The sequence below is a fragment of the Sinobaca sp. H24 genome (assembly GCF_023845525.1).
The window spans coordinates 1-57,070 of sequence record NZ_JALBWT010000035.1 but is presented as its reverse complement, the minus strand read 5'-3'; the positions used below and the strand labels follow the sequence as shown (position 1 = coordinate 57,070).

At 44.7% G+C, this 57,070-nt stretch carries 51 protein-coding genes and 8 pseudogenes; 17 read left to right on the top strand and 42 right to left on the bottom strand.

From position 1 onward, the window contains the following. The 6 genes and pseudogenes from MMY81_RS27250 to MMY81_RS27225 form a co-directional block, all read right to left on the bottom strand. On the bottom strand, positions 1–770 hold a 770-nt coding region (locus MMY81_RS27250), incomplete at its 3' end, for a sugar-binding transcriptional regulator (protein WP_252315265.1). Positions 771–873: 103 nt separating this feature from the next. Next, positions 874–1,599, bottom strand: coding sequence for an FAD-dependent oxidoreductase (locus MMY81_RS27245; protein WP_252315267.1), 726 nt, complete (start codon positions 1,597–1,599; stop codon positions 874–876). Beyond that, the gene (locus MMY81_RS27240; RefSeq protein ID WP_252315264.1) at positions 1,586–2,233 is read right to left on the bottom strand and encodes an FAD-dependent oxidoreductase; all 648 of its coding nucleotides are present in this window, start codon (positions 2,231–2,233) and stop codon (positions 1,586–1,588) included. The genes MMY81_RS27245 and MMY81_RS27240 overlap by 14 nt, the downstream gene beginning before the upstream one ends. A 12-nt stretch (positions 2,234–2,245) precedes the next feature. Beyond that, positions 2,246–3,559, bottom strand: a complete 1,314-nt coding sequence (locus tag MMY81_RS27235) for a dihydrolipoamide acetyltransferase family protein (RefSeq protein WP_252315263.1) — start codon at positions 3,557–3,559, stop codon at positions 2,246–2,248. Positions 3,560–3,572: 13 nt separating this feature from the next. Further along, complete coding sequence (locus MMY81_RS27230; RefSeq protein ID WP_120191599.1) at positions 3,573–4,556, bottom strand: alpha-ketoacid dehydrogenase subunit beta; 984 nt, start codon at positions 4,554–4,556, stop codon at positions 3,573–3,575. Between the two features lie 18 nt (positions 4,557–4,574). After that, positions 4,575–5,440, bottom strand: a pseudogene (locus tag MMY81_RS27225) (thiamine pyrophosphate-dependent dehydrogenase E1 component subunit alpha). Between the two features lie 326 nt (positions 5,441–5,766). Between MMY81_RS27225 and MMY81_RS27220 the strand changes: the two are divergent. From MMY81_RS27220 to MMY81_RS27210, 3 genes are read left to right on the top strand one after another with little or no spacing between them, the layout of a single operon-like run. After that, entirely contained in the window at positions 5,767–6,756 is a 990-nt protein-coding gene (locus MMY81_RS27220) for a glycerol-3-phosphate dehydrogenase/oxidase (protein WP_252315262.1), read from the top strand. A 41-nt stretch (positions 6,757–6,797) separates the two neighbouring features. Continuing rightward, entirely contained in the window at positions 6,798–7,409 is a 612-nt protein-coding gene (locus tag MMY81_RS27215) for a glycerol-3-phosphate dehydrogenase C-terminal domain-containing protein (protein ID WP_252315261.1), read from the top strand. Beyond that, positions 7,406–8,458 carry an alcohol dehydrogenase catalytic domain-containing protein gene (locus MMY81_RS27210; RefSeq protein WP_252315260.1) on the top strand — a complete coding sequence of 351 codons (1,053 nt, stop codon included), beginning with the start codon at positions 7,406–7,408 and terminating at the stop codon, positions 8,456–8,458. The genes MMY81_RS27215 and MMY81_RS27210 overlap by 4 nt, the downstream gene beginning before the upstream one ends. Positions 8,459–8,729: 271 nt before the next feature. Here the strand turns inward: MMY81_RS27210 and MMY81_RS27205 are convergent. The 16 genes and pseudogenes from MMY81_RS27205 to MMY81_RS27130 form a co-directional block, all read right to left on the bottom strand. Continuing rightward, positions 8,730–10,771: pseudogene (locus MMY81_RS27205) on the bottom strand (beta-galactosidase). A gap of 22 nt (positions 10,772–10,793) precedes the next feature. Beyond that, on the bottom strand, positions 10,794–11,063 hold the full coding sequence (locus MMY81_RS27200; RefSeq protein WP_252315215.1) for a hypothetical protein: 270 nt from the start codon (positions 11,061–11,063) through the stop codon (positions 10,794–10,796). Continuing rightward, complete coding sequence (locus MMY81_RS27195; protein ID WP_252315216.1) at positions 11,063–11,452, bottom strand: sodium:solute symporter family transporter; 390 nt, start codon at positions 11,450–11,452, stop codon at positions 11,063–11,065. Before MMY81_RS27195 ends, MMY81_RS27200 begins: the two co-directional genes overlap by 1 nt. Then, positions 11,449–12,227: pseudogene (locus tag MMY81_RS27190) on the bottom strand (sodium:solute symporter family transporter). The gene MMY81_RS27195 and the pseudogene MMY81_RS27190 overlap by 4 nt, the downstream one beginning before the upstream one ends. 309 nt (positions 12,228–12,536) lie before the next feature. Then, positions 12,537–13,835, bottom strand: a pseudogene (melA, locus tag MMY81_RS27185) (alpha-galactosidase). Between the two features lie 22 nt (positions 13,836–13,857). Continuing rightward, positions 13,858–16,065, bottom strand: coding sequence for an alpha-galactosidase (locus tag MMY81_RS27180; protein WP_252315259.1), 2,208 nt, complete (start codon positions 16,063–16,065; stop codon positions 13,858–13,860). A 25-nt stretch (positions 16,066–16,090) separates the two neighbouring features. Beyond that, a pseudogene (locus MMY81_RS27175) lies at positions 16,091–16,886 on the bottom strand (carbohydrate ABC transporter permease). Positions 16,887–16,914: 28 nt separating this feature from the next. Continuing rightward, positions 16,915–17,749 (bottom strand): annotated as a pseudogene (locus MMY81_RS27170) (carbohydrate ABC transporter permease). Between the two features lie 267 nt (positions 17,750–18,016). Beyond that, positions 18,017–19,238 (bottom strand): annotated as a pseudogene (locus MMY81_RS27165) (ABC transporter substrate-binding protein); the annotation flags it as partial. Between the two features lie 127 nt (positions 19,239–19,365). Continuing rightward, positions 19,366–19,602: a type 1 periplasmic-binding domain-containing protein gene (locus MMY81_RS27160; RefSeq protein WP_252315258.1), complete on the bottom strand. Its 237-nt coding sequence runs from the start codon at positions 19,600–19,602 to the stop codon at positions 19,366–19,368. Further along, positions 19,602–19,940 (bottom strand): type 1 periplasmic-binding domain-containing protein, encoded by a 339-nt coding sequence (locus tag MMY81_RS27155; protein ID WP_252315257.1) that lies wholly within the window; start codon positions 19,938–19,940, stop codon positions 19,602–19,604. The genes MMY81_RS27160 and MMY81_RS27155 overlap by 1 nt, the downstream gene beginning before the upstream one ends. 82 nt (positions 19,941–20,022) lie before the next feature. After that, positions 20,023–20,310 (bottom strand): LacI family DNA-binding transcriptional regulator, encoded by a 288-nt coding sequence (locus MMY81_RS27150; protein WP_252315256.1) that lies wholly within the window; start codon positions 20,308–20,310, stop codon positions 20,023–20,025. Between the two features lie 271 nt (positions 20,311–20,581). Continuing rightward, positions 20,582–21,583, bottom strand: a complete 1,002-nt coding sequence (locus tag MMY81_RS27145; RefSeq protein ID WP_252315255.1) for a LacI family DNA-binding transcriptional regulator — start codon at positions 21,581–21,583, stop codon at positions 20,582–20,584. Positions 21,584–21,612: 29 nt separating this feature from the next. Next, entirely contained in the window at positions 21,613–23,100 is a 1,488-nt protein-coding gene (locus tag MMY81_RS27140; protein ID WP_252315254.1) for a UDP-glucose--hexose-1-phosphate uridylyltransferase, read from the bottom strand. Beyond that, positions 23,097–24,098 (bottom strand): UDP-glucose 4-epimerase GalE, encoded by a 1,002-nt coding sequence (galE, locus tag MMY81_RS27135; protein WP_252315253.1) that lies wholly within the window; start codon positions 24,096–24,098, stop codon positions 23,097–23,099. The genes MMY81_RS27140 and galE overlap by 4 nt, the downstream gene beginning before the upstream one ends. Beyond that, positions 24,095–25,276, bottom strand: coding sequence for a galactokinase (locus tag MMY81_RS27130; RefSeq protein WP_252315252.1), 1,182 nt, complete (start codon positions 25,274–25,276; stop codon positions 24,095–24,097). The genes galE and MMY81_RS27130 overlap by 4 nt, the downstream gene beginning before the upstream one ends. Before the next feature lie 176 nt (positions 25,277–25,452). Here MMY81_RS27130 and MMY81_RS27125 point away from each other — a divergent pair, with 176 nt between their 5' ends. From MMY81_RS27125 to MMY81_RS27110, 4 genes and pseudogenes are all read left to right on the top strand, one after another. Continuing rightward, positions 25,453–25,905, top strand: coding sequence for a hypothetical protein (locus MMY81_RS27125; RefSeq protein ID WP_252315251.1), 453 nt, complete (start codon positions 25,453–25,455; stop codon positions 25,903–25,905). An 8-nt stretch (positions 25,906–25,913) separates the two neighbouring features. Next, on the top strand, positions 25,914–26,357 hold the full coding sequence (locus MMY81_RS27120; RefSeq protein ID WP_252315250.1) for a helix-turn-helix domain-containing protein: 444 nt from the start codon (positions 25,914–25,916) through the stop codon (positions 26,355–26,357). Positions 26,358–26,475: 118 nt separating this feature from the next. Beyond that, positions 26,476–27,632, top strand: a pseudogene (locus MMY81_RS27115) (ABC transporter ATP-binding protein). Between the two features lie 733 nt (positions 27,633–28,365). Next, positions 28,366–28,611, top strand: coding sequence for a hypothetical protein (locus MMY81_RS27110; RefSeq protein ID WP_252315249.1), 246 nt, complete (start codon positions 28,366–28,368; stop codon positions 28,609–28,611). A 20-nt stretch (positions 28,612–28,631) separates the two neighbouring features. Here MMY81_RS27110 and MMY81_RS27105 read toward each other — a convergent pair whose 3' ends face one another. Continuing rightward, positions 28,632–30,425, bottom strand: coding sequence for a solute:sodium symporter family transporter (locus MMY81_RS27105; RefSeq protein ID WP_252315248.1), 1,794 nt, complete (start codon positions 30,423–30,425; stop codon positions 28,632–28,634). Positions 30,426–30,680: 255 nt separating this feature from the next. Between MMY81_RS27105 and MMY81_RS27100 the strand changes: the two genes are divergently transcribed. Further along, positions 30,681–32,120, top strand: a complete 1,440-nt coding sequence (locus tag MMY81_RS27100) for a carbon starvation CstA family protein (RefSeq protein WP_252315247.1) — start codon at positions 30,681–30,683, stop codon at positions 32,118–32,120. A 39-nt stretch (positions 32,121–32,159) separates the two neighbouring features. Here MMY81_RS27100 and MMY81_RS27095 read toward each other — a convergent pair whose 3' ends face one another. The 7 genes from MMY81_RS27095 to MMY81_RS27065 form a co-directional block, all read right to left on the bottom strand. Next, a complete protein-coding gene (locus MMY81_RS27095; protein WP_252315246.1) occupies positions 32,160–32,492 on the bottom strand; it encodes a P-II family nitrogen regulator in 333 nt (110 codons plus the stop codon). Next, entirely contained in the window at positions 32,479–33,234 is a 756-nt protein-coding gene (locus MMY81_RS27090) for a DUF1538 domain-containing protein (protein ID WP_252315245.1), read from the bottom strand. The genes MMY81_RS27095 and MMY81_RS27090 overlap by 14 nt, the downstream gene beginning before the upstream one ends. Beyond that, positions 33,227–33,928, bottom strand: a complete 702-nt coding sequence (locus MMY81_RS27085) for a DUF1538 domain-containing protein (RefSeq protein WP_252315244.1) — start codon at positions 33,926–33,928, stop codon at positions 33,227–33,229. Before MMY81_RS27085 ends, MMY81_RS27090 begins: the two co-directional genes overlap by 8 nt. Positions 33,929–34,043: 115 nt before the next feature. Continuing rightward, entirely contained in the window at positions 34,044–34,760 is a 717-nt protein-coding gene (locus tag MMY81_RS27080) for a FadR/GntR family transcriptional regulator (RefSeq protein WP_252315243.1), read from the bottom strand. Between the two features lie 59 nt (positions 34,761–34,819). Next, positions 34,820–35,524 carry a LutC/YkgG family protein gene (locus MMY81_RS27075; RefSeq protein WP_252315242.1) on the bottom strand — a complete coding sequence of 235 codons (705 nt, stop codon included), beginning with the start codon at positions 35,522–35,524 and terminating at the stop codon, positions 34,820–34,822. Then, on the bottom strand, positions 35,524–36,945 hold the full coding sequence (locus tag MMY81_RS27070) for a LutB/LldF family L-lactate oxidation iron-sulfur protein (RefSeq protein WP_252315241.1): 1,422 nt from the start codon (positions 36,943–36,945) through the stop codon (positions 35,524–35,526). Before MMY81_RS27070 ends, MMY81_RS27075 begins: the two co-directional genes overlap by 1 nt. A gap of 22 nt (positions 36,946–36,967) precedes the next feature. After that, positions 36,968–37,687 (bottom strand): (Fe-S)-binding protein, encoded by a 720-nt coding sequence (locus MMY81_RS27065; RefSeq protein ID WP_252315240.1) that lies wholly within the window; start codon positions 37,685–37,687, stop codon positions 36,968–36,970. A gap of 259 nt (positions 37,688–37,946) precedes the next feature. Here MMY81_RS27065 and larA point away from each other — a divergent pair, with 259 nt between their 5' ends. The 6 genes from larA to crcB all read left to right on the top strand — a co-directional run bounded on the left by larA (position 37,947) and on the right by crcB (position 42,836). Continuing rightward, the gene (gene larA, locus MMY81_RS27060; protein WP_252315239.1) at positions 37,947–39,203 is read left to right on the top strand and encodes a nickel-dependent lactate racemase; all 1,257 of its coding nucleotides are present in this window, start codon (positions 37,947–37,949) and stop codon (positions 39,201–39,203) included. Positions 39,204–39,235: 32 nt separating this feature from the next. Continuing rightward, positions 39,236–40,060, top strand: a complete 825-nt coding sequence (gene larE, locus MMY81_RS27055) for an ATP-dependent sacrificial sulfur transferase LarE (RefSeq protein WP_252315238.1) — start codon at positions 39,236–39,238, stop codon at positions 40,058–40,060. A gap of 21 nt (positions 40,061–40,081) precedes the next feature. After that, complete coding sequence (gene larB, locus MMY81_RS27050) at positions 40,082–40,759, top strand: nickel pincer cofactor biosynthesis protein LarB (RefSeq protein WP_252315237.1); 678 nt, start codon at positions 40,082–40,084, stop codon at positions 40,757–40,759. Then, entirely contained in the window at positions 40,756–41,949 is a 1,194-nt protein-coding gene (gene larC, locus MMY81_RS27045) for a nickel pincer cofactor biosynthesis protein LarC (protein ID WP_252315236.1), read from the top strand. Before larB ends, larC begins: the two co-directional genes overlap by 4 nt. Positions 41,950–42,042: 93 nt before the next feature. Next, positions 42,043–42,465 carry a fluoride efflux transporter FluC gene (locus tag MMY81_RS27040; protein WP_252315235.1) on the top strand — a complete coding sequence of 141 codons (423 nt, stop codon included), beginning with the start codon at positions 42,043–42,045 and terminating at the stop codon, positions 42,463–42,465. Then, entirely contained in the window at positions 42,462–42,836 is a 375-nt protein-coding gene (gene crcB, locus MMY81_RS27035) for a fluoride efflux transporter CrcB (protein WP_252315234.1), read from the top strand. The genes MMY81_RS27040 and crcB overlap by 4 nt, the downstream gene beginning before the upstream one ends. 150 nt (positions 42,837–42,986) lie before the next feature. Here crcB and MMY81_RS27030 read toward each other — a convergent pair whose 3' ends face one another. From MMY81_RS27030 to MMY81_RS26985, 11 genes are all read right to left on the bottom strand, one after another. Continuing rightward, positions 42,987–43,730, bottom strand: a complete 744-nt coding sequence (locus MMY81_RS27030) for a class I SAM-dependent methyltransferase (protein ID WP_252315233.1) — start codon at positions 43,728–43,730, stop codon at positions 42,987–42,989. A gap of 904 nt (positions 43,731–44,634) precedes the next feature. Continuing rightward, positions 44,635–45,024, bottom strand: a complete 390-nt coding sequence (locus tag MMY81_RS27025; protein WP_252315232.1) for an amidohydrolase family protein — start codon at positions 45,022–45,024, stop codon at positions 44,635–44,637. A gap of 281 nt (positions 45,025–45,305) precedes the next feature. Next, entirely contained in the window at positions 45,306–45,827 is a 522-nt protein-coding gene (locus MMY81_RS27020; protein ID WP_252315231.1) for an amidohydrolase family protein, read from the bottom strand. 30 nt (positions 45,828–45,857) lie between these two features. Beyond that, entirely contained in the window at positions 45,858–46,586 is a 729-nt protein-coding gene (locus MMY81_RS27015; RefSeq protein WP_252315230.1) for an amidohydrolase family protein, read from the bottom strand. Beyond that, positions 46,579–47,565, bottom strand: coding sequence for an ABC transporter substrate-binding protein (locus MMY81_RS27010; RefSeq protein ID WP_252315229.1), 987 nt, complete (start codon positions 47,563–47,565; stop codon positions 46,579–46,581). The genes MMY81_RS27015 and MMY81_RS27010 overlap by 8 nt, the downstream gene beginning before the upstream one ends. A 51-nt stretch (positions 47,566–47,616) precedes the next feature. Next, positions 47,617–48,471, bottom strand: a complete 855-nt coding sequence (locus MMY81_RS27005; protein WP_252315228.1) for an ABC transporter permease — start codon at positions 48,469–48,471, stop codon at positions 47,617–47,619. 26 nt (positions 48,472–48,497) lie between these two features. Continuing rightward, on the bottom strand, positions 48,498–49,700 hold the full coding sequence (locus MMY81_RS27000; protein WP_252315227.1) for an FAD-binding oxidoreductase: 1,203 nt from the start codon (positions 49,698–49,700) through the stop codon (positions 48,498–48,500). Positions 49,701–49,705: 5 nt separating this feature from the next. Further along, on the bottom strand, positions 49,706–49,828 hold the full coding sequence (locus tag MMY81_RS33515; protein ID WP_256498013.1) for a hypothetical protein: 123 nt from the start codon (positions 49,826–49,828) through the stop codon (positions 49,706–49,708). A gap of 13 nt (positions 49,829–49,841) precedes the next feature. Then, positions 49,842–50,636 (bottom strand): ABC transporter ATP-binding protein, encoded by a 795-nt coding sequence (locus MMY81_RS26995; protein ID WP_252315266.1) that lies wholly within the window; start codon positions 50,634–50,636, stop codon positions 49,842–49,844. A 16-nt stretch (positions 50,637–50,652) separates the two neighbouring features. Next, positions 50,653–51,465, bottom strand: coding sequence for a creatininase family protein (locus MMY81_RS26990; RefSeq protein ID WP_252315226.1), 813 nt, complete (start codon positions 51,463–51,465; stop codon positions 50,653–50,655). A 246-nt stretch (positions 51,466–51,711) separates the two neighbouring features. After that, the gene (locus MMY81_RS26985; RefSeq protein WP_252315225.1) at positions 51,712–53,673 is read right to left on the bottom strand and encodes a glycoside hydrolase family 15 protein; all 1,962 of its coding nucleotides are present in this window, start codon (positions 53,671–53,673) and stop codon (positions 51,712–51,714) included. A 139-nt stretch (positions 53,674–53,812) separates the two neighbouring features. On the opposite strand from MMY81_RS26985, the gene MMY81_RS26980 reads away from it, so the two are divergent. Then, the gene (locus tag MMY81_RS26980; RefSeq protein WP_252315224.1) at positions 53,813–54,259 is read left to right on the top strand and encodes a DUF4385 domain-containing protein; all 447 of its coding nucleotides are present in this window, start codon (positions 53,813–53,815) and stop codon (positions 54,257–54,259) included. Positions 54,260–54,352: 93 nt separating this feature from the next. Next, the gene (locus tag MMY81_RS26975; RefSeq protein WP_252315223.1) at positions 54,353–55,129 is read left to right on the top strand and encodes a Cof-type HAD-IIB family hydrolase; all 777 of its coding nucleotides are present in this window, start codon (positions 54,353–54,355) and stop codon (positions 55,127–55,129) included. A 28-nt stretch (positions 55,130–55,157) separates the two neighbouring features. On the opposite strand, the gene MMY81_RS26970 is transcribed toward MMY81_RS26975, so the two are convergent. Further along, a complete protein-coding gene (locus tag MMY81_RS26970; RefSeq protein ID WP_252315222.1) occupies positions 55,158–56,342 on the bottom strand; it encodes a pyridoxal phosphate-dependent aminotransferase in 1,185 nt (394 codons plus the stop codon). A gap of 226 nt (positions 56,343–56,568) precedes the next feature. Here MMY81_RS26970 and MMY81_RS26965 point away from each other — a divergent pair. Continuing rightward, on the top strand, positions 56,569–57,070 hold a 502-nt coding region (locus MMY81_RS26965; RefSeq protein WP_252315221.1), incomplete at its 3' end, for an aldehyde dehydrogenase family protein.

Below are 57,070 nucleotides of genomic sequence, written 5' to 3'. Positions count from 1 at the left end.
GGATGATCAATTTTATGGCCGAGCGAATCAAAAAAGCTGGAATTAATATCGCCTACCGCCTGTGACTTTTTTAAGGAGGCAATATCATTTTCATGAATGTAGCCCATTTTCTCCATCGTCGACTGTACGACGGGGTTGCCAATTCCAACGACCGCTATATCAACGTTTCTTCCCTCTTCCAATACTTCCGCTATGTCTTTGGAGGCAGTGAGCCGGTTCTTTAAGTCATCGGACTCCACCATGGCAGGAGCATATAAGTACGAACAGCTCGTGTTAAGCTTCTGGGCAAAGTGAAAGCTCAGCTGATTGGAGTGCAGATGCACAAAATTATTACCCATACCTCCAATAAGCGGCACCACATGCGCCTGCTCTTTGCGCTCATACGGATATTCCGTTATCAGTGCGTGAACGGATGCCCCCCAGGAGATACCGATTTTTTTGTTTCCTGTTAAACGTTTCGATAAGTAGGAAGCGCCGGCTTTGCCGAGCTGGCGCAGCACCATTTCCGGGGTATACCCCGCGCCGGCTGTAACAATAACTTCTTTCAGTCCGTATTTCTTTTCAAGCTTCTGTTCGAGCTCTACTGTCTGTACGGTCTTATCTTTAATATATACTTCGACAATGCCTTCTTCTTTCGCCCGGTTTAAAAGCTTTGAGATCACAGGTCTTGATACACCGTTTTTCTTGGCAATCTGAGCCTGTGTCCACCCCTCTGCATAGTAGAGCTTTGCCGCTTTCACGATCATTCTGCGTTCTTCCCAGTTCAGCATCTTTCTCTTCCTTTTTCTATTAGACATAATAAACTTTTTCCCAGTATATCATTAGTCCGGTCTGACTGGTTACATATGTTCTAATAAAAAACAAAAATAACTTTTATAGTTTATTCAGAAGAGAAACCGCCGTGTCATGCAGGCTTTCCGAAAGCGTCGGATGAGGGTGGACCATTGCCTTCCACTCTTCGAGCGTACCTTCGAGCTGCATAAAAGCTTCCGGTTCGGCTATCATTTCCGTTACGTGCGGGCCTACCAGCACAGCCCCCAGAATTTCCCCGTATTTTTCGTCAGAAAAAAGCTTCATAAATCCTTTTGTATTGCCTGCGGTGAGCGATTTTCCATTTATACGGAGCGGTGTTCTGCTCGTTTTGTAGGCACGCCCTTCTTTTAACAGCTCTGCTTCGCTGAAGCCGACAGAGGCGACTTCCGGGTACGTGTAAATGCATCGCGGAATCAGCTGCATATTAATATTCGGCGTTCTGCCGGAGGCGTGCTCGGCCGCAATAGTCCCTTCTGCACTGGCAGCATGGGCCAGCTGCCATCCTCCCGCGAGATCCCCTATTGCATAAATATCCGGATGGCTTGTCTGCATGGCTTCATTGGTTCTAACATATGGTCCGTCCTTTTCCAGATCCACTTCCAGCGCCTGCAGATTGGCACGCCTTCCCGTGGAAATCAGCAGCACATCCGCTTCCAGAACAGAGCGGCTGCCGTCTTTATTAATGACTGTATTAGTGCCGTCTTTTATTTCCTCTACTGCGGTATTCGTAAGAATTGTTACGTTTTGATCGAGCAGGGTCCGCTTCAGCTCATCACCGGGCATCACTGTCTTCAAGCGGAATAATCCGGTCGGCCATTTCTACAAGCGTGACCTCCACACCAAATGCGGCATAAATACTGGCAAATTCCACGCCAATATAGCCGGCCCCGATAATAGTCAAACGCTCCGGCATGCGCTCCATATCAAAAATGGTATCGCTTGTATGATACGAGGCCTGCTCTATACCTTTAATCGGAGGCACGGCAGGCGTTGAGCCCATCGCGGCAATAATTTTTTTCCCTTGAATGACGGTTTTCGTGCCGGCATTCTCCACGCTGACGGTTAAATCCGGATGAACTGTGCCCCAGCCTGCCATTACATCAATTTTTCCGGCTTTCATTAAAGACGCCACGCCCCCGCGCAGCGTCTGAATGACATCGTTTTTCCGCTTCAGCATGGAATCATAGGAAAAGCGGACCTCTCCTGTCTCAATGCCGAATTGACCGGCGTGAAGCACTTCCCTGTATGCTTCTGCATGACGAAGATATGTCTTGGAAGGGATACATCCCCTGTTCAGGCACGTTCCGCCAAGGTCAGCCGCCTCCACCAGCGCTGTTTTCTTTCCGAGGGCAGCCGCCCGGGACGCAGCCGTGTAGCCGCCCGGGCCTCCTCCAACAATCACAATATCGTATGTCTGCATTTTTTCCGCCTCCTATATTAAAAGCTGGTATGGGGATTCCAGCTTTTCTTTCAGCTCTGTTAGAAAAGCCGCAGCCGGTGCCCCGTCAATTATTCTATGGTCAAAGGAAAGACTGAGAGACAGAACAGGCCGGACCTCTGCCGTGCCGTTTACCGCAATTACTTTATCATGCAGTCTTCCTACTCCGAGAATAGCCGCCTGAGGCTGATTAATAATTGGATTAAAATGATCGACCGCGTACATTCCCAGGTTGCTTATCGTAAAAGTGCCCTGCTTCATGTCGTCCGGCCTGGTCCGTCCTTCCCTGGCTTTTGCAGCAAGCTCCTTGCTTTCCTGCACAATCAAAGACAGGCTCTTTTTCTCTACATCCCGCAGCACAGGAACCATCAGCCCAAAATCAGCTGCAACGGCTATGCCGATATGGGCCTTCTGATGCAGGGTAATACTGTTATTTTCAAACGTAGCATTTACCTGCGGATGGGAAATCAGCACTTCTCCGAGCGCTTTCACGAGAATATCGTTGTAAGACAGGCGTTTTCCGGTTTTCTTTTCAATGACAGGAAGCAGCTCTGTCCTCATCTTCTTCAATACAGAAGCGTCTATTTCAGTATTTAATGTGACATGAGGAATTTCGCTGCTGCTCTGCTGCATCCGGTCTCCGATAAACCGGCGTGTCCCTTCATAGGCGGTGGAAGTCGTTTCTGCTGCCGGGACTTCTTCAGCCGGGAGCTCTACGTCCCTGCGGTAGATTTTTCCATTTGGTCCGCTTCCCTGAACGCCTGCCAGATCTACTCCCTTATCGGCAGCTACTTTTTCTGCAAGCGGCGTAACGCGCTCTTGCTGCTGTCCGGATACTTCTACATCCTTTTTATGAATCCGCCCGTTTGGACCGCTCCCCTGTAAAGTATGAAGCGGCACTCCTGTTGCACCGGCTTTTTTTCTCGCTGCCGGCGTAGCCCGTACCTTTTTATCAGAAGACGCTTCCACTTCCGGAGACGAAGTGTTTTCGATGACCGCTTCTTTTTCTTCCGCTTTTTCTACTGCGGGATCCTCCGGTGTTTCTCCGGGCTGTTCGGGTACTTCCTCTCCCTTTTTTCCAATGTAGCCAACAATACCGTTCACCGGAACTTCTTCATCCACTCCATAGTATCTTTTGAGCAGAATACCTTCTTCATAGGCTTCCACTTCTATATTTATCTTATCAGTCATGATTTCAAAAACCGGATCTCCTACCGCCACCTGGTCTCCTTCTTCTTTAAACCACTGCAGCAGGGTACCCGTTTCCATTGTGCTGCTTAATTTTGGCATGAAAATTTCCTTCGCCATGGTATTCCCTCCTTTACGCTCCGCGCATGGTTTCTTCCACCGCTTTAATAATATCTTCCACCTGTGGAATCATCGCTTTTTCCAGCACGGGATTATAAGGAACCGGAATCGGGAGGGCTCCCAGGCGCCGGATAGGGGCATCCAGATAGTCGAATGCTTCGCTTTCTGCAATCACTCCGGCAATTTCACCGCCGAAGCCTCCCCGTTTTACTGCTTCGTGGACAATAATCACCCGTCCGGTTTTGGACACGGACGCAATAATTGTTTCTTCGTCAAGCGGCACGAGCGTTCTTGGATCCACGACTTCCACACTTATGCCGCGTTTTTCGAGCTCCTCTGCCGCTTCGAGTGCCTTATGCACCATAATGGCGGTCGCGATAATCGTAACGTCTGTTCCTTCTTTTTTTACGTCTGCTTTTCCAAGCGGAATTGTATACTCTTCTTCCGGCACGTCCGATTTTGATTTGTACAGTACCTTATGCTCGTAGAAAATAACCGGATTCGGATCCTCCATCGCCGCTTTTAAAAGGCCTTTGGCATCATAGGCAGTGGAGGGCTGCACTACTTTCAGTCCCGGAATATGGGCCACCCAGGCTTCGAGGCTCTGGGAATGCTGGGCCGCGGCACCCGTGCCGGAGCCGGAAGGGGTGCGTACGACCATAGGCACATGGCCTTTGCCTCCGTACATGTAGCGCACTTTGGCCGCCTGGTTTACGAGCTGATCCATCGCAATCGTAATAAAATCGGAAAACTGCAGCTCCAATACAGGTTTCATGCCGGTCAGCGCGGCACCTACCGCAGCCCCGGTAATCGCTGCCTCTGAAATCGGAGTGTTGCGGATGCGTTCGGGTCCGAATTCTTCGATCATTCCTCTCGTAACACCGAAAGCTCCGCCGTATACTCCTATATCTTCTCCAAGCACAAATACGTCACTGTCTTCACGCATGCGCTGGCTAAGTCCCTCTCTCACAGCTTCTGCATATGTTATCTCTCTCACGACACACCCTCCTTATAATTATGCGTAAACATCTTCTAAAATGGTGTCCATGGATGGCTCTTCGCTGTTTTCTGCGAATTCAACCGCCCGGTTAATTTCGTCGAGTGCGGACTGCCTGATCGTTTCTGCTTCTTCTTTTGTAATCCGACCTTCCTCAAGCAGCCATTCTTCAAAGCGCTTAATGGGATCTTTATTGGTCCGCCAGTCTTTTTCTTCTTCCCGCGTGCGGTATTTTTTGGCGTCACTCTTAGAGTGGCCTTTCCAGCGGTAGGTTTTTGCTTCAATTAAAACCGGACCGCTTCCGGATCTTGCCTGCATAACGGCTTCTTCCATTACATCAGCCATTTCCAGCAGGTTGTTGCCGTCCACGACTCTGCCGGGAATGCCGTAGGAAGCACCGCGGTCGGCGATGTCTTCGATATTAACCATATCCTTTACCGGACCGGACATGCCGTACTGGTTGTTTTCACAGACAAACACAACCGGGAGCTTCCAGATGGAGGCCAGGTTCAGCGACTCGTGAAAGCTACCTTCATTTGTGGCGCCATCCCCGAAAAAGCAAACGGCGACCTTGCCCTGCTTTTTCATCTGTGAAGTCAGCGCGGCGCCCACTGCCAGAGGAATGCCGCCTCCGACAATGCCGTTTGCCCCGAGATTTCCTTTATCCACATCTGCAATGTGCATCGACCGCCTTTGCCCTTGCAGTAACCGGTCACCCGTCCGAACAGCTCGGCCATCATCCGGTCCGGCTCTGCGCCTTTAGCAATACAGTGGCCGTGGCCGCGGTGTGTGCTCGTAATCATGTCATCGTCTTTTAATGGAGCGCAGGCGCCGACTGCCGACGCTTCCTGACCGACACAAAGGTGAGTGGTCCCGTGAATCATGCCTTTGGCAAAAAATTCATCTACCTTTTCATCAAAAAAACGAATCAAATGCATTTGCCTGAGCCAGCCTTTTACTACCTCGTCCGACTGCCTGCCTGCCCAATCCGTCATATAAACCCTCTCCTTTTTACAATTGTTCTATATTGTGACGTTTGTAAATATCGTAAGGAGATTTTCTCTTTTTGTCAACAAAAACTTCTTTTAATTTGTTAAATCAATAATTAATAATATATAAATTATATTGACGAAAAATGAAAGCGCTATATTATTAGCATAAACTTCGTTTCATATGAAAAGTTAATGAACAAATGTAAAAGGAGGCAGTTATGACACCATCTGATTTTTCTGCACGCATCCGGCAGTCACTTTTAGAAAATATGGCCGCTCGGCCGCTCGATATTCTAATCATCGGAGGCGGGATTACAGGAAGCGGAATTGCGCTTGATGCAGCTTCGCGCGGCATGCGCACCGGACTGATCGAAAAAAAGGACTTCGCTTCAGGAACAAGCAGCAAGTCAGGCAAGCTGATCCACGGCGGACTAAAATACCTGCAGCAGCTGGACTTTGCCGTCATCAGGGAAACCGGCAGGGAACGGGATATTGTCTACCGCAATGCCCGTCATCTGGTTCGTCCGATCCGAATGCTGTTTCCGTTAATAAAGAAGGAATCTTTTACGCTTCCAACGTTGAAGCTGGGCCTTACCGTCTATGACCAGCTGGCAGGCGTGCGCGACGATGAACGTCATGAAGTGTTATCCCGACGGAAGACGCTTCAAAAAGAACCGCTGCTCAACCCAGAGACGACTAAAGGAAGCGGCCGCTATGTCGAATACCGGACCGATGACAGCCGGCTGACGCTCGAAGTCGTAAAAACCGCAGCGGAACACGGCGCCCTAGCCGCAAATTACGTGACGATGGAAGAGCTTATTAAAAATGAGGCGGGAAAAGCAATCGGAGTAAAAGCCGTAGACGGGGAAACCGGTCGTTCTTACTGCATATACGCTGACTTTATTGTGAACGCAGCCGGTCCTTGGGTGGATAAGGTAAGAGTGAAAGATGCTCCTGTTACCGGAAAGCATATGGTACTGGCTAAAGGCATTCATCTTGTTTTCCGTCATGACCTGCTTCCGGTGAAAGAATCGATTTATTTTCAGCACAAAGGACGGATGATTGCTGTCATTCCAAGAGATGGCTGCACCTACGTCGGATCGACCGAATCTCTATATGAAGAAGACATCGAACATATTCTTGTAGAACGGGAGGAGGCTGAATATCTGCTGGCGTGTCTGCACGCAGCATTCCCCCCCTCTCTTTAACCATGGCCGATATTATTTCAAGCTGGGCGGGAGTCCGTCCGTTGATAGGAGAAAAAGGCAGGCCGCCGGCGGAGCTGTCCCGCCACGACGACATTTTTTATTCCGATTCCGGTTTGGTTACGATTGCGGGCGGCAAACTGACCGGCTACCGGAAAATGGCAGAACGGGTTCTTTCCTTTGTCTGCGAAAAGGGAAACCTGTTGTCTTCTCCTTCCCGCACGGAGGATATCCCTCTAACCGGAGGGGTTTTCGGCAGTGATTTTCATTTCGAATCGTCCCTGCAGGAGCTGAAAGCCTCAAAAGAAGCAGCATACCTGCCCGTTCACGCTGTGGAAGAGTACTTTTACCGCTACGGCCGCCATGCGGAAACAGTCATGCAGTTCATCCGTCAGGCAGACGGTCATTTGATTAAAGGCGAAGCCGCTTATACGATCGAACACGAGTCAGCGTGCACGCTGATGGATTTTTTTGAGCGACGCACGAGCCTGGTGCTGTTTGATCCCAATAGAGCCGGGTCTTCCCTCGAGGAGGCAGCCGAAGTTTTCGCCGCACGCCTTCACTGGGATCCGGCACGAACCTCTTTAGAAATAGAAAGCGTCCGCCGGTTTATGCAAGAGTCCCTTCAGTTCAAACAGGAAGCGAGGCAGGCATGATGATGAATGCTGTATATTTAACGGACAAAGAAACGCTCGCATACAGGCAGACAGAAACTCCCCGTCCCGGCCCGCATGAGCTGCTGTTAAAAATAGGCGCCGTGGGAATCTGCGGATCGGATCTGCGGATTTTTAAAAACGGCGATAAACGGGTGCAGTTCCCGCGTATTACCGGCCATGAAATAGCGGGAGAAATTGCAGCGGCCGGCAGTGAAACGGCCTTATGGAAAAAAGGAGATATTGTTACGCTTGGTGCTCATATCCCCTGCGGAACATGCCGGTACTGCCTTCAGAACCTGGGGCACCACTGCCGGTACGGAGAATCAATCGGTTATCAGACAGATGGTGGATTTGCAGAATATATGCTCCTGCCTAGAGCTTTTGTGGAACGGGGATCGATTCAGCGGGTGGCAGCCGATGTTCCTTTTTCGGAAGCAAGCCTGTCCGAACCGTTCGCCTGTGTATTAAGCGGACTGAAAAAAGTAAAAGCAGCGGCCGGCCAGACTGTTGTTGTTTACGGTGCCGGCGCGATCGGATGTATGTATATCGCGGCGTTAAAAAAGATCGGGGCTGAAAAAGTAATTGCGGTGCAGCGTTCTGCCCCAAGACGCCAATTCGCGCTGAATTTTGGAGCGGACCTCTGTCTGGATCCGGCTACAGAGAATGTGGAGCAACGAATAATGGAAGAGACAAACGGCTATGGCTGCGATACCGTTATCGTGACTGCCCCCTCCTCAGCGGTACAGCAGGAAGCGCTCACGATCGTGAAAACGCTTGGCAATGTGCTGTTTTTTGCCGGGCTCCCAAAAGGAACGACAGGCGGGCTGAACACCAATCTTATTTTGTACAAAGAACTGAATGTATGCGGAACCCACGGAGCATCCAAAGCCTGCCATTTCGAAGCGGTGCAGTGGATTAACGAACGCCAGCTTCCGTTTGCACAACTGATTACCCATACATTCCCTCTCTCTGAAACCGAATCCGGATTTCAGGCGGCCCTCGGTAAAGACGGGCTGAAATGTGTGATTACTCCTCACGGAGAGGGCTAACGAAAGGCATATATAAAGAAAGGAAAAATAGACAACTACGCAATACAACCAGGTGTTCACTTCCATCACCAGACGTACGCTTTCGGCAGGCCATGCCTCAGCTAAAGAGAGAAGAACACTCTCTTTAGCTTCACCGATGGCTGTTCTGCCTGAGTCGACGTCTGGTTATTTTGCGCGTTCTTCCTAGGTTTTTTAATAAAATTAATGTTTCTATGACAAAAAAACTTTATCCCCCTTCAAGGGGAGATAAAGTTTTTTTAATTTCTTCATTTTATTCTTCTCTTACAACCCGCACTCCATAGGGTTCAAGCGAACAGTCACCCTGCACAGATTCCTGATGAATCAAATCCCATCCTTTTTTACCGCTGAGAGAAAATGTTTTTTCTTCTTTTGTGAAATTCAATAGAAACAGGTAGGAATGTTCATCCTTCACTCTTCTCTGAACAGTCACTCCGCGGGGAAGCTCGGTTTGTATATTTTTTTCTATGCCTGCTTCTTCTACTATCTGTTTTAGAAAATCAGTGTAGAAGGCCTCTTCTGTCCGGGCTGCGATATAATACGCCTTCCCTTCTCCAAACGTATTCACTGTTACGGCAGGCCGTCCCTTATAGAAATCTTCATCATAGGAAGCCAGTGATTGGCCGACTCCAGGTGAATCAAATCGCACAGCTCTTTGAGTTGGTAAGATTGATTGCTCATCTTTCCGGCTGTAAACGTTAATTGATTGGTCTGGCCGTCATGAAGAGAATCAATTTCTTCCGACCAAATACCAAGCACGTTTCGAAGCGGACCCGGAAGGCCTCCCAGCCAGACAAGGTCGTTTTCATCCACGATTCCTGACCAATATGTGGTAACAAGGGTCCCACCTCTTTTTACAAAGGTCTCGATTTTCTCGGCTGTACCAGGCTTTATCATATAAAGCATCGGCATAACAATCAGATCATACTGATCGAGACTCTGTTCCGAGTCGATTACATCAACAGCGACGCCCATATCCCATAAAGGCCGGTAGAATTCCTGAACCGTATCTTCATAGCCCGGTCCAATATTCCTCGGACCCTGTGCTTCATTAATCGCCCACCTGTTTTCCCAATCATAAACAAGTGCTGTCTTCGGATGACTTACAGCGCCGGTAATTTCCTGAAGTCTTTCCAAGGACTCCCCAACCTGTGTCACTTCTTTAAACACTCTGGTATTTTCATGCCCTACATGATCAACAACAGCTCCGTGGAATTTTTCACTGGACCCCTGGCTCTTTCTCCATTGAAAATACTGGACAGAATCAGACCCGTGTGCGATTGCCTGAAGAGAAGCTAGATGATGCATTCCCGGTTTTTTCAGCGTACTTAAAGGCTGCCAGTTTGTGTTGCTTGGCGTACTTTCCATAAGTAAAAAGGGCTGGCCGCCTTTAATGCTCCGCTTAATATCATGCAGAAATGCTGTTCTCGAGGCCTGTACTGCCTCTTCCTGATTATCATGCCAGGTCGGATAAGCATCCCAGGAAACAATGTCCACGACATCTTTAAACTTCCAATAATCCAATCCTTCATATTCTTCCATGAAATTCGTTGTAGCCGGAAGATCAGGCCGCTTTTCTTTTAACGGTGCTGCTTCCCACTGATAAAAATCCACAGTCTGATCCGTTGTGTAACGCTTCCAATCTAAAGTAAGGCCGTGCACAAGCGACTCACCCAGGGGAGATGGGGATTCAATCTGCTCCCAGCTCGTATATGTGTGACTCCAAAACGTAGTCCACCAGGCACTGTTCAGTGCATCCAGCGTTTCATATTTATCTTTCAGCCAGTGACGAAATGCAGACTGGCAGGTAGAGCAATGGCAGTCTCCCCCGTATTCATTAGAGATATGCCAGCCTATAACGGCAGGATGATCTCCAAATTCCGCGGCCAGCTGATCAGCCATCTGTCTCACTTTTTTTCGATATACTGGAGAAGTTAAACAATGGTTATGTCTAAGTCCATGCAGATTTTTTGTTCGATCTGCGTTCGTCCGCAGTACTTCAGGATATTTCTCTGACATCCACGCGGGTCTTGAGCCGCTCGGCGTTGCTAGAAATACGCTGATACCATTTTTATACAGACGGTCCAACACGTCCTGCATCCAGTCAAAAGTGTAGTGATCTTCTTCCGGTTCCAGCGACACCCATGAAAATATCCCCACCGACATCACATTGCATTTAGCCAGCTTCATTAATCGTACATCCTCTTCAAGTATATCTGGACGATGGAGCCACTGTTCCGGATTGTAGTCTGCTCCGTGCAGAAGGTTTGGAAAATAGGATTGTGTTTTTGTCATAATATTACCCCTTTATTATTATTTAAGCTGCAATACCTGCTTCTGAGAAAATAAGAAATACAATAAGCATGGCTATTACCGCTGCAAAGCCGACTGGATAGACCAGCTTCCACGGCGTCATATCAACTACTTTTTTATCTTCCAGCTTATATGCTGTTTCTCTAGGCTTTATCTTCCCGATAACGAGCATCAATACTGTACAAATGACAAACATTATAGCAAGAATATGGAGAAAATGAAGACCGGTGTCCCAAAATAGCTGCGTACTGGCATAAACGCTGATAAACAACACTAAAGAGATTTTGCTGCAATCGCCGGCACCCGCTTCGTTAAATAACCAATTAATATAACAGTGAATATAGGTACATTATAAAAACCATTGACCATCTGGAGATACTGAAAAAATCCCTGCGGTACAAGAGCAATTAAAGGCGCTACGCTCATAGCGAATATAGCTAACAGAGTACCTATAACCTTCCCGTCTCTAATTAGCTTGGAGTCTGGAGCATTAGGCTTAAAATATGGTTTATAAATATTCAGCACAATTAAAGTAACCGTCGAATTCAGTACAGAGTTAAATGAGGATAAGATAGCTCCAAATAGAACCGCTGCGAAAAATCCAACAAGAGGCAGAGGCAGTACCTCATTTACAAGTGCTGGATACGCTTCCATTGAAGTCATATTTGCACCAAACATATTGTAAGCAATGATACCGGCAAAATTAAAAAAATGGGACCCGCAAGCTTTAAAAATGCTGCAATTAAAAGACCTTTCTGGCCTTCTTTTAAGTTTTTTGCCGCAATGGCCCGCTGCATAATATGCTGAGACATTCCCCAGTAGTATAAATTTACTAAAATCATACCCGTAAACATTGTTCCGAATGGAACTGGATCACTTTCTCCTCCAACCGCATTTAACTTTTCAGGAGTATTGTCCATAATACTTCTAAAACCAGCGACAGGAGAGCCATCCCCTAATGTCATTAATCCAAGGAGCGGAATTAACAATCCTCCTAAGATTAAGCCGATTCCATTAATCGTATCGGATACTGCAACGGCCTTCAATCCACCGAATATGGCATATAACGAACCTATCGTTCCAACTACCCACACCGTTATCCACAATGCTGTAGTGGAACTGACCCCCAGCATTTCAGGCACATTAAACATTGTACTTAATGCAACGGCACCAGAATAAAGAATAGGCGGAAGCAGATTAAATATGAACCCAAAAAGAAAAAGTATTGTAACAAATTGTTTGGTAGCGCTGTCAAATCGTTCCTCTAAAAAGTCAGGAATCGTTGTAATACCACCTTTTAAGTATTTAGGAGAAAGTAAAAAGCTACAATAACCAGCGCAATAGCTGAGCCGACTTCCCATCCCATAGAGGACATATTGAACTCATAGCCTTCAGCGTTTAAACCGATCAATTGTTCAGTAGATAAGTTGGTCAGCATTAACGAGCCGCCTATCACCCATGCTGTTAAGCTTCTTCCTCCTAAAAAATAACCGTCTGATGTTTCCAGGTCCTCTTTTCTTGTTTTTAAGTAAGATATTAACGCTACAAGTAAAGTGAAAAACAAAAAGGATAAAATCGTTAGTACGCCCATCTTTATTCCTTCTTTCTGATATTTACCGAATAAATATTTTAGTAAAATTTTACTTAATGATTAAGATACCACATCAAGTAACCGTTTTCAATATTTTTTCAAAAAACGCAATAAAAAAAGCCCGGACTGCTTCGTCCAGGCTTCATCTCTATTCATTTATTTATAATTCGGAAGCCAATCTCCATGCGCTTCAAATAAATCATCACAAAGCGAAACAATATCATCCAATGATAATTCTGCCGAAGTATGGGGATCAAGCATAGCCGCCTGATAGACATACTCTTTTTTTCTGGTTCTATTGGCTTCCATGGTTAACAGCTGGGTGTTAATATTTGTTCGATTTAAAGCGGCAAGCTGTTCAGGCAGCCTGCCGGCATGGGTTGGAGTGACCCCATTGCGGTCTACGAGGCAGGGAACTTCTACTACTGCATCAGAAGGAGATTACTTATAAGCCCGCCGCTGTTTAATACGTTTCCGGCAATGCGTGTTGGTTGATCCGTTTCCATTGCTTCGATGATATGAGAAGCATATTCTCTGGAGCGTTCGTGTGTTAACGACTCATCATGAATAATACTGTCCCTTCTTGCTTCCCATTCTGAAATCTGTGTTTCACAGCGTCTCGGATACTCATCCAATGGAATATTGAACCTCTCAATTAATTCCGGATAGGCTGATTTAATAAAATAAGGATGATACTCTGCATTATGTTCCGAAGACTCTGTAACATAATAGCCGAATTTATCCATCAACTCAAAGCGCACCATATCCTCATGCTTTCCTTTTTGTTTTTCTGCAGCCCGCTTTTTTATTTCAGGATAAAGATCTTCGCCGTTTCTTGATACGTCAAGAAGCCAGGCCATATGGTTAATTCCTGCAATGGTTGCTTTTACATCTTTCTGGGATATATCCAAATGATCAAACAACTCTGGAACACATACCTGCACACTGTGACACAAACCTACCGCCTGCACATTCGTCTCTTTTGCAATAATTCCCGTTAGTGCCGCCATAGGATTTGTGTAGTTCAACAGCCAGGCATCGGGCAGACTTCTTCTATGTCTACTGCAATATCAAGCATCGCCGGCGCTGTGCGGAGTGTCCTAAATAAGCCGCCTACCCCTATAGTATCCCCGATTGTCTGCTGAAGGCCGTACTTTTTCGGTACTTCAAAATCAATAACTGTAGACGGCTTATACCCGCCGACCTGAATAGCATTAATAACATAAGAAGACCCTTTTAAAGCTTCTTTCCTATTCAAATATTTATGAATATGAACGTCCGCATCCAGCTGTTTTTTCAAATGCTGCAGAAGCTGATAGGATTCATCCAGCCTTCTTTCATCAATATCGTATAGTGCAAATTCCATACCTTTAAGAGCCGGAGTAAGCATACAATCTCCCAGTATATTTTTCACAAAAACGGGCTTCCTGCTCCGACAAAAGTTAATTTAGCCATTCTATCCACATCTCTTTCTTTATTATTTTACTGCATTCAGTACAAGTAATGTCGTTTGATAGTCTCCCTGTTTCTTCCATGTATACTCATGCTGGAGGGGAAGTCCTGCGTGCATGAGCTCCGATCCATAAAACGACTCACCGCTGTCTTCTACTCGATAAAGTGTATCTTCCAAAAGACCTTTAAAGTAAAAACGAGGTATACCGGGATTTGGTTTCTCCAGAATCTGATATCTGGCAGCCACTGCCTGCTGCCCGCTTTCGTCTACAACCATCCAGCTCGTTACATTGCCATCTCCTTCGAAAGGACTTTCTAATCGATAAAAACGTCCTTCCTGCAGAACAGTCCGGTATTTTTTGTAAAAGCTCACTTGATCCTTCAGCACATTCAGATCTTTTTCTTTTGTAATATCAAGCTCGTAGCCGAAATTCCCAAAAAAGGAAACGCGGGCTCTTGTCTCCAGGCTCGCTGATCTATGCACCTGGTGATTAGGCACATCAGAGACGTGCGCTCCCATTGTTTTAATGGGGTATAAAAAAGAAGTACCATATTGTATTTTCAGACGTTCTACTGCATCGGTGTTATCACTTGTCCATGTCTGCGGAGCATAATAAAGCATCCCCGGATCAAAACGACAGCCCCCGCTGGCGCAGGATTCAAATAAAACATCCGGAAAATCCGATGTGAGACGTTCATACAGATCATATACACCCAGCACATAGCGGTGGGCAATTTCCTGCTGTCTTTCCGCCGGATATCCTGCTGACATTATTTCTGTCAGCGGACGATTCATATCCCATTTTATATAGCTTATTGGAGCGTCTTTCAGCACAGAAGCTATCTGATTGTACATGTGATCGACTACTTCTTTTCTGGAAAAGTCGAGAACAAATTGATTTCTTCCGTGAGAAGCACGCCGACCTTCAGCCTGCAGCAACCAATCCGGATGCTGCTTATACAACTCACTTTCCCTGGAAATCATTTCCGGCTCAAACCAAAGGCCAAAATCCATTCCTGTGGCTGTTACTTTATCAGCCAGGCCCTTCACTCCATGAGGAAGCTTCCGCGTATCTGCAAACCAGTCCCCTAAAGACGTCGTGTCGTCATCCCGCTTTCCAAACCAGCCGTCGTCGAGAACAAACAGCTCAATGCCGCATTCTTTGGACTGTTCTGCCATTTCTACAATTTTGTCTTCTGTAAAATCAAAGTAGGTGCCTTCCCAATTGTTAATGAGCACCGGCCGCTCCTTATCACGCCACTTCCCACGTACTAAACGATTTGAAAATAGATCATGAAACGTATGGCTTAATCCGTTCATTCCTGAATTGGAATAAACCATTACTGCCTCCGGCGCCTGAAAGGTCTCTCCTTTCTGCAAATGCCAGGAAAAATCAAAATCATTCAGGCCAATCATTGCACGGCTCGTTTCAAAGTGATCTACTTCTACCTGGGCTTTAAAATTACCGCTGTACACCAGGCTCACGCCGAACACTTCACCCGTATGCTCGGTAGTATGAGGTCGCTTCAGCGCAAAAAATGGATTATGCTGGGCACTGCTTATCCCTCTTGTGCTCCCAATCTGCTGAATCCCTTCTTCAAGCTGCCTCGTTTTCACATGCCGCTCCCTGGCCCATGCACCGGATAAATGAATCATTTCATAATCACAATCCGGCATGTCAACACTCAGGCTCATTCCTTTAGAAAGCTTTACCGGATTTTCCCCATGATTGGTAAAAGCACTGTTCCTGGCAATAACGCCTGTTTCTTCAAATATGGTATAAGATAAATGTATATCCATATTCAGCCTGTTATCATGCAGTCTGACAACTAATGTAGATGCTTCTTCATCATTTTCTGCATAAACAGCCGGCAGTCCCTCCAGCTTTGGCTTTCCGCTGGAAATGGTATAGTCTGTGAACTCAAATTGAGTGATCCGGCTTCCATCCTCCTGCTCGATATGAAAAGCCGGTTCCCTAAAGTCAGATGTACCATAAGAAGGAAATTCCTGTCTTATCGTCTCCAGGGAAAAATCAAGGTCCCCTTCATAAACTGCAGCTGTGTTGGATCTTGCTTCTATTCGATGTAAATGAGAATAATCGTCACGATGCGTCAGTTTTTTTCCATAATATAAGTGTCCCAGCTGTCCATTTTGAAGCACTCTGAATATATAGCTGACTTGTTTAGACTGTAAATGAAACGTTTGCGTCGACGAAGTGTAATGAATTGGCATAAGTCATCCCCCACAGTAAACAATATTATTTAATAGACCCCTGCGACAGCCCTTCAATAAAGAACCGCTGCAGTAATAGAAATAGAATAGTCATTGGCAGAAGCGCAATCAGCGATGCTGCTGCTACCAGACTCAAGTTGGATGTGTTTTCTCCAAAAAGCTGTTTAACGCTACCGTTAGCGTCTGTACATTTGAATCCTGCAAAAAGAAAATCGCAAATTGGAAATCGTTCCAGATATATACGCAGGAAATGATCAACACTGTTGCCGTGATAGGCTTCAGCAGCGGAAATACAATTTTAAAGAAAATGGTTAAGGTCCCTGCTCCATCGATTTTTGCCGCTTCCTCTAATTCTTTTGGAATAGTGGCACGGATAAACCCGGCATATAGAAAGATTGTCATCGATAAGAATGCCGCTACATTGTTAAATACAGCTACAGATCTTGTATTCATCAGCCCCCAGTCAACTACCATTTGGTAGAGCGGCACAAGAACAGTCAGAGGCGGCACGATCATAACCGATATAAAAAAAATGTAAACAAATTTATTCAACTTTGTCTGTCTGCGTGCCAGAGGATAAGCTGCCAATGATCCGCAGATTATAAGCAAGACAGCAGCAAAAAATGTAATAGTAGCTGAGTTAAATAAAGCCAGCCCTAAATCCGCTCTTTCCCAGGCCGTCACAAAATTCTCAAAGCTTATTTGTTCGGGAAAGCCCACATAGAGCTGAAATCTCCAGGTGCTTTAAATGCCGTAGTGATCAGAATATAAAGCGGAATAATATGAAGAATCGAGATCAACGCTGCCAGCGTATTAAGCATGAACTTTGTTTTCTGCTGATGGTTTTCATTATGCCTCTACCTCCTTACGTCTTAAGTAAATAACCGCGGTAACCGTAATAACAAGAATTAATACGACCATCAGAACCCCTTGAGTTGCTGCATAACCTGCATCCTGTCTATCAAAATAGAGAGTATACATAAAGGTCGACATTGACTGGGAAGCATTTCCCGGTCCGCCTCCTGTCAATGCTATAATCACATCAAACAATTTCAGGCCGCCGATAACATTAAGAACTACATTAATGGTTATGGAAGGCATCAGGAGAGGAATAGTTATGTTTTTAAACTGCGCCAGTTTTGAAGCACCGTCCATGCGCGCAGCTTCATAGTATTCTTTCGATATACTCTGCAGACCCGCTAAGAAAATAATCATAGAAATACCAACAAATTGATACGTATTAATGAACACAATGATCCATGGGTTGAGGTCAGGGTTATTTAATAAGTTCATTCGTTCAAAACCAGTGCCATAACGAGGTCATTAATGGCCCGCCCTGGTAGGCAAACATAAAGTACCAGATATACCCCATAATGAGAGGGCTGATAATAACCGGAAGATAAACGATCGTTCGCGTAACCGCCTTCATTTTTATACTCTGGACCAAAAGCATGGCGTATAATAACCCAATCGTCATTTGAAAGAAAGTGCTCCCTCCATACAGCAAGGTGTTACCTGCCACCAGCCATGTGGTTGGATCACTAAACATTCTGGTGTACTGGTCCAGCCCTACAAAGTTCATCGTTTGGGAAAAACCGTCCCAATCCGTAAATGAAATACGCAGGCCACTGATAAATGGAAATACAATAAAAATAAAGATAAATGCTAGAGCCGGCACATACATGATCCATAGTGAAGATTCTTTTTATTTTTTGCTTTTGGTTTTTTGGCAGCGGCTAATTTTTATCAAGCGGTTCTACTTTGTTCATTTTTCACTCCATTCTATGCTTCATAGACCAAATAACTTGCCTGAAAAAAGGAAGAGCCCAATAAATGAGCTCTGATTAATTAGTCTCTGCCGTTATTCCTGCTGCTCCAGCTCTTCGACTTCTTCTTCACTTAGTTCTTCTTCCTCTGCTTCTTCAAGGCTTTCTCCTTCTTCTACGCCAACTTCTTCACGCAGACGGTGGTATTCTGATTCCATCTGAGCCGAAACCTGTTCAGGCGTCATGGAGTCTGCAAGCAGTTCCTCCCCTGTATTTCCAATCACGTCCCACATCCCGCTCGAAATACACGCGGTCAAAATACGGTTCCACTTCCACATCTGCATATGGTTCCATCGATTCTTCATAGTAGTGATTTACGTCTACTCCATCCAATGGCGAAGGCATGGAAGTCGCTTCTGCAATGCGTGCTGCATTTTCATCTTCGGCCATAAAATCAAGAAACTGGAGCGCTTCTTCTTTTGCTTCCGATTCATTCCAGACTGCAAGAGTATGACGCTCTCCTCCAATCCAGCGCTGTCCGTCTTCACCGTGGATAGACGGTACCGGGATAGCCCTACCTCGACGTCCGGGTTTAATTCAGTAACGTCTGCACCAAAAGATCCACCTGTAAAAATAAAAGCAATCTCATTTTGTGCCATCAGTTCTGCAGCCTGGCCTCCTCTAGCCGTCACTGCGTCCTCATTAATCAGTCCTTCGTCCTGCATAATTTTAACTGCTCCGGAAGAAACGTATAATTTGACCAGTCAAACGTTCCATTCATTAATTCCTCTTCATAGTTTTCTTCACCGTCTACTGTTAACAAAGGAGTTGCCATCTGATCAAAATACTGGGCAATGGAGCCTGCCTCTGATTGAGCCATAAACATCGGCGTTACCTCTCCATCGCTTTCCTCTTTTAACGTCCGCATCGCTTCCATAAGCTCATCAAACGTATTAGGAGGTTCAATTCCGTATTCCTCTAACAAGGTGGCATTATAGCTGATACCGTCCAATGCCTGGTTGAGCGGGAACGCATAAAGCTTTCCATCTTCATCTTTGAGTACTCCATCCATCGTTTCATCCAGACGTTCTGCCCACTCTTCACCGGATAAATCTTCTGTGTAGTCTCCGTAACGTGTTTGAGACCACCCATGGGTGTCAAATAAATCCGGCATATCATTGGAAGCCATCCGTACTCGAAGCGTGCTTTCATATTCAGCTCCCGGCAGATTAACATCTACTGCAATTCCTGACTCTTCCTCGAATTCGCTGACAAGTTCCTCAAATGCCTGTTTTCTGATTCATTTTGAATGTTAGAAAATAACGTAAGCTCTCCATTTTCACCGCTGCTGGACCCTCCGCCGCATCCGGCTAATACAACTGCTGCAGTCACAAACGGTACTGGCATTATCCATTTTCTCATTATAAAACCCTCCCAGATTATTTTGCTTTTTTTATATGGTGTCCGCAGCTTTCACTTTCACGAACAATTAACTCCGTTGGATAGGTGATTGTTAATGGAATAGTTCTTCCTTTTACTCGTTCGAGCAGGAGCTGAACGCTCCGTCTTCCCATTCTTTCTTGTGTACCTTGATGGTCGTTAGGGCAGGCGTCATGTAAGCCGCAGTTTCTACGTCATTGAAACTACTACTGCTATATCTTCCGGTATGCGGAGAAAGTTTCTCTAAGCGCTCGTATCGCTCCAATGCCATTGAATCACTAGCTGCAAACAACGCTTCAGGCATTCGGCCATCGCTGATCATTTTTTTCATTAATCGGTAGCCCTCTGCCATGGAGAAGTACCCTGAATAGATTTGTATGTAATCGGCCAACCCTCTTCCTTCATAAAATCCTTATACACTTCTCTTCTTTGTTCCTTGCATTCCCTGCTTCCAAGAAGACTGTATTCATGTTCAGCACCCCCTATGAAACCAATATCCCTGTGGCCCAAAGAAGCTAAATGCGTAAGTGCCTGCCGGGCCGCTTTGTTAAAATCAAAATGAACAAAATCGAATTCCTGGTCCTGGCTGCTGCCGCTGTAGTTCACGTAAACAATATTATTATTTTTAGCTCCAAGCTTTCGCAGCACATCTATATGAATGTTTCCCATTACTACAAATCCTTCAATGTTACTATAAGAGCTTCTTCGAAAACCTGCGGGAGCCTGATCGTTTGAATGTCATGAAAACCATTTACCGCAAGCTCTTCTTCAATTCCCTGACGCAGTGGAAGAAAATAGGGATCGTTCTGTTCTTCGAGCTGAGTCTGAAATGAAACGATAGCAATTTTTCCGTGTTTTTATTTTTTAGTTCCTTATACTTACGTTTACGCATTGTTTGATACCCTAATTCATCGGCAATCATAATAATTTTGCTCTTTGTTTCTTCACTTACCGAGAGAGTGCTGTCTTTATTTAAGACTCTCGAAACCGTAGAACTGGACACTTTTGCATTTTTTGCAATATCACGTATCGTCGCCATAACTCCCTCGCTTCTTTAGTAAATTTTTACTTGTTTTTACTAGGTTATCATATTAAGCAAGCGCTTACAACTATTTTTTAGAAAATTAATTTTATTTTATTTAATTAAATAAAAACCTTTTAAATTAAGGTTTTTAGTGTATAAAAGGAAGATGACGGACTAAGTTTATTAGTAAAACAAAGTAAATAAATAAGTAATTATGAGTAAATATTTACTTATATTACTGCACAAAAAAAACAGCTTAGACATTAATCTAAGCTGTTTCCTATAGTTACTTTAGACGTTTACTGCTTTCTCGTATAATTAAATCAGTAGCTACCTCCACTGTTTTACTTACTTCCCTGCGACCGGAGAGGCGTTCATTTATGAGATCCACAGCTGTTTCCCCCATTAATTCTGTATAGACTTTTACTGTCGAAAGCGGGGGATACATGAATTTGGAAATACTTATATCGTTAACACTCACAAGACTCAGGTCATCCGGGATCCGCTGCTTTTCTTCATGCAGCGCACGCATACAGCCAACTGCCATCGTATCGTTAGCCAAAAACAATGCGGTGGGACGGTTTTCTTTTTTTGTTTCTTTAAGAAGCTGCTTGGTAAGGTTATAGCCGTCCTCTACGCTGAATCGGCCTGTATAAATAGTTGATGCATCCAGATCGTGAGACTGCATGTATTTTTTAAAAGTCGTTTCGCGCTGGTCTTTGATGGGATGTTCTTCAAGGCGGTAGGTTTCACGACCTCCTATGTAGCCAATATTATGGTGGCCTCCGGCTGTTAAATAGTCCATGATTTTACGGGTAACCTTTTTAAAATTAGCGATGACTGCATCATGAGTGTCTGCAGCTGGGTTCGAATCTACAAATACGATAGCATCAGTATAGCTGCCGAGCTTCTTCGCCTGCTCAGGACTAAATTTACCAACGGCAACAATTGCTTTAATCGCCTCCTGGTCCTGTTTAATAAAATCATCATAAACATACTTATTGTAGTTTATCTGCAGAGCTTCACAGCGATTTTCAATACCAAGCCGGATGGACATATAATATAAGTCTTCCAGCTCTTCTTTTTCCGTATACCAGTGAATAATCGTAATGGAACCATTTTGGGGTTTTTTCTTCGTATGTTTCTTATAGTTGAGCTCTTCGGCCGCCTGAAAAATCCGCTTTTTCGTTGATTCTGCTACAGAGAGAGTCTCATCATAATTCAGGACTCTTGATACAGTAGCAATGGACACCCCTGCTTTTTCAGCGATGTCCTTAATGGTCGTCATATTTGCGTCATCCTTTCCGTCCTTAAAAGCTACCCGCCTAATTTTTGCACAAAGAAGCGAAACCCTTCCTGTCCATCAGCATTTCTTTTAAATACTCCGGCATCGTGCAGCACTTTGAGAAATTTCTTACCAACGGCTTTTTGAAGATAGCCTTCTATATTAAGCTCATTTGTTTCTTTATACTGCCGTTTTAGTTCCTCTGCCCATGACTGATGCTTATCGGCAGCACTATTGATGTCTCCCTGAATAAATTGTTTAATCTCATTCAGTTCTTCCACTAAACGTTTAGGAAGAACCGCAAGTCCCATCACTTCAATTAAGCCGATATTTTCTTTTTTTATATGATGAACGTCCTGGTGGGGATGGAAAATACCGTTCGGATGATTGTCATCTGTCCGGTTATTCCGGAGAACCAAATCCATTTCAAATAATTCGCCCTTTTTTCTGGCAATCGGTGTAATTGTATTATGCGGGACATCTCCAGTAAAGGGAAGAATCATTCTTGTTTCATCTTTATACGTTTTCCACGCTTCCAGCACATACATCGATGCCCCAATTAAAGAATCGATATTTTCTGAGCGAAGACGAATCACGCTCATGGGCCACTTTACTGTTTCTGCCTCTACAGAAAAACCAGGCAGGCTGAAAGAGAAGTCTTTTTCTGCTCTTTCCAGAGCAAAGGAGTATCTGCCGCCCTGATAGTGATCATGGGAAAGAATCGACCCTCCTACAATAGGAAGATCTGCGTTGGACCCCATGAAATAATGCGGGAATCTTCCGACAAAAGTCAGCAGTCTTTGAAAAGCAGGGCGTCCTATCGCCATGTCCCGGTGTGTGCCACTTAATAGTATGCAGTGTTCACTGTAGTATATATAAGGCGAATACTGCAGATACCAGGGCTCACCTTCCAAAGACATTTCTATTAATCGATGATTGGAGCGCGCAGGATGGCCGATACGTCCGCCGTATCCTTCATTTTCCATGCAGAGCAGGCATTGCGGGTAGGATGTTTTTCCTTTAGCATGCTTTTCGGCTTCGATATCTTTTGGATCTTTTTCCGGCTTTGAAAGATTAATCGTGATATCCAACTTACCATACTCTGTTTCGTGAAAAAAATGTACGTTCTTTTCAATACGATCCATTGGAATATAATAAGAATCTTTGCTCAGCTGATAAAAATAATCCGTCGCTTTTACAGGAGCTTGTTCGTAGTAAGCCTCAAATGTTTTTTGAATTTGCGAAGGACTGGGCATAAAAATATTCATTACATCTGCTTTCCATTTTTCACGAAAATCCAATAGGTTCTCTATAAGCTGGCGGGATACGGCGTAATCAGTCAGGTTCTGCAGCAATACAGGGACAGTCTTATCGGCTGTTGCTTCCTGCGACGGAGCCGCAGACAGCTCCATTTTATCCATAACCTGGTTAAGAGCATAGCGTTCATCTCTATTTTCAATCAAGCCTGCTTTCACTGCCGCCTTTACTAAAGCATGAACTTCTTCGTTTATCGCAGTCATTTTTCCACCCCTTTCTGATAACCGTTAGGGGAATGACGGTGCCAGTTCCATGCATCCGCTATAATTTTATCGATTGTTGTGCGCTGCGGATTCCACCCAAGTGTGTCTTTTGCTTTGCTTGAAGAAGCTACCAGCTGAGCCGGATCCCCCGCCCTTCTTTCACCCGTACGAACAGGTATTTCAAAACCGGTGATCTTTCGTGCTGCTTCCACCATCTGTTTCACGCTGAATCCAGCGCTGCTTCCAAGGTTAAACACATTGCTCTTTTCCCCTCGGTTTAAATAATCCAAAGCAAGGATATGCGCTTCAATTAAATCCTCTACGTGAACATAGTCTCTAATACATGTACCATCAGGCGTTGGATAGTCTGTACCGAATATAGTTATATGATCCCGCTGCCCTAAAGCTGTCTGCAGAATAATAGGAATCAGATGCGTTTCAGGGTTGTGGTCTTCCCCAATTTCACCGTTCTCCCTGGCGCCGCCTACATTAAAATAACGTAGTGAGACATAACGAATACCATACGCCTTTTCGCACCATTTCATCATTTTTTCCATCGCCAGCTTTGTTTCTCCATAGGGACTTTCCGGCTTTGTCTCTGCACTTTCATCTATCGGAATATGATCAGGCTCTCCGTAAACAGCCGCAGTGGAAGAAAATACTATAGAAGATACCCCATGAGCCGCCATGGCTTCAAGCAGTATTTGGGTCCCGTATACATTATTATCATAATAGTCCAGCGGTTTTTCCACTGATTCCCCTACCAGCGAAAAAGCTGCAAACATCATTACGTGGTCAATATTTTCTTCTGTAAACACTCGTTCAACTAATTCCCGGTCGCGGAGATCTCCTTTATAAAAAACGGCTGCTTCCGGAATAGAGGCCTTATGACCGGTTAGCAAAGCATCAAGCACAACAACACGTTCGCCTCGGTCTATCAACTGGCGAACGGCGTGCGAGCCAATGTACCCGGCACCTCCAGCAACTAAAATTGTCATCCCTGCACCCCTTCCATTTTCAGCTCTTTAACACCATCGCCGGCATCCGCCGGATAAAAAGAAGCTTCGTATCCAATTTTATCCTGATAAAGGTCTCCCACATTTTTAATAAATTCATCAACATGCTCTTTTTCTACAAAAGCAATGGCGCAGCCGCCAAATCCTGCCCCAGTCATTCTGGCTCCATTTACTCCAGACTGTTGCCAGGCTGCTTCCACAAGTGTATCCAGCTCCAGACCGGTTACTTCATAATCATTTTTCAGTGAGTCATGCGACGCATTCAGCAACTCTCCAAAAGACTTCCAGTCTTGATTCTGCAGGGCACTTACTGCTTTTTTTGTTCGTTCATTTTCTGTAATAACATGGGCGGCCCGTTTGAACACTGTTGGGTCTTCAATCGTATATTTCAGCTCTTCCCACATGTTTAATGTTACTTCTCCAAGGCTTTGAATATCTATATGATGTTTCAGGATTTGAAGAGCTTCTTCACACTCTTTCCGTCTTTCATTATAAGCGGAGCCTGCAAGCGTTCTTTCTTTATTTGTATTCATAATAAGTAAAGTATGAGTTTCGATTGGGAGCGGCGCATAGGTATATTCCAACGATTGGCAGTCAAGCTGCATGGCATGTCCCTTTTTACCAAATCCAATAGCAAATTGATCCATGATGCCGCTTTGTACACCAATATATTCATTTTCCGCCTGCTGAGCGTAGAGTACCAGCTGTTTCATTGAAAGGCCCCACTCTTCCCATTCATTAAATAAATAGGCGGCTGCGAGTTCTATAGAGGCAGACGAGGATAATCCGGCACCATTTGGTATGTTACCGATAAAATAAATATCATATCCACAGGAAAGACTAAAGCCGTTTTTCTGCAGAATAGATATAAGACTCTTTGGATAATTAGCCCAGCTGTGTTCTTTCTTATAGGTCACATCCGCTAATGTAAACGTAATTATTCCTTCAGATAAAAAATTACCTGAATAAAACCGGCAGGTATCATCCAATCGTGCAGCGGCATATACATAAGTTCCAATAGTAATAGCACATGGAAATACATATCCCCCGTTATAGTCTGTATGTTCTCCGATAACATTTACACGCCCGGGTGCAAAGAAACTGCGTTCCGCTCGACGTCCGAATACATTTTCAAAATCTGTCAAAGTGTCAGCACTCATCGTAATCGCTCCTTTTTAAACCTTCTTTTGCTAAGTATATCGAACCATTAGTAAAAATTCAATAAATTTTACTAAAATTTTAGTTTGTCTTTTTTATAACCCTTTAAAAAGACACCCTTTTCATTTTATTTCAGCATACGCTACACTTAGGGTATTCCATATAAAGGGGCCCTATCATGTTTGCAGAGTTGAAATCTATCATTCCTAATATTCAGCACACATCTGATATTTCTTACGACAAAGCAGCAGATTATGTATATTTCACGTTGGATGACGGTGACCGGGTTGCGGTAGAGCCGGGCTCTCTGACCCGCCGGGAGCTTGAAATACTGGAATTCTTTCTTGCTTCTGATAAATTGGAGCCTCCGGACCTTGCTGCAGACAGCTGGGAAGCCTATTTAAAAAGAGTCGGAACAGGCCGACCAAAAGATCTCGAGGCATTTAGTTATTTTCAATTTTTACATATAGAAGGAAAAGATATTGCCTCGTCCCGGTCCGATATCCATACTATTATTGACTCCTATTTTCAGCAGTCGTTCACTATTCTGGAAATCAGCAGCAGACAGGTTCTCGTTGTTCTTATGAGCCGGGAGCCATTTGAATACAGCGGATTTCATCAATTGAACTAGCAGAGATCATGACAAGCGACCTCCTTACTGATATGAAACTGTATGTCGGCCGCTACCTTCATCATACGGAGAGTCTCGTCGATATGTATGAGTTTGAAATTCATTTATTTTCTGCCTATCAGCGCCTGTTTCCTTCGTACAGGGGATTTAAAATGGCCGAACACCTGGTATTTGTCTTTCCTGGATTATCCGAGTCTTTCAAACGCCGGGCGGCTGCTTACTTGTTTGCACGGCTGGAGGCAGATTCGGAGACTATTTATACGCTCTATCACTTTTTCTTATCGAGTATGAATGTAAGCCATACGGCAAAAAATCTGCATCTCCACCGCAACACGCTGCAGTACCGCATCGACAAGCTGACATCGATGACGGGCATTGATGTACGGTATTTCCCTAATGCAGCGGCCTATTACTATGTTATTAAAACCATGTTCGCCGATGCTATCCGCTAAGCCTTCGTCAAAATGACGAAGGCTTTGTTTTTATTTTTGTGAAAGATGTCTGTATATTTACTAAAAGATAACGCTTACAATAAAACCTATCACACATAAACGAAAGGGGAACATATACATGGCTACGATTGATTTAAAAAATATCTATAAAAGCTACGACGGAGGAGATACAAACGCCGTTACAGATTTTAATTTAAACATTGAGGATAAGGAATTTATCGTATTCGTCGGTCCATCCGGGTGCGGTAAGTCTACTACACTTCTTCGTATGATTGCAGGGCTTGAAGACATTTCAGAGGGAGACCTCGTCATAGATGACGTGAAAGTAAACGACCTGCCGCCGAAAGACCGTGACATCGCCATGGTGTTCCAAAACTATGCTCTTTATCCACACATGATCGTATATGATAATATGGCATTCGGCCTGAAGCTAAAAAAATTCAAAAAAGACGAAATCGATAAGCGCGTACAGAACGCCGCTTCCATTCTGGGACTTGAAGAATACTTAAAAAGAAAACCGAAAGCGTTATCAGGCGTCAGCGCCAGCGTGTTGCCCTTGGTCGTGCCATTGTAAGAGATCCGAAGGTATTCCTGATGGATGAACCGCTTTCCAACCTGGATGCAAAGCTCCGCGTGCAGATGAGAGCAGAAATCATCAAGCTTCATAAGCGCCTGCAGTCCACCACTATTTATGTAACCCACGACCAGACAGAGGCCATGACGATGGCGACCCGTATCGTTATTATGAAAGATGGCTTTGTTCAGCAGGTCGGTTCACCAAAGCACGTGTATGATCACCCGGTGAATATGTTTGTTGCCGGATTCATTGGCTCTCCTGCGATGAATTTCCTGGAAGGAAAACTTGTCGAAAATAAATTCCATATCGGTGAAACAGTGCTGACCGTTCCGGAAGGAACGATGAAGAAAATCCGCCAGGGCGGTTATACCGATAAAGAATTAGTACTCGGTGTACGCCCGGAAGACATTCATTCTGAAGTCCTGTTTACTGATTCCTTCCCGGATTCCACGTTCCACCTCCCAATTGAAGTGGCAGAGATGAACGGAGCGGATGTTATCCTTTACAGCAATTTAGACGCCCAGGAAGTTGTAGCCCGTGTAGACTCAAGGGATAATGTATCGGTTGGGGACAGACTAAAAGTCGCGATTGATATGAATAAAGTGCACTTTTTCGATAAAGAATCCGAACAATCCCTTACAGACCATAAAACTCTGCAGGGTGCTACAGAAGCCGAAAAAGAATCCGTTAACTATTAAACGAAAGGCGGAAACGGCTTGCTCAAACGCAAGGGGTTCTGAACCATTCGCGCAGGAAGCCTGCTTCCGGAGAAGAATGGGAAGAATCCCCCAGCGTTTAGCCGTTGCAGCTGGACAACGAAAAGCGGAAGTCTCCGTTCAGCTCCTTAGCTTCTGGACCATCAGCAAGAGGAGCCCGCGACTCGCAGACAGATGGGAAGAAGGCTCACGGAGCTGGAGACTGCAGTTGGATCACGAAAAGCGAAAACGGCTTGATCCATTCTATAATTCTCATAGACCCTTTCTTTGATCCATTGGAAAAGGCGCCCCCGAGTGGTTATCCACTGTAGGGGCGCCTTTGTGCTGCGAATAGAATAAAATTTCCATTGTTGAAATAGAGTGCTGAAGCAGTAGGCTGTTTATTACTGCTGTTGCTGTATATAATGTGCTGCCGCGGTTAAATTCACCATCATCGTTCAGTAAAACTTCTTAAACAATGTAAGCCCTACCTTCTCTTACATTCTTACGGCTCTTTAGCCGATCCAGGTGATTAAGGTGTTTCTGTCATAAACCTTAGGTTGAATGCCAAAATATCTTTATCTATATATTTTTCACATTATATATTTTTTCTTCGCATATGAGAATCCTTTATTATACAAGAAGAAAAGGAAAATGTCTAGTCTATTCACGTAGTAGACAGATTCCCTCTATCCCGATATGCTAAACACAAACTTTAAAAAAAGGAGAAAAGTCGATGAATGCGTCACTCGAAACCCTATGGCTGCTTGGTATGATTATCGCATCCGCTGCCTCGCTGATTGCTGTTATTATACAGGACCTTACGGCGCTCGCCGTTTCGGTCTCGCTGCTTTTCACGCTGACTTATTTATTTCGTTCGAGCCGGATGAAAGAAGAAGGTCAGGAGAAGGAAGCTCGTTTTTTTAAAGAATCAGCCTTTTTTTCTTCATCTGTTTTCTCCTTGCCGCCGCCAACGCGCTGACCATGCCCTGATTGCAGCTATCAGCCCAAATATTCGCTTTCTTCACGCTCCAATGTCCGCTGAACCGCTTCCTCATGCGTCGTATACACGAAGTTCTCGTACTTGTCCCGCCAGCTGTGCAGCGCCTTTACATAAAGGACAGCTGTTACTATCACCAGACCCGCAACCGCAGGGAAGAACCAGCCGGACACCACCCCTCCTGCGTAGGCTGCACCAATCGGCGAAAATACAAGATAAGCCAGTATAACGAGACTAAATAAAATAATCGTGACCGGCAGACTGTACTTCCACGGCGTCATATCTACTTTGGCGTTAGCATAAAATTCATGCTCTTTTTCCAATGGCTGCAGCCAGCCCGCGATCAGCATAATTCCCGTTTCGATGACAAAGAGCATCGCAGAAATATGAACAAAATTAATAGGAATTTCTACCCCGAAGAATGTCGGAAGCCCCCATAATAGAAAGTAGTAGGCAATCACATGAAAAATAATGACAATTTTTGCCCCGATAGCGGGTACCCTTTTTGTAAATACACCAACGAGCACAACGGTAATAATCGGAATGTTAAAAAAACCGGTAAATTCCCTGATAATGTTCCACAGTCCGTCCGGTGCATTCATAAGCATGGGTGCGACAAAAAAGGATATAAGTGCAAGAATCGTTCCGAACCATTTGCTTACCCGGATCATCTGGGTGTCCGTTGCCTGTGGATTTATCCCCGCTTTATAAATATCATAGGCAAACATGGTGGATGCACTGTTTAACAGCGAATTAAAGCTCGAGAACACCGCCCCAAGAAGCATGGCCAGAAAAAAGCCGGACAGGAAACCAGGCAGCAGATTCGCTACAATCGTTGGGTAGGCTAAATCAATCGGCTCCAGCTGCGCGCCGTATAAGTGAAAAGCAATGACACCCGGTATCATCATCATCAGAGGCACCAGCAGCTTATAAAAACCGGTTAAAAGTGCTCCCTTCTGTCCTTCTGCGAGGCTCTTGGCCCCAAGCGTCCGCTGAATCACGTATTGGTTGGTGCCCCAATAGAAAAGATTCATAAATATCATGCCGGTGAAAATCGTTCCAAATGGAATAGCGTCGTCTCTTGATCCGATGGCATTCAGCTTTTCCGGATGCGTTGTCGTCATCGTGTAAATCCCATCAAAAAAGCTCCCGCCCCCAAGACTGACTAATCCAATAACAGGGACAATCAATCCAACGAGAAGCAGCCCAATGCCATTCAATGTATCTGATATGGCCACAGCCTTCAACCCTCCAAAAATAGCGTAGGCTGCGCCAATTAAACCAATCATCCACACCATTATCCATACCGCCTGATCAATGGAAATCCCCATTAAACCAGGAAGATCAAATAGCTGCAGAACGGCAATGGCTCCTGAATACAGAACGGAAGGAATCGTCACAAAGCCGTATCCAAGCATAAACAATACAACTACATAGCGCCGGACCCCGTCATCAAACCGGCTGCTCAGGAAGCCGGGAAGTGTCGAGAAAGCACCCCCGAGATACCTCGGGAGCAGAATCAGGGCAAGAATAACGACAGAAAAGGCCGCCGTGACTTCCCATGCCATATTGGACATGTTGGCACTGTATGCCTGCCCGTTTAATCCAATCAGCTGTTCAGCAGAAAGATTAGTGAGCAAAAGAGAACCTGCGATAAAGCCTCCCGTTAATCCTCTTCCGGCTAAGAAATAGCCATCCGAACTGTTTACCTGATTTTTTGTTTTTATGTAAGAATAGACAGCAATAAGCCCCATAAAGAAAAGACAGGAAATAATAGTAAATATCAGACTGTCCATCGCTTTGCTTCCCTTCCTTTAAGTCTGCACCTGCAGCCATTCCAATTAATTATTTATTCACGCTTCTGACGGAATGTAAACCTTTTTACAGACATTTCCATCAAAGTATAAGGAAGCGTTTACCTGAATTTTCTAATTCTTTTGTCAAAATACCCTTGCACAGATGCAAGGAAGTTGTTAGAATTTTTGACAAACACTTTTATCCTTTATCAAAGCAAAGGAACTGTGCATTATATCATCTGGAGGCCCGTCGTTATGATTACATTCTTTCTGTCTATTGCCTTGCTTATAGCAGGGTATATTTTTTATGCTTCTTTTGTGGAAAAAGTCTTCGGAATCGATAACAGCAACCAGACTCCTGCCTATGAGAATCCCGGAGATTCTGATTACGCACCGCTCAGCTGGTGGAAAGGCAGCTTAATCCAGCTGCTGAATATTGCCGGACTCGGTCCGATTTTCGGGGCTCTGCTCGGTGCCTTGTATGGCCCTGTCGCCTTTATCTGGATTGTGATTGGCTGCATCTTCGCAGGAGCCGTGCACGACTATTTCTCAGGCATGCTTTCGCTTCGGAACAATGGAGCCCAGTACCCAACGCTTGTTGGAAAGTACCTTGGCAAACCAATGCAGGTGGGAATTAACATCGTCAGCATCTGCTTGATGATTTTAGTGGCTGCTGCCTTTATTGCAGGCCCTGCGCAGCTGATTGCTGAGCTTTCTCCCCTTACATTCGGTATGGCCATTGCTATTATATTTGTTTATTTCTTTTTTGCTTCCGTGCTTCCAGTCAACCGTATTATCGGCAAAATTTATCCGATCCTTGGCGGTATTCTTATTTTTATGGCCGTCTCTATAGCCGGTGCACTCGTGTTTTCCGGTCAGCCGATTCCAAATTTAACGTTCTCCAACCTGCACCCGGATAACCTCCCGCTATGGCCGCTTCTTATGGTTACTATTTCCTGCGGCGCCATTTCCGGGTTTCACAGTACGCAGAGTCCGATTATTGCCAGAACGATGAAAAAGGAATCAGAGGGCAGGAAAATCTTTTTCGGTGCGATGATTGCTGAAGGAATTATTGCGCTGATCTGGGCCGCGGCCGGCATGACCTTCTTCGGCGGCACCGATGGGCTGGGTGCGGCTCTTGCCAACGGGGGCCCTGCAGGGGCGGTTAATGAAATATCCATTTCTCTGCTTGGAGGACTCGGCGGCATTCTTGCTATTCTCGGAGTGATTATTCTTCCAATTACAACAGGAGATACGGCGCTTCGCTCGTCCCGGATGATGCTTGCTGAATTATTAAGCCGCTTTTTCCATACAAAGGGAAGAACAGCATTGATTCTGCTGACGATCCCGGTTGTTATTCCTACTATCTTTTTATCATTAATTGACTACACCTTTTTATGGAGATATGTGGGTTGGACCAATCAGCTTGTCGCGACAGTAATGCTTTGGACAGCATGCATGTATCTGCTTAAATCCGGGAAATTCCACTGGATCTGCGGCATACCGGCCATGTTTATGACCGCTGTAGTCTGTACGTATATCTTTTATGCCCCTGAAGGGCTTGCTATGCCTTATCAGCCTTCCATGCTGATCGGAGGCTTCCTGACGCTTCTTGTGCTGGCCTGGTATATTAAACAGATTATCGTGACCAATAAACGATTGAAACAGGAAGATAAGATTGCAGAAGCTTCTTAAATAAAAAAGGCGAACCCGATGATAACGGGTTCGTCTTTTTTAGTCTGTTCCCTGAATTTTATGATTCACACCGAACATTTCCGATACATTCACAACAAATCCAACTCCTGTACCATTTTTATTCATATCCACTGCCTCGGTAACCGCATCTACCACATCCCGGCGGATCGATTCAGGCACGATGATAAGCACAATTTCTTTTTCAGGCTCGATATTAATACCGAGTCTTTTTGTACCTTCGTGTACGCCTGATCCTCTGCCGTGAAAAACGGTTGCGCCTTCCGCACCGGCTTTCTTGGCACTCTTAATCACCTTCGATGCTTTACCTTTCGGTACAATCACCGTTACAAGTTCCATATTAGTTGGATTCATTTTCATTATCCTCCTGTCCGTTCTTTTGTTTAAATAGGATACCTAATACAATAACTGCCAGAATTGGAGCCAGCGCAACGAGCGCAACTAAACCAAATCCTTCCATTACGGCACTTTCTCCATCTCCCAGTTCACCGGCAACGCTGATGGCCATCGCGAGAATGAAAGTAACGGTCATCGGTCCGGTCGCCACTCCTCCCGAATCAAAAGCAATCGATACAAAGCGTTTATCCGTTACGAAAGCGAGACCTAAAGCAAGGATATATCCCGGCAGAAGTATCCACCACAGTGGAAAGCCTATCAGAATCTGCGTCATGGCTACTGCCACGAGAAGTCCGACACCAATAGAAAGGGTAAGCAGAAGGACTTTCCCGCGAATAGAACCACCTGTCTCCTCTTCTACTTCATACGTCAGCACCCGGACAGCTGGTTCGGCGGAAGTAGCTACAAAACCAAGCAGAAAGCCTGTCGGAATCAGCCAGTATTTGTAATCGCCGGATGCCATTTCAGAACCAACGTCCTGTCCTGCCGGCAGAAAGGCTATATTAACCCCCTGCAGGAACAGGCTGAAGCCTATAACCGCCAGCAGAATACCAATCATGACCCGGATCACTTTTCTGAGATCGATCCGCAATAAGAAAATCATAAAAAGAATCAAGATACCAAGCAGCGGCGCCAATGCTCCCAATACCTCTACTATTTCTTCCAAAAATCCATCAAATATCATCATGTTATCATTCATAGAAAAATACCCCTAACAGCAGAACAGAGAGAATGGGACCGATAGAGGCCATAGCCACCAGGCCAAAACTGTCTGAAGCTGTTCCTTCTTTGTCGCCCTGGGCTACCGCAGTAATACCCACGCTCAGCGCAATAATAAATGGTACAGTAATCGGTCCTGTTGTTACTCCGCCGGCATCAAACGCAATGGCAATAAACTCTTCCGGCACAAATAACGAAACGATAAATACCGTTAAATAAGAGGGAATCAGCATGTATAACAGCGGAATCTGCAGCAGCTTACGTAAAAAAGCCAGCGCCACAAAAAATCCGACCCCTAAAGCGATCGTTCCAATTAAAACGGGTTCGGACACAAATTCGGCTCCCGCGTCTTCAATCTGGGTAGCTAAAATCCGTACGTCCGGTTCTGCCACTGTGACAACGAACCCAAGCACAAAGCCTGAAACGACAATCCATGCCGGTGAAAATTTCTCCGGCAGAATGGCTCCCACGTCTTCACCGATCGGGATTAAACCTATTTTTGCTCCTGCCAAAAAAAGACCCAGTCCTATGATTACCATGGCAGCCCCAATCATGAACTGAATCATACCTGCCCAATCTACCGATAATACTATCAGCTGCAGGATAATTACCACTATGGTTACTGGAAGCACAGCGGTAACATTGTCTTTCATTTCTTTCCATACAGTATACAATCCCTTTTCACCTCTTCACTATAAATCCTCTTCCCTACTCTCATCTGTGTTAAAACGTGATTATTTCACTAAATAAAAGCAGGAGTCTCTTCCATGAGAACTCCTGCTTTACGACTTATTCTTTTTTTATCCCTTGTATCATCGTCGATTCAACATGGGTTAAATGCTCCAGCATTTTCTCGCGGGCTGCTGCAGCGTCTCCGCTTTTGACCGCTTCGTATATATTTTCATGTTCTTCGTACAGACGCTGTAATGTTTTTTTCTCTGAATACAGCCAGATTCTGCGGGTTTCGAACATCGTTTTTTGCAGCGTATCCGAGAGCTGGTGCATCATATCTATCATAATAGTATTGCCGGTACCGGATGCAAGCGCCAGATGAAAGGCCATGTCTGCTTTTTCGCCGAGATTCTCCCCGCCGGAAGCTCGCTTCATGCCATCTAATGCCGCTTCGAGCGACTGCAGATGTTCTTCTTGTCTATTTAAAGAGGCAAGCTCAGCCGCTCCTACTTCAATGATCTTCCGAATTTCAAACAGCTCTATCATTTCTTTTTTGGAGATGATCCGCTCTGCTTTCATCGGATCAACGACGCCCGAGAAATCATATTTGTTTACAAACGTTCCGTCTCCCTGCTTAATCGTCACAATGCCGACAGCCCGAAGTGCACTCAATGCTTCCCGGACGGCTGAACGGCTGACCTGAAACTGACTCGCAAGCTGAACGACCGAATCCAGCTTTTCGCCGGGCTGCACATCGCCGCGCTTAATCATTTCTTCAATCTGCGCCCGCACGATTTCTGATATTTTCTTTGTTTCTATCTGCTTAAATGCCATCCGCCCTTACTCCCTTTTCTGTTGGTTACTCAAAAGTATATCACAGAAGAAATGGTGTTCTACATATCATCGACTAATATATAGCAGGCACGAACCGGGCCATGGACGCCAACGACAAGATTCATTTCGATATCAGCGCTGTTGCTTGGCCCTGAAACGAAATTAATGCAGGAAGGAATACGCTCCCCCTTCTCTACGCGCCGGTGAAGCTCTCCGGCGGCCTGTGTTATTCTCGGCACAATCGTACTATAGGGAATAATGGCAATATAATACGTCGGAAGCAGACTGACCGACTGGCCTCTTCCTCCGCCGTTCATCAAAACAACGGTACCGGATTCCGCAAGCGTATAATCTGAAAAAGTAATACCTGCTTCAGCCTGTTCGGTGATGCGGATATTATCCTCATCCGGCCCGCTTCCCCAGATTGTCATATTAGGCCGCTGCAGGAATGTTTCCAGGCCGTATTCTATGAACCTGGGATCATCCCAGGCAACGGCTTTATCTACTTCATATTCTTCCATGACTTCTTCAAGCGCCCTTTCCAAACCGGCTTTATTTGTTTCTTTCACATCGGTGTGAATAGCAAGGCATTGGTCTTTTAACACGTCCACCATTTCTTTTGTCGTTGCCCCGCGGAGGATATCGTATTGCGGACTGTGTTTATAATCAGGGCGCGTTACACCGCTGGAGCGGCGCTCCCTGCCCAGTTTGTCTGCAATGTTCTGAAGAAAAGACTCTTGATTCTGTACCGTTCCTTTTGTCATTATGACTCCTCCTCCCGGTTTTTAAACCACTTGCGAAACGTTTCTTTTTCCGGTGCCGGGAAATCCCTCGCATTCGTCCAGTTTTTTAATGGGCCCGGTCCTTTTTCTATTTTTCCGTCTTTGGAGAACGGGGACATCATCGCCGGGGCGGCCTGTTCTGCCATGTGAAAAAGTGCCGGGGAACTGGCAAGCATGCCGAATCCTTTCATAGCAAACCGCTCCGGCAGCGTCGTCATTTTTTCCTGCTCGGTGATAACTTTCCGGTGTTCAATCAATAGTTCATGAAGCGGAATTTTCACGGGACAGGCATCTGTACAGGCTGCGCATAGGCTTGAAGCATAAGGCAGATCTTTATGGTCATCATAGCCTTCGAGCAGTGGTGTGAGCACCGCGCCAATCGGACCTGGATAAATCGAGCCATAGGAATGCCCGCCGACATGGCGGTACACCGGACAGACGTTAATACAGGCTGCGCAGCGGATACAGTGCAGGGCGGATTGAAAGGCTGTGCCAAGAATATTAGACCTTCCATTGTCCACAATCACCAAATGAAATTCTTCCGGTCCGTCCAGGTCCCCTTCTTCCCTCGGTCCGCTCAACCCTGTTACGTAGCTTGTCAGCTTTTGTCCGACGGCGCTTCGGCAGAGCATGGTGACGAGAACCTCCAGCTCTTCCCAGGTCGGAACAATCCGCTCCATTCCCATTACGGCGATATGGGTTTTCGGAATCGTCGTCGACAGGCGGGCATTTCCTTCATTGGTCACAAGAGCTACACTGCCTGATTCTGCTACTGCAAAATTACAGCCGGTTACGCCGATATCGGCGGTCAAAAATTCTTCGCGAAGCTGCTCTCTTGCAAACTGAGCCAGTTCTTCGGGCTTAGACGTTTTATCGTATCCTTTCAAATTGGCAAACGTTTCTCTTATCTGCTCTTTATTCTTATGAAGGGCCGGCGTCACAATATGCGATGGCGGGTCATGATCATCAAGCTGGAGAATGTATTCCCCAAGATCGGATTCAATGACTTCACAGCCAACACTTTCAAATGCTTCATTCATACTAATCTCTTCTGTCACCATTGATTTTGCTTTAATTACCTTTTTAGCCTGCTTGTCCTGCGCAATTTTTTTCACGTAGTCGTTGGCTTCTTCTCCGGTGGATGCAAAAAAGACGTGGCCGCCGTTTTTCACGACATTTTCAGTCAGCTGCTCCAAATAAAAATCGAGGTTTTCCAGCGTGTGTGCCCGGATTTCCTCAGACAGCTCCCTCCACTGTTCCCAGTGGCCGAGCTGCTCTTCTGCTTTTGCTTTATTGGATTGAAAACGAGCCTGGGCCGAGCTGACGGCATCCCGCATAAAGGTGTTATCAATTCCCTGCTGGACCCGATTGTTAAAAGAACGTTCGCCTATTTTCATCGGCATGAAGCATTCCTCCTTTAATTTTTTATTCTTTGCTGTTAAGGACCTGGGCAATGTGCATAATTTTGACCGGTTTGCCGCCGCGCTGCAGTTTTCCGCCGATATTCATTAAACATCCGGAGTCAGCGCCGATCAGTATCTCCGCTCCTGTTTCTTCTACATGTTCTACTTTCTCCTCTACCATCTGCTCGGATATGGCGCCCATTTTTACGGCAAACGTGCCGCCGAATCCACAGCAGTCGCTTTTATTAGGAAGCTCATGGAGCGTCAGCCCTTCAACGTTGGAAAGCAGACGGAACGGTGCTTCTGTTTCCCGGAGAAGACGTGACATGTGACAGGAGGAATGATAAGTGGCATTTGCATGCAGAACAGCTCCTGTACTTTCCACTTTGAGAACCCGGACAAGAAATTGAGTGAACTCATAGGTTTTTTCTTTCAGCTGCCGTGCTCTTTCTTTCCAGGCAGGGTCGTCTTCCAGCAGATGCTCGTATTCCCGGAACATAGCGGCACAGGAACCCGACGGAGCTACGACATACTCTGCCGTATCAAAGGTTTTGATCATATGCTTCGCGGCTTTCTTTGCTTCTTTATGATAACCGCTGTTGTAAGCCGGCTGCCCACAGCACGTCTGAGCATCCGGGAAGTCCACTTCACAGCCGTTTCTCTCCAAAATTTCCACCACATCTTTTCCTACACCGGGATAAAATACATCACCAAGACAGGTAATAAACAAAGACACTTTCATTTCTTTCTCTCCCTCACTGCATATTTAGTGATATGGTCATCTGATGACTAAATTGTAAGTGTTTTCATCATACGAAATTTCGTTGCATGTTTCAACAATTATTATTATTATTTGTATGATCTGCTCATCTGACCAATATTCCCTGTACTATTCGCCTCTGGTGTTGGTATCATAGAAGATACTACACTACTTTATATTTTTAACTATATATGTAACCGCTATCTTATGCTACACAAATGATTATGAAGGAGGATTTATTATGCAGACTTCTCTACTTTATGGAAAACAGCATCTCGAGGTGAATGTGCCGGATGATGCATTTATTATAGAACCAAATCACCTGCCCGCTCTCGAAGACCAGAATCAAGGGGTCAAGGATGCCCTGCGTGATCCAATAGACACGCCGCCTTTAAAATCGATGGCGAAGGCTTCTGATAAAGTAGCTATCGTCATAAGTGATATTACCCGCCCCACGCCAAATCACATTCTCGTTCCGCTTCTTATTGAGGAGCTTTCCCATATCCCTCATGAGCAGTTTGTTATTATCAACGGCACGGGCACCCACCGGGACCAGACAGAAGAAGAACTTGTCGGAATGCTCGGGCAATGGGTTGTTGATAACATCCGGATCATTAACAATCACTGTCATGAAAAAGAGGAGCTCGTTAACCTGGGGCAAAGCACATTCGGCTGTGATATTTATTTAAACAAAGAATATGTAGAGGCGGACTTCCGCATTAATACAGGATTTATTGAACCACACTTTTTCGCCGGCTTTTCCGGTGGCCCTAAAGGAATTATGCCTGGCATAGCCGGTATTGAGACGATTATGACCTTCCACAACGCCCGAATGATCGGAGATCCTAAGTCTACCTGGGGGAATATGGAGGATAATCCCGTCCAGAATATGACAAGGGAAATTAACCGCGTCTGCCCTCCTGATTTTCTTCTAAACGTTACGCTGAACGGCGACAAGGATATTACCGGGGTTTTTGCCGGAGAACTGTTCGCCGCTCATGAAAAAGGCTGTGCTTTCACAAAAGAGCACGCCATGATTCAATGTGAAGAGCGCTATGACGTTGTTATTACAACAAACTCCGGATACCCGCTGGACCAGAATTTATACCAGGCGGTTAAAGGAATGAGTGCCGCCCACAAAATAGTAAAAGAAGGCGGCGCCATTATTGTCGCAGCCGAATGCTCGGATGGTATTCCCGATCACGGCAACTTCGCGGAAATTTTCAGTATGGCCGACAGCCCGCAGGCCCTGCTCGATATGATTAACGATCCGGAATTTAAGATGTTTGACCAGTGGCAGGTACAAAAGCAGGCGGTCATTCAGGTTTGGGCGGATGTATACGTGCATTCCAAACTGAGCAACGAGCAGATTGAACAGACGATGCTTAATCCGTGCAGTGACATCGAACAGACGCTCGAAGATTTAAAGAAGAAACACGGACCGGATATGAGTGTTGCCGTCCTGCCGCTGGGACCTTTAACGATTCCGTATGTGTAGGCTTTTATTTTGACTAAAGGAGAGATCCATTCATGATTGAAAAAAAGCTGGAAACGCTTGAATCCATCCTTCTGGAAATGAAGAGTGTCGTTGTTGCCTTTTCCGGCGGTATCGACAGCACGTTTCTTCTGCACGTGGCCAATCGGACGCTTGGACGCGAAAACGTGCTTGCCGTCACAGCCGATTCAGAAACATTTCCAGACCGTGAACTCGCTGATACAAAGGAGCTTGCCGCTCACCTCGATGCAGCTCATGAAATTATTTCCACCTCAGAACTGAACATTCCGGGCTACATCGAAAATACGAGCAGCCGCTGCTATCTCTGCAGGGATAACCTCTTTGAAAATTTAAAACCGCTGCTTGAAACACGTCATTATAAAAACATTGTTTTTGGTCTGATCGCTGATGATATGGGCGAGCACAGGCCCGGCATTATCGCAGCCAAAGAACACGGCGTCCGCGGCCCGCTTCAGGAAGCGGACTTATACAAAAGCGAAATCCGGGAGCTCTCAAAAGATATGGGCCTCCCAAACTGGAACAAGCCGTCCTACGCCTGTTTAGCTTCCCGGATTGCCTACGAAGAGACTATTACGATCGAAAAGCTGAACCGGGTGGATGCAGCCGAACAATATATACGTGAGCTCGGTATGGCCCAGGTCCGGGTCCGCTCGCATGACGAAATGGCACGCATCGAAGTAACGCCTGATGATATGCCAAAGCTTGCCTCCCTGCACAGCCGTATTTCAGAAAAGCTGGAATCGCTGGGATTTAAGTTTGTCACGATGGATCTTGCCGGCTATAAAAGCGGGAGTATGAATAAATCATTATCTTTATCCTCTCCTGTTTCCATTGATTAACGATAAAAAGGAGACTGCTTGATGACATTTGAAGATCTTGGCCATACAAAAGTCGACTACGACAGGGAAGCCCGGAACGGCTATCCGGAAATTATTTACGGGGAAAGCAAGACGGCTGTTCAGACAGCCGCCATTATAGAAAAGCTGTTACAGGCACACGGCCGGGCGATGGCGACACGGATGTCTCCTGAAAAAGCTGAAGAAGTACTCTCCGTTCATCCCGGCGGTACGTATAAAGAAGCTTCACGCCTGCTCATTTACGGGGAACCAGCTTTAGTGCATAAAGGAAAAATTATCGTTGTATCTGCCGGCACATCGGATCTGCCGGTTGCCGAAGAAGCAGAATGGACCGCTAAATGGCTCGGATGTGAGACTGAAACCATTCATGACGTAGGAGTAGCCGGCATTGACCGATTGCTCTCCTATCGGGATGTTCTCCAGGAAGCCTCTGTCATCATTACCGTTGCCGGAATGGAAGGAGCGCTTCCAAGCGTTGTATGCGGCCTTGTGAAACGCCCTGTCCTTGCTGTTCCGACATCGGTCGGCTACGGTGCCCATTTCGACGGTCTCACTCCGCTTCTAAGTATGCTGAGCTCCTGCTCTTCCGGCATGAGTGTCGTAAATATTGATAATGGATTCGGCGCCGCCTATCAGGCTGCGATGATTTTGAAACTGGCATCAGAAGGGGCATCCTCATGAAAACAATCTATCTGGACTGTATTTCCGGGATCTCAGGCGACATGACGCTGTCCGCTCTGATTGATCTCGGTGCCGATATTTCCTATATACGAAACGAGCTGGAAAAGCTGCCGCTCGATGCCTTTACGATGGAAATCGTACCAGTTATCAAGCAGGGCATTTCTGCTTCTTATTTACAGCTTGATATCGAAGAACCGCATCACCATCATCACGATCATGACCACCACCATCACCGAAAAGCGGCTGATATTCTACAGATGATCGAACAGAGTACGCTTCCAGAGAGAGTAAAAGACAGAAGCCGGCTTGTATTTGAACATATTGCGGAAGCAGAAGGCCATATACATGGCATCCCTGCAGCCGATGTTCATTTCCACGAAGTCGGTGCCATGGACTCTATTATAGACGTTATTGGCGTCTGTCTGGCTTTCGAAAGCCTTGATGCCGGACGGATTATTGCGTCTCCTGTTCCAACCGGACAGGGGAAAATACGGATGGCGCACGGCCTCTATCCCATTCCCGCCCCTGCTACCGCGGAACTGCTGACAGGGATTCCGCTGGCTTCGCTGGATGTGGAAGGGGAGCTGACGACACCGACCGGAGCAGGGTTTCTAAAAGCCCTTGCTGATTCATTCGGAAGCCTCCCTCCTCTGCCTCTTCGAAAAATCGGCTACGGGGCCGGCAAGAAGGATTTTGCCCACCCCAATGTGCTTCGTGTCCTGTTTGAAGAACAAGATGCAACGGAAGAAACCGTCTATACGCTGGAATGTCAGGTAGATGATATATCCGGAGAAGCGCTGGGCTCCACCATGAACCGTTTGTTTCAGGGAGGCGCTCTGGATGTCTATTACACGCCGGTATATATGAAAAAAAACCGGCCTGGCACGCTCCTTACCGTTTTGTGCAGACAGGCGGATAAAGCCCTGCTGGAATCCATTTTATTCCGGGAAACTACTACATTTGGAGTCCGGAGCAGTCAATGGGAACGCCGCATTTTGTCCCGCCGTTTCGAAACCCTGGATACAAAGTATGGACCTATTGCTGTTAAACTCGGTTTTGAAGGGGGGACTCTCTACCAGGTCTCACCTGAGTATGCCGATGTCGAAAAAGCCTCTATCCATGTAGATCAACCGTTTGTAGATGTGTATGCGGAAATAAAACATCAGGCACAGCAAACCTATTCATCTTAATGAAGCAGCTCCTTTTCAGCGGGGCTGCTTTTTCTTTTTGCTCAAAAGACGTATACTTTTGAATGTAAAACATTTAGAAAGCCGGGGATATACATGAACAAACGATTTGGACCGCCCGGCGTGCTGCTGGCAATAGCCGTCGGGGCCATGCTTGGCACCCTTTTGCGTTATTCCATCAACCTTGCTGCTATCGACTATGCCTTCCCTTTCGGCACCCTGCTCGAAAACTGGAGCGGAAGTGCGCTTCTCGGGGCCCTGACCGGATTTTTTGCCATTTTCACTGTTAGGGAATGGATCAGCGCTGGTCTAGGTGTAGGTCTGTGCGGTGGTTACACCACTTTTTCAACACTCGTATCAGATACCGTTCTATTAAGCTCTGCCCTTTCCCCGCTTTACATAGCAGCCTATATTCTTCCTACCATCGTCGGAGGCATCGCTTTCGCATGGGCTGGATTTGCAGGCGGACAGCGTCTTGCCCGGAGACTTCGATCTTCTGAGGAGGCGAACCGTTCATGATCGTTTTATTAATGATTGGCGGCGCGTTTGGAGCGGTATGCCGCTATCTTACCGGAAAGTGGATCGACCGGACATTTCCGGAGACGTCTTTTCCAGCTGCTATGCTTACTGTTAATATCCTGGGCTCTGCAGGACTTGGTTTATTCTTGGCGCTGTTCTATGGTTATGTGCCGGGAGATGCCTACGACGATCCATTGTTTCTTACAGCTGCCGTTGGGTTTTTTGGAGCATTTACGACGTTCTCTACATTCAGTATGGAATCGTTCCGCCTGATTGAACGAAAAGCCTACAAGGCCCTGTTTCTTTACGTCTTTTTTAGTGTATTTGGCAGCTTCGCTGCGTTTATGCTGTTCTATCTGCCGTTTTTATAAAAAAATAATCCTCTAAAAAAGACCTCTTTTCGAAGAGGTCTTTAGTATCACTTTAAAGAAAAATAAATACATCAATTCTAGAAGTTATTCTATTGGAGATATAATAATGCAGGAACGCACACTATAAAAAATACTGGTAAAACAATATCCTCATGATGAATCTTTTTTTTCTGCTGATATGATTAAAAACATAGGCCTGCGGAGTTCATCTCTCATTTGCGGCATACTCTGCAGCATTTCATCAGAAGGCACTGGCTCTTTAACTGACTTTATACAAAACCCTGCCCCAATTAAACTGTTGATATAGGTCGAAAGTGTTCGATGATATTTTATTACATTTTCTGTAAGGAATATTGTTTGACGAGATCCTTCCTCCTGATACTGATCTACAGGCCAGTGCAGAATATTTCCCTGTTTATCGTAATACCACTCTTGTTTATTTTGAGAAGTAAAGATAGGATGTTCTACTGAAAAAAGAAAAGTACCCCCATTTTTCAGCCAACCGTGGACTTTTTGGCACATCATTTCAAATGGCTCAATGTAGTGAAAAGCTAATGAACTAATAACTACTTCAAACTGGGAACTATTGAATGCTACATCCTCTATTGGCATCTTTATAAATGAAATGGCGGGATCATTGGTGCTTTCACGAGCTTTTTTAAGCATATTTTCGGAAATGTCCACACCTATTACTGAATCAGCCTGCTGTTCTCCTGCGTAGCGGCAATGCCATCCAAAACCGCATCCCAAATCGAGAACATTTTTATCACGTAATGCCGGCATTAATGCTTTCAAAACATGCCATTCACCAGCAGCTTCCAGACCTTCAACAGATCGTGGCATTTTTTGATAAGCAGTAAAGAATTTTGTATCATCATATTTGTTTTCTTTCATACTATTGTTACACCTCTATTAACAGGAACGTTAAAAATAATCGAAACAATAAATCAAGCTGTTGATAAAGACAAAAACAGGTATTTTTATACAAAATCTATACAGGGGTACTTTCCGCAGGCCATGCCTCAGCTAAAGAGGAAAACGCCTCTTTATCTTCTCCTATAGCTGTTCTGCAGTAGTCACCCCTGTTTATTTTCTTCTTTTCATAAGAGACTTTAAAAACAGTGCATGTCATGTATGGGTATGCACCATGGAACAGTTTCTTGCCAACCTGAATAAATGACTTTCTTCAAACAAAACTCCATTTGTAAAAAAGACATGTCTTTAATTTGAAACAACTTTGCTATTATTGATCTACTCACAGTTTGTAAGATAACAGATTTTATTTTAAGAAATAATCCTGCCATTTTTACATACTATAAATGGTTTACTATGTTCTGTAAAAAGGCTGAATAGGTTATTTTCTTTATAAAGCAGAAATTCTGCAGGGCCATTTTCCTTATTCCATAATGCTGTAATTCATAGCCTTTGCTCCATTGTAGGTAAGCATTTCTACTAAGTCGATAAGCTCCGGCTCTGTTGTAAACTGCGCTAAGTGAGCCATCATGTATCCTGCAAGCATATTTCCGTTACCAAATGGATAAAAGGCGTTTTGATATCATCGTGCGCAACACATACATTCACCCCTTGATCTCTCAATGCCTTAACTCTGGTAATTCCTCTGGCTGCATGCCTGCTGTCCAGTGATTTTCCAATAGTCGTACTGTTGATTAAAGGGCAGCTGATAACGTGAATGCCCGCCTGCTTTATTTTTTGTATTGTTTCAGCTGCTTTCGTTTCCTCATAGTAGCTCAGGGCATTAACGTGACTTATAGTAATGGATGGATTGCGATATTCTCCTTTAAGCAGCTTCAGCTATTTTGATTGAAGACATGGAATCCGGATTATCTGTTTCATCGCAGAAAATATGAATTCCTTTTTTATACTGTTGGGCCAGCCTGAAACATTCTTGAACAGAGGTGTCTTCCTGTTCTTCGGACTCTTCTAAATGAGGCACGGCACTAACTTGATCTGCGCCCATCTGTAAAGCTTTTTCAAGCAGCTCTCTTTTCCATGATTCTTTCATTCCAAGCTGAGGAAATGCCGTTATTTCTATCGCTACTGTATTTTTGTATTTTTCTTTTATAGCAATTGCGCAGGAAAGAGCCTTCAAACCAGGCTCTGAAACGTCTATCATCCATCGGGTATATAAAACCCCCTGGCCGATAAATGTAGAAACTAAATCTTCCATTTGAGCTGTAAGCTCTTTTTTAACCAATTGGGACTTAGCACTGTCCCATATAGCAATACCTTCCTCAATCGTGCCGGACTTGTTTTCTCCGACTCGTTCACCTGCTTTATAGTGTCGGCATGATGATGCATTTCTATAAAAGGCGGCAGTACTATGCCGCCTTCCCCGTCCACTGTTTTTGATGCCTGAGCTGAAGAGGATACAAACTGAAGGAGGTTATTTTCACTCCTAAATGAAATAATACGGGACTGCTGTGTGTCCGGACATTTTTAATTAATAAATCAAGCATATATATTTCCTTTCTTCCATACACTGACTGTTTCCTGTCTTTCACTGATCCAGCGGCCGTTTCTGTACACCTTTCTTCCCCCGGGCTGTACAGATAACAATTCTGTTTCTCCTTTTCCTTCTATTAAAACAAAATCAGCTTTTTCTCCTTCTTGAATATGATTGGTTTGACCGAATATTTCAGCCGGCTTCGTCGTTATCATTTGAAAGAGCCGGCTGATATCTTTTTGACTGGTTAAATGATTTGCATACGCAGCTATCAAAGCTGTCAGCAGCATATCACCATCTCCAAATGGATGAAACGGATCGTTGACATTATCTGACCCAACCGCTATTACGGCTTCTTTTTCCAGAAATGACATAACTCTTGTTGTGCCTCTGCGGACATTTTTTTTATCGTCTCTTCCCTGCAGACAGAGGTTTGCTGCTGGAAGCGTAACTGCGTATATTTGCTCTTGAACCATTTCATCTATAATAGAAAAAGCAGCTTTCTCTTCCATTGCCGAAGCGAACAAAGATGTCCGGCAGTTGTTTTCTTTTGATAATCATATATTTTTAACCTGCTTTATTATATGACAAATAGACCTCACCTCTGGATCATCCTGCTCATCCGTGTGGAGGTCGATGAGAAGATCCCGGGAGGAGGCAAACGCAAAGAGATCCTCTATTTCTTCATTGCAGGATTCCGACAAATGAGGCGCTCCGCCAATTCCATCAATATTATTGGAAAGCAGCAGGTCCTGCAGTTCGATATTCTTAGTCAACGGTTGAGACATATTTCCAACCATCGCTATAATCTGCAGATCAAGAATACCTTTATATTCTTCTTTTATTTTTGAGGCAGCCTGTAGTGCAATATTTTCTTTTTTGTTTTCACCTGTATTAATATGTGTCCTCATTCTGCCGGTTCCATAAGAAAGAGCTCTATCCATTAACCGCCGCATCCGCTCTATCATACCTTCTTCCGTGAATGCCGGAAACGCGGATTGGTAATTTGTGATAGCTTCCCTTAACGTACCTGAGTAATTGGGAACCTGTTCGTACGTAAATGCTTTATCCAGGTGGGTATGTATATCCGTAAATGTAGGAAGGATGGTCCATCCACGTCCATCTACAGCCTTTTTGTTATTTTCCTCCCAATTCTGCGTGAAGATCAATGCTTCATTTGAAACAGCCGGCATGATAGTATCATACCGACCGTCCTTAATTACTATATGAGCTTCATCCAAATCCAGGCCCGGGACACAAACATTTTTAATTAAAAAATTATTCATTATGCGCTTCCTCCAGAAATTCCATATTAAAGGATTCTTCAATATCTTCATCACTGTCAGTAAGTTCAAGGTGATTCATATTATCCTGAAGGCTTTGCCAGTTGTCTGCTTCCATATATCCAAACCCATTTTCTTCGGCATCTCCCCCATAGACAATCTCATCCATCGCTTCTTTGCTATATTCCATTTTATCCTCTGTCAAATCAGGGTTTTGCTCTTGCAGATAGGTATTCGTCTCACCTGGTGTGTCCCTGTAATGCTCCCATCCTGCTACTGTTGCATTCATGAAAGCCTGTACTTTTTCCGGTTCATTTTCAATCATATCTTCCGTTGTAAATATTACGTTTCCATATGATTCAAATCCGGAGTCACTCACTTTTAAGTAATCAATGTCCACATCCTGCTCGTCTAAGGAGTAAGGTTCCGAGGTCATGTATCCCTGCGTTACTGCATTTTCATCATCTACAAATTCGGCAAGAGAACCTGTATAAGCCCGCTCCTCTACTCCGTCTAATTCATATTCTTCTTTAATATACTCCCAATATCCTACAGCCGTAGCTGTAAATACTGTTTTGTCCTGCAGATCCTCGAAGCTGTCTACCTGACCTTCATGTGAAATTAATACGTAGGGACTTTCTTGAAAGATAGCTCCGATTGCTACGAGGGGAATTCCTTCATCTCTGGCAATCACCAAATCCTCTCCGCTTGTATAGCCAAAGTCTGCATCACCAGAAGCTACAATCTGCGTTGCAGAAATCTCCGGTCCTCCCGGTTCGATTTCCATTTCCAATCCTTCTTCCTCGTACATTCCTTCCACAAGTGCCGCGTAGTTTCCACCGTGCTCGGGCTGGGCAAACCAGTTTGTTACAAGCTTTGCCTCTTCCAGTTCTGAAGAATCAGCCTCCGCCTCCGAACCCTCTTCTTCTGATCCGCAGGCCCCAAGTAAAGCAAAGCTGGAAAGTCCAACAGCGTACATCATCCATTTTTTCTGTTTGCTCTTTTTTCATAATAAGTATCCCCCGTCTTTGTATTAATCTTTGCTTTTTAGTTCTGATTCATGCCATGAACCAAGAACCCATTTGGAAAATGAATTAATTAACAAGAAAAACACAATACCAAGAAGGGAAGCTGCTATTCCGCAGGCAAACAAGTAGGCGGTTTCCATTCTTGCTGCCGACACCGTGATCGCATAGCCTATTCCTCCACTGCCTCCGCCAATACCGGCAATATATTCCCCAACTATGGCTCCAATAACAGCAAGGGTGCAGGAAATTTTAAGTCCTGCCGTAATATAAGGAAGAGCATAAGGCACGCGAACTTTCCACATCACTTTCATTTTTGATGCTTTGTAAAGTTTCATTAAATTCAACATGTCTTTGTCGGTCGCATTCAACCCAATGAGTGTATTGGAGAGCATTGGGAAAAATCCAATGAGAAACGTAATAATAACAATGGAGTTCATACCAGAACCAAACCAAATAACAATAATGGGTGCAATCGCTACAACCGGAATAGTCTGCAGAATCACAGCGTATGGATAAAGACTTCTTTCCACCCATTTGGAGCTGGCCATTAGTATAGCTGCAGTTACACCACCAATAACACTAAGTGTAAAGCCAATGACCGCTTCTAAAATAGTGACAGAAACAGCGGCTGTTAAATTAGCAGCATTCTCTATTGCCGCTATAACAATAGCAGTTGGTGTTGGCAGAAGGTAATGAGGAATTTGGAACAATCTTACAAAGAGTTCCCATCCTCCAACAAATACAATAAAAGCAGTCAAAGGCGGTAGAATCGAAACTAGTTTACTCCTTCCTTTAGTAATACTTCTCGCCTTTTGCTCTTCTTTTGTTTGTAAAGAGGCGGTCTCCACATTACTATTCATTCAAAGCATTCTCCTTTCTATTTCAATTAGATAACTTCTCTGGCTTTTGGTATTTTTCCAGGATTCAGCAGGTCGTAAGGATCATAAGCTTTCTTTTTCTTTTTAATTTCATCCATTCTCATGTTATAGCCCCCGAACCCAAGCAAATAAGTATGTGGATCGTTAATTTGAATATCATTTTTTTCGAAAAAATCGATAATTTCATAAATACGCTCTTTTGATCGATATTGAAGGACAGGAAGAGCTGCCGGCGTTATCTCCCCTTCAATTTTTATAAATTCGAAATGAAGCTGCACTTCATCTCCATATTCTTTTTTTATCGTTTGAATTTGGCTGTGAAGAGTACTTTTGTTAAATCTAGCCTGCAGATAAGTCATATTTTCTCCATTTTTATGTGCCCAAAGGGTGGAGTGATTCCAGGTAAAATCGGATAGCTTTAATCCCTTTTGGTATTTTTCTGACGGTATAAAAAGCGTCATGTCTCCTTTTTGAGATTCAGCAATTTTATCCATCGTTTCTTTCATAATGGTCGATTCAATAATGACAATGGCTCTTCCATCCTCAATGTAGCTTATAAGTGGTTTATAATGCTGCGGTAAGGGCCATTCGCAGGTGGAAAGCAGCCGCAGAGGCACATCTTCTTGATCAGTTAAGTATTGACAGCAGTCCACTGCATCTTGAAAAGTATGAAATGTAAGCAGAAATTGATTCCATTCCATTTTATCTTCAATAGGGAGTTCGGCTTCCAATAAGATCCCTGTCGTTCCATACGTGTGAATAAACAGAAGAATTTCTTCTCCTCGTATATGGAGAATTTTTGGTTCTTCCTCAATAGTCATCATCTTGACGTACATAACATTGTTGTCCCATAAATTACCCCAGCGAATAGAGCCTATTCCACCGGAACCTCCACACAAAAAGCCGCTTACCGTTGATTTTATATACGTACTTGGAAAAATCCGAAGTTCTTTTTCTTTTTTTCGAAGCTCTTTCTCAAGGGTACCGAGTTTTTTACCTGCCTGAACCGTTACAGACGTAGACGTTTCTTTTACTGTTTGATTCATCTGAGTGATATCGATTATAATTCCGCGGCTTAATGGAATCGACTGCCCGTAGTTCCCTGTTCCAGACCCTCTGATCGTCAAAGGGATTTTTTCTTTAACAGCAAATGCTACCACGGTTTTTATCTCTTCTTCATTTTTTGGAAACACAGCGCAATCAGCTTTCATGCCATTTAATTCTTTATATAAGATTGGGAATACCAATACGCATCTTTGGAGAGGCGTTCTACAGCGGCATCGTCGTTCGTCATTTCTGTTTGACCTGCTACAGTTTTTTTTAGTCGTTCCACCCACATACAACTTACCACCTTATTTTTTTAATTTTTCAGATATTTCAGCTACCAAGCTGCTGAACTCCGGAGCTGTACGGATCTCCGCATTTCTAGGATAGGGAAGGGGCACATCAATCACATCATCTATTTTACCGGGTGATGCCGTCATTACAGCTACCCTGTTTGATAGATAGACGGATTCAAAAACGTTATGTGTAATGAATAATACTGTCATCTTCTGCGTATTCCAAATACGCAAAAGCTCTTCTTGAAGGTTTTGTCTTGTTATTTCATCAAGTGCTCCGAACGGTTCGTCCATTAAAAGCATTTTTGGTTTGGAGACCAGCGCCCTGGCAATAGAGACTCTCATTTTCATTCCTCCGGAGAGCTCTCTTGGCATAGCATGTTCGTACCCCTTTAAGCCTACTAATTCCAGGGACTCTTTAACCATTTTATTTTGTTCTTCTTTTTTTATAGATTGAAACGTTAGAGGCATCCGAACGTTCTTTTCTACGTTCAGCCATGGGAGCAGAGTAGCATCTTGAAAAACATAGGCTAAATCCCGGGCATCCCGCTCGTTTGATTCAATTTCTTCATTGAAAAGGCGTATATGTCCATCTGTAATTGTTGTTAACCCTGCCACCATTTTAAATATAGTAGACTTTCCACATCCAGATGGGCCTACGAAAGAAACAAAATCCCCTTCTTTTATAGTCAAATCAACATTTTGAACTGCTGTATGTCCATTGTCATAAATCTTGCTGACATTTTTCATTGATATCGTTTCTACTGAATGTTCTTTTGTTTGACTCTTTCGAATATCTGCCTGCATAATACCCACGACCTCCTTAAGACTTCGTTAATAGGTCTATTTCAAAATCGGCCATTTCCAGCATAGTATCTGCCAGTTCCTCACTCACCGCTGTATTGATTTTAATACCCTTTTCTTTGGTAGCCTTTGTAGCATCTCCCGCAATACCGGTTTTTGAGATGTCATCCATCTTCCATGCGAAATATCGATTACCTTTTAAATTTAAAGAGGTTTTTTCGTTAAGGTCCTGGAGGAATTCTTTTTTTGCCTTGTCCATATCCACCCAATTCTCTTTAAAAGCGAGAACCATGGAAGTTTCTACATCTCCCCCATGAATACCGTAATCGGCTTCTTGACTGGTGATCCATTCTTTTGTTTTTTCTGACTGCGGATTTAAACGAAACACCATTAATCCGGTCTCTGTCCTTACATCTCTTGCCATCATATTTAATAAATCATTGTTTCCCCCATGTGTATTTAATATAAGAAGTCTTCGAAAACCACTCCTTGCTGCACTTTTTCCAATATCCATAACGATATGCTGAAGTGTTGTTGCAGATAGAGAGAAAGTTCCAGGATTGCCAATATGTTCAGTGCTTTTTCCATAAGGAATGGATGGGAGAAGCCATATGTTGTGTTCCTTATTAAACTTTTCAAAAGCTTGTGTTAACAACCCTTCACCAATTAGGGTATCCGTAAATGTTGGCAGATGCTCTCCGTGTTGTTCTACAGCTCCAATATGAAGTACAAGCAATGCTTTGTCTTTGGGTATATTTTCAACTTCCTTTGTACTGAGTCTTGGGAGAAAAAATGTTTCATACGCTTGTTGAGAGTATCTGTTATCTAACATGCTTACTCCTTTCCGTTCCGCTTAAGATATAGTCACATTATAAGATCAATTTTCTTAAATAACATTAGCAATGCTGTACAAATAATTATTCTTAAATCATAGGTACATACAAAAAAGAAGCATTTCATGTCAGATTATTTGCAAAATTAGCACTAATATTATATTTTTTTATTAATAAAAGGTAGTTTACCTATTCATATCAAAAAAACCCTCACCAATAGGCGAAGGTTTAATGTCTGACATTTATTATCGTTTTGCTTCCATATCTTCCTCTGCGTGGTGCACGGTTTCTTCTGCCGACATTTCCTTAACGGCCAGAACAAACATCGCGTGCGACCACGTGAGCGGCATCACCCATGCAGGTTCTGCCGTGTGCTTATCCACCTGCTCCGGAAGCAGTCCCAGATGGTTGGCATGTCCTATGGTCCATTGAAACAGTTCGTGGGCTTCTGCTGACTTTCCGCTTCTTTTTTTATAAATAGCAAGCCACAGCGTCGTAATGATCCACGGATTTCCGCCAATATACACGTCCCCTGGGAACCGTTCGATTCCGCCGATATGAGCCGATGTACACTCTGCTTCAATAAGATCAGCAGTTTTCTGCATGCGCTTGTCTTCAGCATCAAATACGTTAAACGGATAATTCAATCCAAGCAGGCAGATGTCCGTTACATCATCTTCCCATAAATAGTAAATGGATGTACCCTTCTCGTTGTACTCGATAAAGCCTTCCTTGCCTTCGGCTACAGCTTCTTCATATACGCTGGGACTGACAGCCAGCTTAAGAGCCCGGAGAAAAGAGCCCTTTTTTTCGTTCCACACTCTTGTTTGAAGAGCCTCTTTAATATTAACAGCCACTTTTTCCCAGGTTTCTGCCAGGTGATATTCTCCTTCTTCATATGCAAGCTTGGACGCTCCGATCATGCCTCCATAAACGGCAGCTGCTGAGTAACTGTGCTCTCCGTCACGCTTTTCCCAAAGATCTTTCGATGGTTTTGGAAGGTTGGTTTCTTTATCAATAAAGTCCTTTAAAAAGAAGGCACCTTTTTTCACTGTCGGCCACATAATCTCTTTAAAGTACTTATCACCTGTCTGGACGTAGTGGTCGTGAATCCCCCAGAGAATAGATCCTGTTTCATCTATCTGCACTCCCCAGTTAGGTGCCACCTGTCCGTCCGTATAATAGCGCTGCTCCCAGTGTCCGGCATCCATCTGCCAGCTTGCTATCGTACGATAATATTCATCTACAAGCTCAGGATAACCGGCAGCGTCCACCGCAGCTGCGATAAAAGCTGCATCCCGTCCCCAGCTGTAGGCATAGCCTCCGGAAAAGTCATAATTCTCGTCGCCTTCCGGGCCGGCAATAAATGTTCCGCTTTTCTTATCTTTTAGTAGATGAAAAGTGAGGATGGACCGGTCATAGATTTCCTGCGTTCGTTCGCCGCCGTAAGAGTAACGTTCTGCTTTCTCAAGCACCTTATACCAGTATTCCGCGGTAATTTCCTCCAGATCCTCTTCCTCCCGCCGGCAGTACCAGATTAAATCAGTGACTTCGCGTTTGTTCGTTCCGCAGGCTAAGTATATAGAAACAGCATGCTCTTCCTGCGGCTCAATCGTGTCAAAATCAAAGAACAAGCTTGATTCTGGATGGTTAAACACGCTGCGTCCATCAAATGGTTTAGGAAGGGCCTGAAGGTTTAAGTTACCTATAAAATAATTTGTAATAGGGTTGGGACTGGCAAGACCCATCCAGTCGCTCCGGTTATACTGGTAAAGACAATCCGTATTTTCGTCAAAATCCGAGGTTTGGAAATGGTGCCTTCCGCCTGCAGCACTGTCCGAGTTGTAGAGTATCTGTACTTTCCGTGCATAATCGGCGGTATTTCTTACTTTAAAACGGCGGATCCATACATCTCTGTCCGACAGCACAAAATCTTTTTGTTCCACAACCCAGTCTTCATACTGATGAACGGTTATAAGAACATTCGTATTTTTCCGATAATATTGCGTATGCTTCCAGCTTTTCCCGTGAAAGAAAAGAGTTTTCTCCGTTTCATAATCATAAAAACCGGCAGACTGCGCATTGATTTGGTCCGTATAGTCGATCTGAGGCCAATAAAGCCGATGAGCCTCGCCATCTTTTGTCAGCGAAATCAACATATTTCCATTTCCAATAATTGCGTCGGTGACGTATGGTTTTTTTCTCATGGCTTCCCTCTTTCTTAACTTAAACTTGGTTATTAATTATACCTTATAGGAAGTCATAAAAAATGAAAAGAGTCTTTTTGGCACTTCTCGGTTTATTTTCGCTCTTTTACGGCTATCTTTAGATAAGGGGGAGATAGCTTTGGGTTTCGACTACAAGAAGGACTTTGACAATATAGACTTCCGTAAACATCCAGAAAAGTATGAAGTTGGACGCGGGGAACAAGGGTTATTAATGGTAGAGCCTTACAAAGGTGAGATTCTGCCTCACTGGCGTTTCAAAACGCCGGATATCGCCAAAGAGTCGTCTGAAAAAATCTACGAGATGTTTTTGGAATATAAAGAGCAGGATGACTTTGTCGGCATGGACATGGCCCGTAAATACCTGCAGATGGGGTACACCCGCGCCAGGCGATATGCGAATTACAAAGGCGGAAAGAAATATGATAAAGACGGCAACGTAAATGAAAGACAGATTAATGAAGAAAAGGCAGAATCCGCAGCGATTTTTGAAGAAAAATGGATAAAAGCGAGAGAAGATGAAACGTATCTTGCCTTAAAGAAAGAGCATAAAGAGAAATACGGATAACAGAAAATCCTGCCTTTCCACCCCTCTAATATGGTAATCTGTAAGGGCAGAAAACAGATACCTGCATAAGAGCGGAGAGGAAAGGTCATACCTATGGAGAAAAAATTACTATTTTTTGATATCGACGGTACGCTGCTTGACCATAAAAAGCAGATCCCGGCCTCTACCAAGCATGCCATCTTTGAGCTTCATAAAGCAGGCCATGAAGTGGCGATCAGCACAGGACGGGCGCCTTACTTGTTTCAGGGCATCCAGCAGGAACTTAATATTGATTCCTTTGTCTGCTTTAACGGGCAGTATGTACAAAGAAGAGGAGAAGCGATACGGAAAAATCCGATTGATTTAAAAGCGATTGAAGAAATTAACGGCTTCAGCGAAGCACGAGATCATCCCGTTATTTATATGAGCTACGAGGGCATGCGTGCCAACGTCCCTTTTCATGAAGATATTGAAAAGAGCATTTCTACGCTGAAAGCCGTGCATCCAGATCACGACAGCGATTATTATAAGCACCATAACATCTATCAGATGCTTCTCTTCTGCGGTAAACAGGAAGAAAATGAATACCATAAGTATTTTGATAACCTGGACTTTATCCGCTGGCATGAGCTCTCCATGGATATTCTTCCACCCGGAGGTTCTAAAGCAAAAGGCATTGAGCAGTATATGTTTGAAACAGGCACCAAACCTGAGAATGTCTACGCCTTCGGCGATTATTTAAACGATATCGAAATGCTTAAATTTGTCGAGAACAGCGTTGCTATGGGAGATGCTCCCGACGTGGTAAAAGAGTCTGCTAAATATGTTACAACAGGTGTCGAGAACGACGGCATTTACAACGGCCTCAAATATTACGGCCTCGTAGAATAGAGCGATGCAAAGCCCGGCCCTGACTCTTCTATGAAGAGTGCAGGGTTTTTGTCTGTGCAGCGATTCGCCGCGCCGCTTCTTTAAGCACCTCTTCTTCCTCGAGGAGGCTGATTCGAATATACCCTTCGCCTCTTTCTCCAAATCCGCTGCCGGGAGCCGTTACAACACCGGCTTCTTCGAGCAGGATGTCTGCATATGCAGCTGATGTCCAACCTGTCGGGACCGCGAGCCATACAAAGAACGTACCTGCTGAAGGCGATGCTTCCATGCCGCCTTTCTGTAATTCCTCCAGAAAAACATTACGCCGCTTTTCATATATCTCAGCCTGCTTATACACTTGTGTCTGCTCCATTGTGAAGGCAAAGGCCGCTGCCTCCTGAACAGCTCCAAATATACTTACGTACATATGGTCCTGAAGGAGGTTCAGACTCTCAATAACAGAAGCGTTTCCTGCCGCAATTGCCACTCTCCACCCCGCCATGTTATACGTTTTGGAGAGCGTATAAAGTTCTACTCCTGTTTCTTTGGCTCCCGGCGCCTGTAAAAAGCTTGGAGGCTTCACCCCATCAAATCCAAGCGCTCCGTAAGCAAAGTCATGAACCACGCAGACATGATGCTTCTCTGCATATTTTACGGTTTCTTCAAAAAAAGCAGCATCCGCACCGGCTGCTGTCGGATTGTTTGGATAATTTAAAAATAACATTTTCGCTTTTTCCCACGTTCCTTCCTCTATGGCGTGATAATCGGGAAGAAAATGATTTTCTTCTACAAGCGGCATAAATACACTTTTGGCTTTAGCAAGCGCAATGCCGGACAAATAGTCCGGATAGCCCGGGTCAGGAAGCAGCGCCGTATCCCCTTCATTTAATAAACACTGACTTAATTCGACCAGTCCGGCTTTAGATCCAAATAAAACAGCTATCTCTGTTTCCGGATCAAGATCCACATCGTATTCTTTCTTGTAAAAAGCCGCACCGGCCTGCTTGAGGGATGCGTATCCCCGGAAAGGCGCGTATTTATGATTCACAGGGTCCGCTGCCGCCTCCTGCATTTTTTGAACAATCGGCACGTGCGTGGGACGGTCCGGATTCCCCTGCCCGAGATTAATTAAAGGAACTCCCTCCTGTTGCAGCCTCTGCACCTTTCTTGTTAATGATGCAAAAAATTGTTCAGGCAGTTGGTTTAAAAGATGGGACGATTCAAATACAGCCATAGTTACGCTCCTTTTATTCAATAGTAAATAGTTATTCAATATTGAATAACTATTGTCAGATTATCTATCATTAACCTATGTTCATTCCCCTCCCCCTATTATACTGGGAAACGTGCGACAGGAAAATAAGTGTAACCTTCTTTTCCCTTTTCCCTCTGGTTCTTTTACACTTGGCACGAATTTTGCAAATATTCTAATTACACATTCATAAGGAGGCTGTAACATCATGAACTCAATATATATAAATGAAAGCTGGCTGGAAGGAAAAGGTTCAGTCCGCTCCATTGTAAATCCGGCTACGGAAGAAGTCATCGCCTCTATAAGAGATGCCGATGCTTCACAGGTCGATCAGGCAGCTGCTGCTGCTCTAAACTGCTTTGAAACGTCTTCCTGGCGTTTCGATGCAGAAGCAAGAAAACAAGTGCTTTTACAGGCGGCTTCGATTCTTTTAAAACGAAAAAAGGAAGCTGCCGCTCTGGAAACACAAAATACCGGCAAGCCTATTCGCGAGGCCGAGCTTGATATTGAGGACACGGCTGCCTGCCTGCAGTATTATGCCAGCCTTCTTCCTGATTTCCTTACCGAAACAAGAGAAATGGAAGACGGAACAACGAGTATTGTAAGCAAAGAAGCCATTGGCGCCTGCGGATTAATTGTTCCGTGGAATTTTCCGCTTCTGCTTGGCATCTGGAAAGTCGCTCCTGCGCTGGCAGCAGGAAATACTATTG

Bases quoted from the DNA above. Each gene is read 5' to 3' on its own strand.
- MMY81_RS27240 (WP_252315264.1), bottom strand. From the start codon at position 2,233: ATGCAGACATACGATATTGTGATTGTTGGAGGAGGCCCGGGCGGCTAC.
- MMY81_RS27235 (WP_252315263.1), bottom strand. From the start codon at position 3,559: ATGGCGAAGGAAATTTTCATGCCAAAATTAAGCAGCACAATGGAAACG.
- MMY81_RS27220 (WP_252315262.1), top strand. From the start codon at position 5,767: ATGACACCATCTGATTTTTCTGCACGCATCCGGCAGTCACTTTTAGAA.
- MMY81_RS27210 (WP_252315260.1), top strand. From the start codon at position 7,406: ATGATGATGAATGCTGTATATTTAACGGACAAAGAAACGCTCGCATAC.
- MMY81_RS27195 (WP_252315216.1), bottom strand. From the start codon at position 11,452: ATGACTTCAATGGAAGCGTATCCAGCACTTGTAAATGAGGTACTGCCT.
- MMY81_RS27180 (WP_252315259.1), bottom strand. From the start codon at position 16,065: ATGCCAATTCATTACACTTCGTCGACGCAAACGTTTCATTTACAGTCT.
- MMY81_RS27160 (WP_252315258.1), bottom strand. From the start codon at position 19,602: ATGAAAAAAATGATCAGCGATGGCCGAATGCCTGAAGCGTTGTTTGCA.
- MMY81_RS27155 (WP_252315257.1), bottom strand. From the start codon at position 19,940: ATGGGAAACATTCATATAGATGTGCTGCGAAAGCTTGGAGCTAAAAAT.
- MMY81_RS27150 (WP_252315256.1), bottom strand. From the start codon at position 20,310: ATGGCGACGATACGTGATATTGCAAAAAATGCAAAAGTGTCCAGTTCT.
- MMY81_RS27145 (WP_252315255.1), bottom strand. From the start codon at position 21,583: ATGACGACCATTAAGGACATCGCTGAAAAAGCAGGGGTGTCCATTGCT.
- MMY81_RS27140 (WP_252315254.1), bottom strand. From the start codon at position 23,100: ATGACTGCGATAAACGAAGAAGTTCATGCTTTAGTAAAGGCGGCAGTG.
- galE (WP_252315253.1), bottom strand. From the start codon at position 24,098: ATGACAATTTTAGTTGCTGGAGGTGCCGGGTACATTGGCTCGCACGCC.
- MMY81_RS27130 (WP_252315252.1), bottom strand. From the start codon at position 25,276: ATGAGTGCTGACACTTTGACAGATTTTGAAAATGTATTCGGACGTCGA.
- MMY81_RS27125 (WP_252315251.1), top strand. From the start codon at position 25,453: ATGTTTGCAGAGTTGAAATCTATCATTCCTAATATTCAGCACACATCT.
- MMY81_RS27120 (WP_252315250.1), top strand. From the start codon at position 25,914: ATGACAAGCGACCTCCTTACTGATATGAAACTGTATGTCGGCCGCTAC.
- MMY81_RS27110 (WP_252315249.1), top strand. From the start codon at position 28,366: ATGAATGCGTCACTCGAAACCCTATGGCTGCTTGGTATGATTATCGCA.
- MMY81_RS27105 (WP_252315248.1), bottom strand. From the start codon at position 30,425: ATGGACAGTCTGATATTTACTATTATTTCCTGTCTTTTCTTTATGGGG.
- MMY81_RS27100 (WP_252315247.1), top strand. From the start codon at position 30,681: ATGATTACATTCTTTCTGTCTATTGCCTTGCTTATAGCAGGGTATATT.
- MMY81_RS27095 (WP_252315246.1), bottom strand. From the start codon at position 32,492: ATGAATCCAACTAATATGGAACTTGTAACGGTGATTGTACCGAAAGGT.
- MMY81_RS27090 (WP_252315245.1), bottom strand. From the start codon at position 33,234: ATGAATGATAACATGATGATATTTGATGGATTTTTGGAAGAAATAGTA.
- MMY81_RS27080 (WP_252315243.1), bottom strand. From the start codon at position 34,760: ATGGCATTTAAGCAGATAGAAACAAAGAAAATATCAGAAATCGTGCGG.
- MMY81_RS27075 (WP_252315242.1), bottom strand. From the start codon at position 35,524: ATGACAAAAGGAACGGTACAGAATCAAGAGTCTTTTCTTCAGAACATT.
- MMY81_RS27070 (WP_252315241.1), bottom strand. From the start codon at position 36,945: ATGCCGATGAAAATAGGCGAACGTTCTTTTAACAATCGGGTCCAGCAG.
- MMY81_RS27065 (WP_252315240.1), bottom strand. From the start codon at position 37,687: ATGAAAGTGTCTTTGTTTATTACCTGTCTTGGTGATGTATTTTATCCC.
- larA (WP_252315239.1), top strand. From the start codon at position 37,947: ATGCAGACTTCTCTACTTTATGGAAAACAGCATCTCGAGGTGAATGTG.
- larE (WP_252315238.1), top strand. From the start codon at position 39,236: ATGATTGAAAAAAAGCTGGAAACGCTTGAATCCATCCTTCTGGAAATG.
- larB (WP_252315237.1), top strand. From the start codon at position 40,082: ATGACATTTGAAGATCTTGGCCATACAAAAGTCGACTACGACAGGGAA.
- larC (WP_252315236.1), top strand. From the start codon at position 40,756: ATGAAAACAATCTATCTGGACTGTATTTCCGGGATCTCAGGCGACATG.
- MMY81_RS27040 (WP_252315235.1), top strand. From the start codon at position 42,043: ATGAACAAACGATTTGGACCGCCCGGCGTGCTGCTGGCAATAGCCGTC.
- crcB (WP_252315234.1), top strand. From the start codon at position 42,462: ATGATCGTTTTATTAATGATTGGCGGCGCGTTTGGAGCGGTATGCCGC.
- MMY81_RS27030 (WP_252315233.1), bottom strand. From the start codon at position 43,730: ATGAAAGAAAACAAATATGATGATACAAAATTCTTTACTGCTTATCAA.
- MMY81_RS27025 (WP_252315232.1), bottom strand. From the start codon at position 45,024: ATGGAAGATTTAGTTTCTACATTTATCGGCCAGGGGGTTTTATATACC.
- MMY81_RS27015 (WP_252315230.1), bottom strand. From the start codon at position 46,586: ATGAATAATTTTTTAATTAAAAATGTTTGTGTCCCGGGCCTGGATTTG.
- MMY81_RS27010 (WP_252315229.1), bottom strand. From the start codon at position 47,565: ATGATGTACGCTGTTGGACTTTCCAGCTTTGCTTTACTTGGGGCCTGC.
- MMY81_RS27005 (WP_252315228.1), bottom strand. From the start codon at position 48,471: ATGAATAGTAATGTGGAGACCGCCTCTTTACAAACAAAAGAAGAGCAA.
- MMY81_RS27000 (WP_252315227.1), bottom strand. From the start codon at position 49,700: ATGAAAGCTGATTGCGCTGTGTTTCCAAAAAATGAAGAAGAGATAAAA.
- MMY81_RS33515 (WP_256498013.1), bottom strand. From the start codon at position 49,828: ATGTGGGTGGAACGACTAAAAAAAACTGTAGCAGGTCAAACAGAAATG.
- MMY81_RS26995 (WP_252315266.1), bottom strand. From the start codon at position 50,636: ATGCAGGCAGATATTCGAAAGAGTCAAACAAAAGAACATTCAGTAGAA.
- MMY81_RS26990 (WP_252315226.1), bottom strand. From the start codon at position 51,465: ATGTTAGATAACAGATACTCTCAACAAGCGTATGAAACATTTTTTCTC.
- MMY81_RS26985 (WP_252315225.1), bottom strand. From the start codon at position 53,673: ATGAGAAAAAAACCATACGTCACCGACGCAATTATTGGAAATGGAAAT.
- MMY81_RS26975 (WP_252315223.1), top strand. From the start codon at position 54,353: ATGGAGAAAAAATTACTATTTTTTGATATCGACGGTACGCTGCTTGAC.
- MMY81_RS26970 (WP_252315222.1), bottom strand. From the start codon at position 56,342: ATGGCTGTATTTGAATCGTCCCATCTTTTAAACCAACTGCCTGAACAA.